A 57,671-nucleotide genomic window follows, 5' to 3' on the forward strand; every position below is an offset into this window, starting at 1 on the left:
TCACTAACTTCAAAAGTTCAGCTTTGGCTCGCGACACATATCCAGGAACTTGTCATTTGCTGGCTTATTGGCGCAGCTGTTTTGGTCGCAAGATTTCTGGGAGGATGGATTTACACCGAATATCTTCGTCATAATGCACGATTGGTTATGAACAAAGAATGGAGAGCAAGATTTGGGGTTTTAACAGCAAAATTAAAAGTTTATCAATCCATAGAACTGAAAGAATCTTCGAAAATTTTGACTCCGATGGTGATAGGGACTTTGCAGCCGGTAGTATTAATCCCAATCGGACTATTGCTGGGTTTTCCAACGGCTCAAATCGAAGCCATTCTTGCGCATGAACTGGCACATATCCGTCGCCATGATTATCTGATCAATATGCTTCAATCTTTTGTTGAAGTCGTTTTCTTCTTTCATCCGGCACTTTGGTGGCTGTCCGAGCGTGTCCGCGTTGAGCGTGAGCATTGCTGCGATGATTTAGCTATTGAAGCTTGCGGAGATCGCCTTTCATTGGCGCATGCATTGGTTGGAATTGCTGAATTTAAAACAAATCATTCATTGGCTGTGGCTTTTGCTTCTAAAAAACCTCTTTTGTTACAACGTGTAAAACGCGTATTGGGCGTTGCTCCCAAGTCGGCCAGGATCTTTGGCGGCTTGCCAGTTACGATGTTATTTGTTGCCGCATTGATCGGTGTGTCCGTTTATGCAGTTGGGCAGGATACGATTAAAAAGAAAAAGGCAAAAGCAAAAACACATCAGGTTGCTTCAAGACAATCTAAATATGTTACTGTAAGAGATGAATACAGGACAGTCGTGGATGCTGAACAGGAGATTAATACTGAAATACCGGAGATCGATGAAAACATCAATGTAAACATTAATGAAGATTTTGATGGATCAGACTTTCTGTTGATGAACGATTCTCTTAAAAGTAAGATGAATGAATTCCATCAAAAAATGGCTGTTTTACAGAAACAAATGGAGCCGCTGCAAAGCCGTATGCATGAGCTTCAACTTGAAATGGAAAAACGCCAGTTTGAAATGGAGCATTTTGACAGAGACCGCGAAAAAATTGATTGGAAAAAAGATAATGCGAATGAGATCCGTCAGGGATTGCTGGAAAAACGATCTAATCTTTTGCATCCTGATATTAAATCCAAAACGAAGTTAAATGAGGCAGAACTTGAAAAACAACTGGCTGATTTTGAACAGCAGATTAAAGCGCAGGAACAAGTCATTACCAAACTAAATGCTGACCTTGCAAATAACCTGAAAGAAGGTGAAAAAGCGGGTGAACCTTATCGCGACATGGAAAAAGAAATGGATCAATTGAGCGGTAAGATGGATGAAATCGGGAAGGATATGGGACTGGCGTCTCTTGGAATTGAAAAATTATACCCTGCGCCGCCAAGACCGGCAAGGGCACCAAAAGCACCAAAAATGAAGTCAAAACCTGCCGTTGCAGCACCAGCGGCTCCGGCCGCACCGGCACTTTCTCCAAAAACACCACCAGCACCACCTTCTCCGGCCAGAAGATAAATTGAATGTTTAAACAAATCGGCGTATTGCAAATGACAGCAATACGCCGATTTCTCTTTGAACCCAATCTTTTATTTATTAACCAAAGGCGAAACTTTCTGACCAATGATTTCAATCGATTTCATCAGTTTTTCATGTGATATTCCGGCATTGTCCATTTGAAATGTTAGTCGTGATATCCCGCCAAGGGCTTCACTATGGCGAAGTATTTTCTCTGCAACTTCTTCCGGCCCACCTACTAATAATGCACCTTCCGGTCCCATTTGAGATTCAAATCGTGCCCTTGTCATTGGAGGCCAGCCACGTTCTTTCCCGATTTTAGTGAATGATTCTGAATATCCCGGAAAAAATTCTTCAATTGCTACTTCCGTGGAATCACTCACATAACCAAGCGAATGCAGACCAACCTGAAGTTCTTCCGGTTTAAATCCTGCCCTTTTCCCCGCTTCTCTATACAAATCAACCAACGGACGGAAACGATGTGTTTCCCCACCGATAACAGCTACCATCAAAGGCAAACCCAGCATACCGGCACGGATAAAAGATTCCGGCGTACCACCCACACCTAACCAGATCGGTATTTTTTCCTGTAATGGTCGTGGGTAAACAGGCTGATTCTGCAACGCAGGACGAAATTTTCCAGACCAGGTTATAAACTCATTATCCCGGATTTTAAGTAACAGATCCAGTTTCTCTGAAAACAATTTATCATAATCTTGCAAGTTCAATCCAAATAAAGGAAAAGCATCCGTAAAAGAACCACGACCTACAACCATTTCGGCTCTTCCCTGAGAGATCAGATCCAGCGTCGCAAAATTTTGAAAAACTCTGACCGGATCAGCAGCACTCAATACCGTTACGGCACTTGTCAAACGAATTTTCTTCGTACGAGAAGCGGCGGCGGCCAGTATCATCGAAGGCGCCGAGTCCAGAAATCCTTTCCGGTGATGTTCGCCAATTCCAAATACATCAAGACCGGAATAATCCGCGTGTTCTATTCTTTCCAGCAACTGAGCCATTGCATCCACATCATCAATTGCCGTTACCGCTTCACCACTGAACATGGCGGCGAAACTATCAATTCCTATTTCCATGGTATTCCTTTGACAATGTTTGTTTCTCAAATAAAATGTAAAGTTACCCGTATTAGCCCGTAAAAAAGTCAATGCTATACAATAGGACCGTCAATATCCTTTTGTATAGCACTGTATTATTGAATTCTATATATCGAATTTATTCCACCTCAATCACCACATCATCACTCATGGGATGCGCCACGCAGGTTAGAATAAAACCTTCTTTTAATTCCGCTTCTGATAAAGCATCTTCCTCGTCCAATGTCACTTTTCCGGATACACAGCGGCCCATACAGGCCGTGCACATTCCGGCCTGACAAGAATACGGAAGATCAATATCCATGTTCATTGCCGCTTCCAGCACCGTTTCATAAGGTTTTACGGGCACTTTATATTCCGTTCCTTCATAAAAAAGCGTAATCTCGTGCGTTTTGGGGGAATCGTCGGTTTCTTCCAAGGTTACTTCTCCCGGTTTTGATGCAGTAGCAGTCAGGAAACTTTCCTGTCTGATTTTATTTAACGCAACGCCTCTGATGGCCAAAGCACGGTTTGCTTCTTCCATCATATCTTCGGGGCCGCATAGAAAATATTCGGCTTCGCTGACCTTCAAATCCGGCAAACCTTCCATGATTTTCAGGATATGGCTTTTATTCAAACGGCCACGTTCTCCTGCCCAATTGTCGTCTGGCTGACTCAGCGTATAAACTACCTTGAATCGCTCTTTATATTTTTCCTTAAGAGCCTTGATTTTATCCTTAAAAATAATGCTTAATTCAGTCCGGCTGCCGTAGATTAGTACAACTTCACTTTCCTGTTCAACCATTAAAATGGATTTGGCGATCGAAAACAATGGCGTGATTCCACTTCCTGCGCCGATAAAAACAACCTGACGGGTTTGGTCATCCTCCTGTTTTGGAAAAAATATTCCCATGGGCTCCATGGCTTCAAGCACATCGTCTACTTTTATAGTATCCAGTAAATAATTGGAAGCAAATCCACCTGGAACACGTTTGATCGTGATTGCTAAGGAAACGTCTGTATAAGGAGAACTGGACATGGAGTAGGAACGACGCACTTTTTTGTCTCCATCCGGCAAAAGAAGCGTAATAAATTGTCCGGGACGATAGGCAACTACTTCATTGAGAGGATGCCAAAAATGGATTGTAGATGCATCTTCCGTTTCTTTTTCTATTTCTTTAACCTTTAAAAAATAATATTTGCTCATGGTGATTTGGCGGTCGGCTTTCGGCTATCAGCTGTCAGTCCTTTGATATTTCAGAGTTTATGGTGCTTTTAACCTTTAACAAGGAATTAGCAAAGGTAATTCGCCTGGGTAAAGAAAAAGCCTCATGGTATTGAAAAATCCATGAGGCCGGCAATAAATTTGTTCTATATTATTTCAAAGTTGCAACCGCATCTTTGATTCTTTGTACTGCTTCTGCCAATGATTCATCAGCTGCGGCAGTTGAAATCCGGATACAATTTGGCGCACCAAAACCTGAACCTGCTACGGTTGAAACGTAAGAATTGTTTAACAACCAGTTTGCAAAATCGTCTGAATCCTTGATAACATTGGTTCCGTCAGATTTTCCGAAGTAGTAACTTACATCCGGAAATGCGTAGAACGCTCCGTCAGGAACATTTACTTTGAAACCAGGAATTTCTTTTAACAAACCAACAACAAGATCACGACGACGGGCATATGCCTTTGTCATTTCTTTGGTTGCATCCAACGGACCGTTAAAAGCAGCCGTAGCAGCTTTCTGGGCGATTGAATTTGTACCGGAAGTAACTTGTCCCTGCAATTTTTCAACACCGTCAGCGATCCATTTTGCAGCACCGATAAACCCGATTCTCCATCCTGTCATAGCAAATCCTTTCGCTACTCCGTTTACAGTGATCACCCGGTCTTTCAATGCAGGAATTGATCCCATGCTGAAATGTCCTTCCTCTGTGAAGTTGATATATTCGTAAATTTCGTCAGCCAAAACATAAATTCCTTCATGTTTTTCCAAAACTGCACCTATCTCTCTCAATTCAGCTTCTGAATAAACAGCACCGGTCGGATTGTTAGGAGATGCATACATCACCACTTTCGTACGAGGTGTAATTGCAGCTTCCAATTGTGCAGCCGTAACTTTGAAACCATTTTCAAAAGCACCTTCTACGATCACAGATTTCCCTTCCGCCAGTTTCACCATTTCGGAGTAACTAACCCAATACGGAGCGAAGATAAGTACCTCATCACCTGGGTTTACCAAAACCTGGATCACGTTGGCCAGAGAATGTTTAGCTCCTGTAGAAACCACGATATTTTCAGGTTTCCAATCTATATTATTGTCGCGCTTAAGCTTATCAGCAATCGCCTTTCGTAAATCAGGGTAACCTGCTACCGGCGAATATCCATGAAATCCATCGTCAATTGCCTTCTTGGCAGCCTCACAAATAAATGCGGGCGTTTTGAAGTCTGGCTCTCCCACGCTCAGACTGATCACTTTGTGGCCTTGGGCAGCCAATTCACGGGCCATTTTCGTCATTGCCAACGTTGAAGATTCTTCGAGGGCATTGATACGGTCGGCCAGCACCTGGGTTTGCTCTGCTACTGCGGACATTGCAACAAAAATTAAGTTAAATGAAAATATTTCATTTGAGATTTGAACCTGTCGCAGGTCAATATCAACAAATTGCCCGCAAAGTTACGGGTTTTTTGGAAGTAGCGTAAGAAATAGGAGCGGTTAAAGAAAAAAAAGAATATATGCCTGAAAAATATCTCCTATACCAGATGATTAAACTTCCTGTTAAAACAAATTAATAATCTGTTAACCAAACATTTACTTCCTTACTTCAATAGAATTTTCAACAATAACTTTTAATTCATCAGAGTCGAAAGTTAGCGGTTCGATCACTCCATCAATATTTTCGAGTTTAATCAATAAACCCGGTATTGCAGCGCCATCTTCCTCGTTGACAGTTTTCCCAAAAGCTTTGATATTATCAATGCTATGCGTTGCAGCAAATACCTGGATATTTTGATCTTTTGCAATTGCTGAAATAAGCAGCCAAAGCTCTCCCTCTACGCCATAATGGAAGCCATTCTCTATCTCGTCAATCAGGACAATACCATTTTGTGATGTACTTAATGCCAGTAGAATCGTAAGAATTCTATGCACTCCACTGCCCATCCGTAACAACGCAACGGTTTTTCCATTCTTAAAAGTCGCAATCGGATTGCGCAGATTATCGGCCAGAAAATCAATTTCTAAAATTCGATCGTCAATCTTTTTCAAGAAATTTAACGCTTTCTCTGTAATAAAATCATTAAAACAATCGAAAGAGTTTTCACGCAGCAGACTTTGTATACTGGAATGTGCCCTTATAAATTTTACATTCTGCGGATTCAAAATTTCGTCATCTGACAGTAAATCTGTCGCCACATCATTAACAATTATCCTTTCCGCCGATTGAATTTCTTTCTGCGAAGCATAGAAAAAAATGGATTCAAGGAAATTTGTTTTTCCGGTATTATTCTTTCCTGTGATCAGATTTAACTGACCTACTAAATCTATATTGAGGTTTTTAAGATTACGATAGTTCTGGATTTCAATGGAAGCGATCATACTAATCAGATACAAAATTTACCTATTAACCATTTGTTTAATTCAACAGATTAACAAACACATTTTTTTCAAAAAACCTCTCCCAGATTCACAAACAAACCACGCGAACCTTTCGTCCCGAAGCCATAATCAACAGCGATATTTGTTCTCGACGTTTTGTTGATTTTCAGTCGGATTCCAAGGCCTCCTCCCGGAGCTATTTTATCAAATTTTCTGGTTGGCCAGTTGGAAAAACTTTGCGCATTACCAAAAACGACACCACCAATCAATCCATTTTGAGTTAATGAAAACCGGTATTCCGACTCAAAATATAACATATTCGGACTTCTGAACCTTCCCTGAATATATCCGCGACCGGTATTATTTGATGGATCCCAGGCAGTACTTGGCAGATCCAGATAAGGCGGTTTGCCTGACAAAGTCAGCCAGTTGAAATCCCAAAATGCCAGTGTATTTCTGCTTCCACGAGGAAAGTTTACATATTTCCGAAATTCCAAAACCAGCGATTCCCAATTTGTATTGCTGCCCAACACTTTCAGATTATTTCGATAACGCGCGTTTGCGTATAATCCGCCTTGTGGATTTATTGAATTTCTACGGCTGTCATACAAAACATTTGCAACCACACCGGAAGAAACAGATTTCGGCGGCAAGCCATAAGATGAAACATCTTCGTTCATTCCTTCCTGCTTAATTTTCCAACGATAATCGAGATGATAGCCAAGACCCAGGTAAAATGCGCCTGTGATCTTTTTTAAAACTGTCTGATGCAGACGAACATGTGAATAATCGATTTGATCAGCATTTTCTACTAAGCTGTGGCCTCCCAAACCATAGGTGTCCTGTGGATATTTGAAGTAACGCCAGTCGACAATTATGTTATAACCATTGTTTTTTGTCCAGATATTTGTCTGAATGGGAATAGTAATTTGGTTATACTGGGAATAGTTAAAACTGGTACTGACGCTCGAAATATTTGTTGCCGAGGAATCGCTTAAATAAAATGCAGCATTGGCACTTAACAGACCTACAAATCCTGTCGAAAGTGTATATCCGACAGCCGGAACCATGGAATAAAGAATTTTTCGGGGTTTTTTATCTCTATTTTTTGTTAAATCCCTTTTTCGTTTGAGCTGGCCAAGAATATCCATAATATCTTTATCCTCGACTTTGTCAACAATGCCGGCGCTATCAGGCATAACACTCGTTTCTACTCGATTGGAATTTTGAGCGGGTACGACAGTCTGCGCTAGAACATTCCCAAAAAAAGCTCCGCAAATTGAAAAGGAAAAAAGAAATAAAAGGACTTTGAACAAGTTTACAAATCAAGTTAAATGAGATCAAATGTAGCTCAAAATACAAATTTCATACCCGCAAATAAAAGATCTAAGCTTTTTCTAAGTCTGAAAGAAAGATCCATTATAAAGACCGATATAGCAAAAAAGCCGCCAGCTCTAAGTAGAACTGACGGCTATAAAAGTGTTTACCTGTATTATATTAAGCTAATGCAGCTTGCAAATTGTCGTTGATTGCTTCAAGGAATTCTTCGGTGTACAGATAGTGCTCCCCGTGATTCACTTTATTTCCATGAATACAAACAGCTAAATCTTTTGTCATTTTACCGCTTTCAACCGTTTCAATACAAACTCTTTCCAAAGTCTGGCAGAAATCGATAAGCTCCTGGTTGCCATCTTGCTTGCCACGGAATTCTAATCCACGTGTCCATGCAAAGATTGACGCAATCGGGTTAGTAGAAGTTGGTCTTCCTTTTTGGTGCTCGCGGTAGTGACGAGTCACTGTTCCGTGTGCCGCCTCAGCTTCCAAAGTTTTTCCATCCGGAGTCAACAATACCGAAGTCATCAAACCAAGAGAACCGAATCCTTGTGCAACTGTATCCGACTGAACGTCACCATCATAGTTTTTACAAGCCCAGACAAAGTTACCTTCCCATTTAAGCGCAGAAGCAACCATGTCGTCGATCAAACGGTGTTCGTAATGTACCTTTCCTGCAAATTCAGCATCGTAAACTTCCTGGAAAATATCTTTGAAACGACCGTCGTATTTTTTCAAAATGGTGTTTTTAGTTGAAAGGTATAAAGGCCAACCTTTACCCATTGCAACATTGAAACAAGAACGCGCAAAACCACGGATCGACTCATCTACGTTGTACATCGCCATCGCAACACCCGGGCCCTGGAACTGATACACTTCGTGCTCAATTACTTTTCCATCTTCGCCCTCAAACTTAACTGTAAGTTTTCCCTTTCCTGGTACAACGAAATCTGTTGCTTTATATTGATCGCCGAAAGCGTGACGGCCAACGATGATAGGAGCAGTCCAGTTTGTTACCAAACGAGGTACGTTGCTCATTACGATAGGCTCACGAAAAACGGTTCCATCCAAAATATTACGGATCGTTCCGTTTGGAGATTTCCACATTTGTTTCAGGTTGAACTCCGTTACGCGGTCTTCGTCAGGGGTAATTGTAGCACATTTGATACCTACACCATATTCTTTAATCGCATTAGCAGCGTCGATCGTTACCTGATCGTTTGTTTCATCGCGATATTCAACGCCTAAATCGTAGTACTTGATATCTACGTCAAGGTATGGTAAAATAAGTTTTTCTTTAATAAACTTCCAGATGATTCTAGTCATCTCATCACCGTCTAACTCAACTACGGGATTTGCAACTTTGATTTTGCTCATGATTATTATTTACTATTCGAAAGTTAAAGATATTGAAATGCGACGGTGAAAGTACAAATAATAGACTGAAAAGGCGAAACACAACGGGAAGTAAGTTTGAATTTATAATTCATCCTTTCAAATTTTGTATTACACCACTCTTGCTATTATCATATAAAAAGCGGCTAAAAACCCGATCTACCCGGTTTCTCACAAAATGTAAACGATCGCCGGATAAATTTTATAATATTGAAACCTAATAATATCCCGTCCATTAATCTCTCAACCGAATTATGAATAAATCCCTTCTGCGTTCAGAGTTTTTACAAAAGAGGAAGGAACTTTCTGACAAGGAAATTGAAGACAAAAACGAAGCAATACTGAAAAACAGCAAACATTTTTTTGAAACAATTGGAATAAAAACGATTCATATATTTCTGCCCCAACTCGGTAAAAGTGAAATTGATACCTGGAGAATCATTTCTTTCCTACGTAGTTTCGATCAGTTAAAAATCATTTCACCGCGAGTTATTCCCGGTACTAGGGAAATGGAACATTATCTATTAACATCGGAAACAATATTGAGAAATAATCAATGGAAAATTCCTGAACCGGATCCCGAAACTTCGCTCAAAGTTTTGCCCAGCGATATTGACGCTGTCCTTATCCCACTTTTAGCTTTTGATAAAAAAGGATTTCGGGTAGGGTATGGCGGAGGTTATTATGATAGGTTTTTAGCTCAATGTAAGCCTACTGCTTTAAAAATTGGCGTTTCATTTTTTGAGCCTGTTGAGGAAATCAGCGACCTGGATGCTTATGACGTACCAATGGATTTCTGCATCACACCTTCTTCAATTCTGAATTTTACCAATACAGACAGTGCTCCGATTTAATTTTAGAAATAAAATTTTTTCTATTCTCATGTTTCCTTGAAAAATAAGAAGTGCGACTAAGGAATTAAAATAACCAATTCCAGCATAAATGTCCATTTTCAAACTTTTAGAAAACATGAAACACTTTCGTACTTATTTATCGGTAATTGTCTTGATCGCGTCGATGACCTTGATTTCCTGTAGCAAGGATGATGACGAGGCAGTAAATGTAAAGCCTAGTGAAAATATTATGACCACTCTTTTGCAGGAACCTACCTGGACCCAAACGACTGCCTCCGCTGTTTCCTGGGAATTAGGATATGTTTTCAGTACTTCTTCAACAGGTAAAATCACAAAACTAAGCTGTAAAATGCCAGAGCCGGGTTCTTATACCGTATCATTATGGGATCAAACAACCAAGACTCTGCTTCGTCAAAAGACATTGGAACAATCTACTCCTGAGAAATTTGTAGAATCCGGTATTGATGAATTTCTCGTTGAAAAGGATAAAAAATATGTAATCAGCATTAATACAGTTGTCGGTGGAAGTGCCAAAAAGTTTTTTACCATTTCAAATGCTAACACAAATATTTTTCCAATTGCACGTGGCAGTATTCTCGTTCAATCCTCTGTTTATAAAGCAATTGCAACGCCGAAATTTCCCGACGGAGGAGCTGAAACAGGCAGAATGTATGGATTCGCTGATTTTACTTTCATTCCAGACTAAAAGTAAAAACACTTTATCAGACCTGGATGTTCAGCAATTTACTCGACTGTTATCCGGGTTTTGTTTTTTAGAGACATAATTTAGTATCTGAGAGCAGAAATGTGCTGCCTTGTCGCTAGTATGTATATCACAATTCTCAATATTATTGAAAGTGATTCACAGCCAACTATTACTATTGTCGATTAAATTGTTGTCCTGAAGCATTTGTACAACAAAAACACAGTTTCCTATTAATTTTCATCGTAAATTTGCACCACTTTTCAGAACCAGGTCATTTTGACCAAATTCGTTGAGTAACAGACAATTTTACAAATCACATAAATCTTGGTTTTAGAATGAAAATTGCAGTAGTAGGCGCTACCGGTCTGGTAGGCGGCGAAATCCTCAAAGTGCTCGAAGAGCGTAATTTCCCCGTGACGGAATTATTGGCCGTTGCATCTGAAAGATCTGTTGGTAAGGAAGTTACATTCAAGGGTAAACAGATTAAGGTAATCGGATTTGAGGATGCCATCGCAGCCAAACCTGAAATCGCGATATTTTCTGCCGGTGGCGGTACTTCACTAGAACTTGCTCCAAGATTTGCCGAGGCTGGAATTACTGTTATTGATAATTCATCCGCGTGGAGAATGGACCCTACGAAAAAACTGGTAGTGCCAGAAATCAATGCAGTGACTCTGACAAAAGAAGATAAAATTATAGCGAATCCAAACTGCTCTACTATTCAGATGGTGGTGGTTTTGAATCCGTTACACCAGAAATATAAAATCAAACGCGTTGTTGTTTCGACATACCAATCAGTAACGGGTACTGGAAAGGCGGCCGTTGATCAGCTTTTTGCAGAACGCTCAGGCGATCACAGCGTATCGAAAGTTTATCCTCATCCGATCGATTTAAATGTTTTGCCTCATATCGATGTATTCCTTGATAATGGTTACACCAAAGAGGAAATGAAGATGACGAATGAAACGAAGAAAATTATGGGTGACGACAGTATCGCAGTAACGGCAACAACTGTTCGTATTCCTACCATCGGTGGTCACTCGGAAGCTGTTAATATCGAATTTGAAAATGAATTTGATCTTGACGAAGTTCGCCAAATTTTGAGTGAAGCAGAAGGCGTGATCATTCAGGATGATCCGAAAAATTTCCTTTATCCAATGCCATTGACAGCACATGGAAAAGACGAAACCTTTGTTGGTCGTATCCGTCGTGATGAATCTCAGCCAAAAACTTTGAATTTGTGGATCGTTGCTGATAACCTTCGTAAAGGAGCCGCTACCAACACCGTTCAAATCGCTGAATTCCTTGCAAAACATGATTTAGTTGGTATTGGGCAGGAAGCATAAGGTTTTCAAATAAGTTATAAACAAGAACAGAGTGGTCAGATGATCACTCTGTTCTTGTTTATAACTTATTTGAAAATGATCTTATTCACCAGATTTTATCAGGCAGATCGCTCCATCGGAGAACTCTGTTTATATCATAGAATTTAAATTGCAATTTGTTTCCTCCGGAGGAGTATCCTTTAAATTTCGGAAGGCTCCGATAGAGTCGAAATGTGTTAGTTACATGTTTTTTATAAACAGCAGGCCTCGAAAGACGCTATTTTTGATCCATGATTTTAATGTAAGGAAAAAATATTATTACCGGTCAACCTCACCCATTACTACATCAATAGATCCAATAATCGCTACCAAATCTGCCAACAATGCACCTTTTGACAACTCTCCAATTACTGAAAGATTATTAAACGAACATGCTCTGGCTTTGCATCGGACAGGTATATCCGAGCGACCGTCTGTACGGAAGAAAAATCCTAATTCTCCTTTTGGGTTTTCAGCACGAACGTAAAAATCCATTGCTTTGGGACGAATTTTTTTAGGAACAGCAGCTTGCGGGTCAAAAGAAGGCGTACGTTTATGGGTGTCCAGAAGCTGAGCCAGACTTTGTTCAATAATTTTTACCGATTCCCAACACTCAACAACACGAACCCAGGTACGGTCCCAGCAATCACCAACAGTTCCCATTTTGCCTTCGCCAATGGGAATATCGAAATCTAAATCGGGATATACTGAGTAACCATCTACCCGACGTAAATCATACCGTAAACCGGAGCCACGAAGCATCGGGCCTGTGCAGCCATAATTTATTGCAACCGGCAATGGAAGAACGCCGACATTTGCTGTTCGCTGGATAAATATTTTATTATCAACGACAAGCTGCTGCAATTCGATAATTTTTGGTTTCAGGTATTTGATAAATTCAGCACAACGCTCTTCAAACCCTACAGGAAGATCATAAAACAAACCGCCAATCCAGATGTAATTATATAGCATTCTTGCTCCGCTTACCCATTCCAATAAGCGTAAAATCTGCTCTCGGTCACGCATCATCCATAAGAAAGGCGTGTAGGCACCGATGTCCATAGCATACGTTCCTAGCGCGACAAAGTGAGAAGCGAGCCGGTTTAATTCTGCAACAACAACACGGATATATTCAATTCTTTTCGGAATATCATTTTCAATTCCAAGCATCCTTTCCACTCCCATTACATAAGCGTGTTCCGAGTTAATGGCAGCTACATAATCCATTCGGTCTACGTATGGAATAATCTGATTGAAGGGCAGTGCTTCTGCGTGTTTTTCAAAACAACGATGAAGGTAACCGATATGAGGCACTACGTCAACCACTACTTCACCGTCCGTTACCACTTCCAACCTTAACACTCCATGCGTCGACGGATGTTGAGGTCCCATATTCAACACCATCTCCTCAGTACGAAGCGTTTCGGAGTTGTATTTATTTGGAGCAGAAACAGAAAGATACTCTGGACGATATTCGTATTGAATGGCGTTACTCATACTATTTGTTTATTTTTCTTTCGGAAAGTCTTACCAAATATAGAAACAAAAACCTTGCTGAATTGATTACGAAGGAATTCGTGTCAATTGATAAATTAAATTAAAGAGTCTGTTATTATTTCAAAAGCGCTGCAATTTCTGATCAAATACCTCAACCTTTAACGGCCCGATTGGACGGCCTTCATTATGCAGTCGATCAACTGCTGTGATATAATAAACATATCTTTTTCCCACTTGTATCGTCGTATCAACGAATTTCTCGCCTTCATATGCCATCCCAAGAATCTTCCTTGGATCATGTGCAGAAGGTTTTTCACTTGGATCAAACCGATAAATGACATAATAAGTTGCCGTTTCCCCGTCAGTTGCAGGATCCGGCTTTTCCCAGAATAATTCAAGTCCGTTATTTAAAAGCGTCGCTTTTAAACTCTTGGGAGTAAGCGGGGGAATAGCATCTTTCCAGGACATTGTCGGGACAAGTGCGGGGTAACGGAACAAATCAGTCCTCAAACTATCAACGAAACCAAGATTGTTATTTTTAAGCGAACGTGAGCTGAAGAATATCGTTCCTTCCGCTTCATTCTCTCGTGAATACCGAACCTGATTTGGCAATTCTGTAGGGTTCGCCCATTGGGTATCTTTCTCTTTTCCACCAACCCGGTAAGCACCTACACCTACATAAAAATGACGTCCATAACAATTTTCCGTCCACCAATCGACAAGATTTCTGTATGGTACTTTCCCAAATTTCGAAGAAAAGTAAACCTGCGGTGCGATATAATCGACCCAGCCTTCACGAACCCATTTCCGGCTGTCTGCGAAAAGGTCGTCGTAAGAAGCAAGTGCTCCATAGGTTTTTGAGCCTTCAGAATCCGTACCTTTATTTCTCCATACTCCGCAGGGGCTGATTCCGAATTTTATCTTTGGATTAACCTGCATCAGCGCTTCATGGATCTGTTTTACGAGCAAATCCACGTTATTCCTGCGCCAGTCATTTTTATTCGTAAAACCTCGTCCATATTGTCTGAAAGTAGCATCATCATAAATGACCTGCCCTGCTACAGCGTATGGATAAAAATAATCATCGAAATGGATTCCGTCTACATCGTAGTTTTTGGCAACGTTTACTGCAATTTCCGTAATGAACTGACGAACCTCCGGTATACCGAAATTAAATAATTTATATCCGTCATAACTTAGTATCCAGTCCGGATGAAGACGGCTTATATTGTCAGAAGATATACTTTTAGAAGACTTATGGACCAATCGGTTTAGATTTAACCATGCATGAAATTCAAGACCGCGGCGATGCGATTCATGAATCATAAATTCCATCGGATCCCACATAGGTTCCGGCCTTCTCCCTTGCTGACCCGTCAGCCATTCGGACCATGGTTCAGAACTTTTTGCATAAAAAGCATCCCCTGCGGCACGTACCTGAACAAAAACTGCGTTCATTCCTACCCGCTTATGAAAATCAAGCAGCGCAGAAAACTCATTACGTTGTTCATCGGGCACAAGATTTTTACTGCTAGGCCAATCGATATTATCAACCGTGGCGATCCAAACAGCTCTAAATTCCCGTTTTGGAGGATAAACAGGCTCAAAATCTGTACTTTGGGCCTTACATCCTTGAAGCAAAAAAATGGTCAGCAATAAAGAAAACGCAATAATTGGAATTTTTTTCACTATAAAACGCATGCAAAATGTTAATCCGATCAAAGTAACGTATTTTAGTCCAAAGTTAGCCGAGAACTTGCTTAATTTGTCGTAACGGCAAATAAACATGTCCATTATATTGCTATTGTGAATTATTTTTCTGGATATTTATTGTGTAATTACAAGGAATTTTTGTGACAAACCCTCAGGAAATTACCCTTTACATATACAGCTATAACGTTTTAACCCATATCCCATATTGGAACCATTTGTAAAAACAACTAAAAAAAACGTCCTTTTTGAAATAGCCTGGGAGGTTTGCAATCAGGTCGGTGGGATTTATACCGTTATCAGAACCAAAGTGCCGGCAATGGTGGAAAAATGGGAAGATAATTATTACTTGCTAGGCCCATACTTTGAGAAAAAGGCATCTGCCGAGTTTGAAGAGATTACAGATCTTGATGATTGCAATGTTGGAAGAACAGTACGCAGAATGCGGGAGCTGGGGTACACTGTGCATTATGGTTTTTGGCTGGTAACCGGGAAACCACGTGTCGTGCTATTCGATTTGGAAAGTATCGCTCATGAACTTGATGTGGTAAAGTATAACCTCTGGGAAAAAAACCGCATTTCTACCATTAATGTAGAGCCTTTGGTTAACCAGACATTATGTTTTGGTGAAATGGTACGTATTTATCTGAAAGAATATGCAGAGGAAAATGCGCGAAGAGAGGATATTTCTGCACAGTTTCATGAATGGATGGCTAGCAGCGGTCTTCCTGATTTAAAACGTGAAAATATAAAGGTTGCGACAACCTTCACCACACATGCCACGATGCTTGGCCGCTATCTGGCGCAGAATGTGGATGGCTTTTACAGCAAACTTCCATTTTTCGATTGGGAACAGGAGGCAAAAAACTATGGCATCGTCACGCAGGCATCCATTGAAAGACAAGCTGCGCTGAGTGCACATGTTTTGACAACGGTAAGTGATGTAACTGCACGTGAATGTGAAGTCTTTCTTGGTAGAATGCCTGACCTGGTTACACCAAATGGACTTAATGTGGTTCGTTTCCAAGCTGTCCACGAGTTTCAGAATCTGCATTTAAAATATAAGGAACGTATTCACGAGTTTGTCTTGGGTCACTTTTTCCCGAGCTATTCATTTGATCTGGACAAGACACTTTATTTCTTTACGTCCGGCCGCTACGAATATAGCAATAAGGGTTATGATCTAACTCTTGAAGCACTGGCCAGACTTAACTGGAAAATGGTTCAGGCGAATATGGATATGACGGTTGTGATGTTCATTGTGACAAAACAACCGTATTATTCTGTAAACCCTGACGTTCTTCAATCCCGTGCGGTTCTAAATGAGTTGCAGGAAACTTGTACCGCTATTGAAAAAGAAGTTGGGGAAAAACTTTTTCTCGCGGCAGCTTCCGGTGCAGACCATAAAATGCCGGATCTGAATAGTTTTGTTGATGAATACTGGCGCCTACGTTTACGCCGGACGATTCAAACCTGGAAAACAGATAAGTTACCTGCGTTTGTTACGCATGATTTGAAGCAAGAAGACGGAATCACCGATTTTTGTAAAAAAGCCAATCTTGTAAATAACGAGCGTGACCGCGTAAAGATCGTTTATCATCCGGATTTTATCTCTTCAACCAATCCGTTATTTGGTCTGGACTATGGTCAGTTTGTTCGCGGATGTCACCTTGGAGTGTTTCCGAGCTACTATGAACCATGGGGCTATACTCCACTGGAATGCGTAGTTCGTGGAGTTCCAACGGTTACGAGTGATCTTTCGGGATTTGGTGATTACATCATGCAAATCATGAGGGATTATGAAAATCGTGGTATCTACGTGATCAACCGTAAATCGCAGACATATGCTCAGGCAGCGGATCAAATGGCTGATATCCTTTTCAAATTTGTTAAAATGCAACGTCGCGACCGTATCATGCAGCGAAACCGTGTTGAAAATATTTCGGACGTTTTCGACTGGATGAATCTAAGATCGTATTATGATACAGCGCACGATCTGGCAACAAAGCGGAGAAAACCTTGATCTTATTCTCTAAATAACGCAGACAGTTTAAAATATTGATGAGGCCCACAGTGCAAATTCACGCATATGTGGGCCTTTTTAATGTTATCTCTCTCCTTGAATTTCTAAAAAAATTCAAGACCTTCACCATAGCATATCCATACCAAATCGCATGAATTACGTAGAAGTACAACTCGAACTCGAATCTGAATTTACAGAAATACTAATGGCCGAACTGGCGGAGGCTGGATTTGAATCTTTTGTCGAAACAGATGAAGGACTTTCGGCTTATATCCCGGAAGAAGATTTTAATGAAGCAGTCTTGCAGGAGCTAATTGCCAAATACAGTGAGACTACCGCAATAGCAAGTTCATGGAAATCGTTAGAAAGAAAGAACTGGAATGAGGAGTGGGAAAGAAGTTACGAGCCTATTGAAGTAGGTAAAGATATCCGCGTCCGGGCCACATTTCATGAGCCGGATCCTGAATTTACATATGACTTGTTGATTCAGCCTAAAATGTCTTTTGGAACGGGGCACCATGAAACAACCTGGCTTGTTATGAACGAGCAGCTTCACCTGCCCCACGAAGGTCTTTCCATCATGGATGTGGGCTGCGGAACAGGTATTCTTGCCATTTTGGCGTCAAAATTAGGTGCAAAAAATTTACTTGGATTTGATATCGACGAGTGGGCTGTTGAAAATACCGCGGAAAATTTTGCAATGAACGGTTTGGGAGAAGAAGCGGAAGTTTTTAAAGGAACAATTAATGAAGTACCTGCTGACAAAAAATTCGGCGGAATTCTGGCCAATATTAACCGTAATATCCTGCTTGATGAGATTCCGAAATACGTTTCACATTTATTGCCGGGTGGATGGTTAGTTACCAGTGGATTTTATGAAATGGATCAGGCTGACATCGAAAACTGTGGAGCCGAAAATGGACTTACAAAATTGAGATCCAACACACGTAATCAGTGGGCGACTGTCATATTTGAAAAGAATAAATAGATAAATATTTAAGATACTGAATTTTAACTTCTGATTTTCAGTATCTTAAATTCACAACACTAAGATCAAACTCTGCTAAATACTACATGAAGATCATTCGTTACTTCCTGTTAACTTGTATTATTTTATTCGGAGGAAAAAATCTCTCCGCACAAAATCTCAAAGCTTCCGACGATCCTGGTCAGTTTATGGTACAGATCCGAAAACTGATGGATGGCAGCAAAAATCCAGTTTACATACGATCAACCGCGCAGCTGGACAGTGTCTGGATGAGCGCTGTAAGTTCACCACAGCAAAATAAATTCATCAGTATTGTCAAAACCCAATTCTCAAAAGGCCAGAAAGCGGGTCCTGTGCTTCACTTGCTTATAAAAAACACGGCGACATTAGTAAAATCGCAGGGAGACGTTGATGGATTTCTCGACCTTGCCGCAAAGTCTGGTGATAAATATGATGCAAAAACGATGCAGCGTATTCTTGAAACGGTTAAAAATACCATAGAAACCAACAAACTGTACACATCAAATTTTAACTCACTTTATTTACTTAGCGGTTCCTATAAATTCCGTTTTGATACAACAAGCGCTGCCGTAGTTGAAGCGCAGAAAGTTCAGGCCTCTGACAACTGGGACACACCCGTCGACTCAAATTTGGTTATCGCCCCAAAATCAAATCCTTTACCTCCCGTTTCAGGTGCTGTAATTGATTTGCAAAATGCTGTTTTCGGAATCGTCGCCACAGGCGATTCTGTTGCTTTTGGCCCGACAACGGGAAGTATTTCGTTAAAAGATGGAATTTTCGCTGGTAAGGGAGGAAAATTCAACTGGCAAACGGCAGGGGATTCTTCTATTTACACAGATTTAGACACTTATTCCTTCAATATAACACAGCCAAAAATAGTTGCGGAAAACGTAACCCTGCATAACGAAAACCAACTGGCTAATCCAATTAAAGGAACTTTGGAATATCGCAGCGTCAAGCGGTCCAGAAGCCAGCCAGCACAATATCCACGTTTCGTTTCCAATAAAAATGATGCACAGTTAAAAGCTTCAAGAAAAAATATTGCTTACAAGGGAGGTTTCGCACTAATCGGAACTACGATGTATAGTACTTCGCTGATTGATGAACCTTCTAAAATTACCGTTTCGTTTCAGGATAAACCCGCATTTTCAGCTACCAGCCGAAAATTCTCACTTAAAGACTCTGTCATTTCTGCTCCGCTCGCTTCATTCACTATGCCGATGGGAAAAGATTCGTTATACCACCCCGGCGTCACATTTATTTATAATGATCAGGAAGGACAAGTGAAACTTGGACGCGCCGAAAAAACGGATTTTGGCCCGTTACCCTATCAGGATTCTTATCACAAAATGAGTATTTGGGCCCAATCTATGCGATGGAATTTCCCGAATGAAAAAGTCGAGTTTACGCGTATCGACGGGAAGCAGGTTGTTCCTGTCAAACTTGAATCCTTTGATTTTTTCAAAAAAGAACGCTTTCGTGGTATCGCTCAGGAATTTGGTTTTCAACCTCTCCTAATGGCAGCTAATTATACCCAGACTGAAAAAAAACCTTCATTCCTAGCTGAAGACCTTGCTAAAAAATTCAAACAGGATCCCGTCATCATTCGCCGTGCTTTGCAGAGATTGGCACTTGAAGGTTATTTCAAATATGACAAAACCACGGATGAATTTTCAGTATCTAAAAAAGGGGTTTTGTATGTTTTGGGAAGTCTGGACAAAACAGATTATGACAACTTCCAGGTTAGTTCACAATTTGCTGCCAATGACGAAACTGCCAATGCTACCATTTCGCTAAAAGATACTTTATTAACTGTGCTTGGTGTCGGTCGTTTTGTTGTCAGTGATTCCTTGAAAATATTTGCTGTTCCTTCTGATAAAAAACTAGTTATTGGACGCAACCGTGACTTTTCTTTGAATGGACAATTAGTGGCCAACAATTATCAGTTCCGCGGACAAAATCTTAAATTCAATTACGGACAATTTTTCGTGAATGTTAATCCAAACGATTCAATCACATTTACACCGAAAGAAAAATTCGTAAAAGGACAAAGCGGAGAGGTCGGCGGTCACGTAAAATATGAAAAGGGCGGTACTTTTTACCTCAGTGACCCTGCAAATAAATCAGGAGTTCAGAAAGGAAAAAAATCACCGCGGCTTGTCGTGCCGGATGGGATGATCGTATACTTCGATCAACCGGAAAGAGGAACTGTTTTATATCCGCGCGAAGTGTTTTTCAAAATTCCGAAAATTGATATGGATGGACTGGATCAGCGTGATGTGATCTTTGAAGGTACTTTCAATTCCAATGGTATACTCCCTCCAATCCAAACTATTTTGAAAAGCATGCCGGACAACTCGCTGGGTTTTGAGTACAAGCCGCCGGTAACTGAAATGAAGCTTTATGGCGGAAAGGCCATGGCTCGTTTTACGGATACTTTGACGATGGATAACAGCGGTTTAAAATCAAAAGCGGTAATGCGCTATTTATCGGCTTCCATGACGGCTAAAAATATCTTGCTGACTGCCGATTCCCTGCTTGCTTCCGGTGAAATTGCAAGTATTAAAGAAGCTACGATCGGAAAGGGGTATTTCCCGGCTGTGGAATTGAAAGATTACGCCTTGCGCTGGTTCCCGAATTCAGATAGTATGTTTATAAATACACAGGGAAAATCTTTTTCATTTTATAAAGGAACCACAAGCCTTGAAGGAGGATTGCTGCTCAGGTCGTCCGGACTTTATGGTAATGGAAAATTAAAACGCCCTGATTCAGAATTAACTTCGGACGATATCAAATTTAACAAAGACGGGTTTCTGGCCAACAGATCTCTATTTGTAATTAACAGTGGGCAGGCGAAATCTTCCAAGAATATCCTCAGTGGCCGCAATGTAAATATCGATTTTAACATTAAAACTTCGGTAGTGAATTTTGTCACCGATTCGACCGGTTTCGATTCTGATTCTTCTGGGATGGAGCTTCCTGCCGCTTCTTACAAAACACTGATCGCCACTGCAAAATGGGACATTTTGAAAAAAACCATTTTGATGAAAGGTTTTGGAGAAACATCTTCATATACTTCGCTGGCGCCTGAACAGGAAGGCTTGACTTTCGAAGCTTCGGAAGGTATTTATGATGTTGAAAAAGTAACGCTTAATGTACGCGGCGTTCCTTTTATCCGTACTGCCGATGTCAAAATTATCCCGGATAAAGGAGTTGTTAGTATCGGAAGCAACGGACAAATTGCACCGTTGAAAAAAGCCAGAATCGAAATCGATACGCTGAACGCCTCTCACCGATTGCGTGATGCCGATATCAAAATCGATTCCAGAAACCGTTTTGAAGGCTCAGCGACTTACCAGTATATAACGGCAAGAAAAGATACTTTTAATATCAAAATGCAGAATTTTGAGTTGAGAGAAATTGAAGCCGCAGCAGAAGGAAAAAAATCGAAGGGCAATAAAGAATCCGGTCCGATCCGTTATTATACCACTGCAAAGGCTGACATCAAGGAAGCTGAAAATCTGATTTTGTCTCCAAGAATTCAATACAAAGGTGATATCAACCTTATCGCATACCAGCCTTCTCTACAACTTGAAGGATTTGTGAAGCCGGTGATTAAATTCCGTAAGGATTTCCAAAGTTCATGGATCGTTTACAAGGATACGCCCGGCGAGACAGTAGGGGTGAAAATTGACAAAAATCTTAGAAACGAGCACGATATGCCACTTTCTGTTGGTTTGCATTTCAATGAAAGCCGCGGAATGTATATGACATTTTTGTCGCCAAAAGAATCCGATGGTGATCAGGATATTTATCTTGCTCAGGGAACAATGAATTATGATGAAGACAGCAAAGCCTTCAAAGTAGCTCCTCCGGCAGGACCAGACGGGTTGGTTGACGAGGGAAATACCTTGAAATTTGATGACAAAACTGGTATCGCGTCCTTTTCGGGCCCAATGAACTTTACGTCATCAGACTGGCTGCAATCCACAGCAATTGCTAATGTACAGGTCGACAGCTCTAAGTTCACTTTCAATTCATTGCTTTTGATGAAACTATCGGCCCTGGAACCGGTTCTTCCTCAACTGGCTGCAAAGATTGTTGAAACCAATCTTGAAGAACAAAATAGCACAGCAGCCGACGATGACGCCGAAAATCTGAACAGGAAGCTTTCAGGACTTATAGGCTCCAAAGGTGTGGATGCGTACCTTAAACTTTCTGCTGCGGGATATAAACCTTTATTCGATGCGTCCCCAGCACTCGATGCGGCTATTGCACTATCCAGTGTTGATTTGCATTGGTCTCCAGTTCACAACGCCTATTTTTCACAAGGCCCGATTGGTGTTTCTCATTTTGGGAAAAATAATATCAATGCGCAGATGGAAGGTGTTCTGGAAATCCGCCGCTCTGAGCTCGGTGATGAATTTAGTATGTTTATTCAGGCTTCACCAGACGTTTGGTATTATTTTGATTATAAGGATAAGGAGCTGGGAGTTGTTTCTTCACAAATGGATTTTAACGATCTGGTCACATCCAAAGGCGCAAATTCAAAGTCAAAAGACATGTCTTTGGTTTCCATCGGCGTAGAAGAGAAGGATTTGTTCGTAAGCCGGTTTGACGACTTCTATCAGCCAGCAATTAAAAAGGCTAAGCTTACCAAAACCGTTAAGAAAAAAGTTATTCCGGCGGAAGAAAAAAAGAAGAAAGAAGAAAAAGCAGAAGGTTTCTGATAGTCAAATCATTAGATACGAAATTTTATTTTCCGGCAAACAAAACCTATTTTTGCATTTTAATGTTTAAATACCGTTTGCTTGCTTATGTGACGAAAGTACCGTATTTTTAAGAAACTTTTAAAGTTCAAATTAACCTACTAATAATACAAAATGAGCGTTGCCTTATTTATAATTACGACAATAGCCGCCTATTTGTTGGGATCTATACCAAGTTCGGTATGGTACGGAATTGGTTATTTCGGAATTGATGTACGTAAACACGGAAGTGGAAATGCAGGTGCAACCAACACTTTCAGAGTGCTTGGCAAACGTGCAGGTACGATTGTCATGCTCATCGATGTAATGAAAGGCTGGACTGCTACTTGTCTTGCTTCAATGTTGTTTTATATGGGGACGATTGCTGAGGGAGATATCTTAATGTACAAGATTATTTTTGGTATAATCGCCATTGTAGGACATATTTTCCCGGTATTTGTTGGATTTAAAGGCGGAAAGGGAATTGCCACGCTGTTAGGAATGGTACTTGCCATACACCCGGAGCTTGCGGCTTTGAGCATCGCCATTTTTATATTGACATTGATCGCCTCTCAATATGTTTCTCTAAGTTCGATTCTGGCAACACTGGCTTTCCCGGTAATGTCGTTGCTCGGTGTTTTCGGGCAGCCTGAAACATTGCTTGTCATTTTCGGTTTTGTCATGTTTGTCCTGGTCGTGATCACGCACCAGAAAAACATTGTAAGATTGCTGAATGGAAACGAAAGCCGCGTAAATATTTTCGCCAAATCAAAATCGAAAGGACAATCCTAAGAAATAAAAAATTAGAAATACCTACCCCTAAGGCCATAACCTTAGGGGTTATTTTTTTATATTCGGCACCGTTAAAATCGCATGGATTTATAAACTGTAATTGAAGTTTAAAACGGCTAATTTTAAATTTTTTAATGCAAAAACAATGAATAACTACATCGAAAAAAACCGCGATAAATTTTTAAATGAGCTTTTAGACCTGATCAGAATTCCTTCTGTAAGCGCTGATTCAAAGTTTAAAAATGATATGATCAGGGCAGCGGAATTTGTGCGTGACAGCATTGCAAACGCAGGGGCAGATAAAGCACAGATTTTTGAAACTCCCGGCCACCCGATTGTATATGGAGAAAAAATAATTGATCCGTCATTGCCGACAGTTTTGGTTTACGGACATTATGACGTTCAGCCGGCGGATCCTTATGAATTATGGAATTCGCCACCTTTTGAACCGGTCATTAAAAACGATCGTATTTATGCACGTGGTGCCTGTGATGATAAGGGGCAGTTTTATATGCACGTAAAAGCACTGGAAACGATGCTTGCAACAAATACTCTGACTTGTAATATCAAAATGATGATCGAAGGAGAGGAGGAAGTTGGTTCTTCTCACCTGGAAACCTTTGTGAAAGCAAATCGCGAGATGCTGAAATGCGATACTATTCTTATTTCAGACACCAGCATGATCGCAAATGATGTTCCTTCGATCGAAACGGGCCTTCGTGGTTTGACCTATCTCGAAGTTGAGGTTGTAGGAGCCAACAGAGACCTTCATTCGGGCGTTTACGGCGGTGGCGTAGCGAATCCGATTAATGTGTTATGTGAAATGATTGCGTCGCTTAAAGACGAAAATGGCCATATTACAATTCCTGGTTTTTATGACAATGTAGAGGAACTTACAGCTTCGCAACGAGCTGCTTTGAATGCTGCGCCATTTGACCTGAATGAATACAAGAAAGATCTCTCCATTGAAGATGTTTCGGGAGAACTTGGTTATACGACCATCGAACGTACTTCTGTTCGGCCAACACTGGATGTAAATGGAATTTGGGGAGGTTATATCGGTGAGGGGGCAAAGACTGTCCTGCCATCGAAAGCCAATGCAAAAATTTCGATGCGTTTGGTACCGAACCAGTCAGATCAGGAAATTTGCGATTTGTTCACTAAACATTTTGAAGCGATCGCGCCCTCATCCGTGCGGGTGAAAATCGTTCCTCATCACGGCGGTCTGCCTTATGTCACGCCAACAGATTCTATCGAATATAAAGCGGCAGAAATGGCGATGGAAGAATCTTTTGGTAAAAAACCGATACCAACCCGCGGAGGCGGGAGTATTCCAATTGTTGCTTTATTTGAGCAGGAATTAGGGAGAAAAAGTATTCTAATGGGTTTCGGTCTTGATATCGACGGCTTGCATGGACCGAATGAGAGTTATGGTCTTTTTAATTTTTACAAAGGCATTGAAACGATTCCTTTGTTTTTCAAGCATTATGCAAAATTGAAGAAGGGGGAGTAGCTTCTGTTATTTTAATTAGTTATAAGGCGGATATACTTCTGGTTTTGTTTATTATCCGTCCGACGGCGAAAAAGCCGTCGGACGGAACGCCCGTCGGATGGTTTTTTTACCATCCGACGGGTAATAAAACGTTCTATTTTCTCCTGTTCCGACGCTCTTCTCGTTTTAGTTTTTTCAAACTGTCGATGTGTTTTTTAGCTTCTTTGTCCTGACTTGAATTTCGGTCTGCCTTATCATCAGCCAGTTTGTAGTAGCTCAATGCTTCGTCATAGTTTTTCTGCATTTCTGCAATCTTCCCTAATCCCAAAAGCGACGAAACGTAATAACCCGCATTCATAGAATTTGTCTGCGTGGAAAATTCAACAGCCTTCTTGAAATACTGACTGGCAAGATCATAATTACGATAATACTGCATGTTATAAAATCCAAGAACGTAAGCCGCGTTTCTACCACTTACTCCCTCATACCCAGGCATCCCCTGACTGATTTTATCGAGAATATTCTGCGCTGCTTTTTCTGCTTCGCCTGTTTTTCCCGTCACAAAGGCAGTGCGGCAAAAATATCGTTCGAAGTATGGATTATTTGGGAAGGTCTGCCACATGTATTTTGCCATTTCATATGCCTTTCCGTATTCATTTTCCATACTGTAAATCTGCAGCAGGAAATAGCGGGCTTCCACTCGTGTATAAAATGCATTATTGCCAACCTTTTCCAGCTGTTGTTCTCCCAGCTTTTTATTTCCTTTCGGAAAAAATGCAAGAATTGGTTTCAGTAATGGATATTCACTCGGCACCCATTGCGCGTAGTAATTATAAATTCCATCCCCAAAAAGCAATTCGGGAGAAAGATCTCCATTTCCTTTACAAACTTCCAGATATTTCAGTGCATTTTTTCCAGCGAAAGTAGCTTTCGTCCACTGCTTACGTTCTGAATAAAGACGCCCCTTAAATGCGTGAGCAGCCGCCAGGAAAAATGCAGGCTCAATTTTGTTTTTTTCATCTTCGTACAAAGTCTCCGCTAATGTAATGGTGGAGTCCATATGAGCGAGAAATTTCTTGTCATACGTTTCTATGTCTGTATTGGGCACAATTTTCCACCATTCAGCCAATCCCATCAAAAAATGTGGCATCGGGTGTTTGGGGTAACGATAGCGCAACCAACGGAATTCTGCATCAGCTTCGGCAAACTTGTAATTATACAACATGTTTATCGCTTCTGTTGCCTCTATCTGGACGCCCGGATTCTTAAGAACCATATCATAATTCTTGTCCAGTTCGGCCGAGGAATAAAGTTGGGCAACAGCAGAAGTGATAGAAAGAAATATAACAAGACCGAAAGCAAAAGGTTTAACCAGCACTTTTTTCATATTTAAACTCAAAAATCTGTCAATATTAACGTTGGATTCATATTTTACGTTTGCGGGGAAGTGTGTTTTTGAAAAAAGAGTTAATATTACTGTTTAAGAAAATTCGACATGATTACAATCCACGACAAAACATTTACTCCGTTCATTTCTCAGGAGACTATCGAAAACCGCATTGCCGAGCTCGCATCACAGATTAATACAGACTATGAAGGTCGAAAACCTTTCTTTTTAGTTGTCTTAAATGGTGCATTTCTCTTTGCTTCCGAGCTCGTAAAAAATATCCCCCTTTCCTGCGAAATAACTTTTGTCCGATTATCGTCGTATTCTCAAACAGAATCTACCGGAAAGGTACGGCAAATCATTGGTTTGGAAGAAACGCTTACGGATCGTGATGTAATTATTATAGAAGATATCGTGGATACCGGACTTACCATGCACCAGTTACTGCAACAAATAAGTGATCTAGGACCGAATTCTATTGAAATTGCAACTTTGCTTCACAAGCCCGACGCGATTAAAAAGCCGATTGATCTTCGCTATGTTGGTTTTGAAATTCCAAATCGTTTTGTCGTTGGTTATGGCCTGGACTACGACGGCCTGGGCCGCAATCTGGACGCATTGTATGTACTACCAGAATAAACTTGCCTTTACAAAAGTACTCAATAGTACCTTTTCAGGAAAATTTTAAATCTATTTGCGTTGATTCTGAACGAATTTATTCAAATTGAATTTTTAATTTTCAACAAACGAGCCACTATAACATGCGAATTCAGTTTTTTGGTGCCGCGCGCACCGTTACGGGTAGCAAGCATTTGGTTACTACTGAAAAAGGGACAAAAATATTACTTGATTGCGGATTATTCCAGGGAATTCAGACTGATGAGTTCAATCAGGAATTTGGATTTAAACCAGCCGAAGTCGATTATCTGGTTCTTTCTCACGCACATATTGATCATTCCGGTTTAATTCCAAGATTAGTTCGAAAAGGATTTTCCGGCCCGATTTATTGCACGGCTGCAACAGCCGATCTATGCAGAATTATGTTGCTGGACAGTGCACATATTCAGGAAAAAGATCTTGAACGGATTAACCGGAGACGGGAGCGACAGGGCAGACCTTTATTGGAAGAATTATATAATGGTGAAGATGCCGAAAAAGCTCTTAGCCTTTTACATGCGGTTCAATACAATCAGACATTCCATTTGGGAACCGACAATGAGGTGGCCGTTTTTTTCACAGACGCTGCACATATCCTCGGCAGTGCCGCAGTCCATTTGAGTATTCCTGATCAGGGAACGTTTAAAAAATTGACTTTCACAGGAGATATAGGACGTCCGGAAGATAATATTTTACGCAAACCGGATACGTTCCCACAAGCTGATTTTATCATTTGCGAGTCAACTTATGGCGATAAGCTGCACGAAAAAGAAACCGATATGCAGGCGCACTTGCTAAGAGTCGTTCAGGAAACCTGTGTTGAACGTAGAGGAAAGGTAATAATCCCGGCGTTCGCTATTGACCGCACACAGGAATTAATTTATGCGCTCGACCAGCTTTCCAGCTCCGGAAGGCTTCCCCGGATTGACGTTTATATTGACAGTCCGCTTGCTATTCGGGCGACACGCATCATGAAGGAGCATGAGGAATGTTTTAATCCTGAAATTCTAGACTATATCGAAAAAGATGGGGACGCTTTTGCTTTTCCGAATCTTCATTATATCTCTGATGTAAGCGAATCCATTGCTTTGAACGATAAAAAGGAGCCTTGTATAATCATTTCGGCATCCGGCATGGCAGAGGCTGGCCGTATTAAACATCACATCAAAAACAACATAGGAGACCCGAATTCGACGATTTTGCTTGTGGGATATGCATCTCCAAATACGCTTGCCGGCGCGTTGAAACGTGGAGATAAGGAAGTTAATATTTTTGGAGAAATGCATCCGGTAAAAACGCGGGTGGAAGTCATGGATTCATTTTCAGCGCATGGGGATTATAACGAAATGCTTCAGTTCCTGGCTTGTCAAGATCCTGCACATGTCAAGAAAGTATTTCTCGTACATGGAGAATATGAAACGCAGGTTTCATTTAAAATCAAATTGGAAAAAGCAGGATTTAAAAATATTCACATCCCTGCGTTGTATGAAAGCGTAGAGGTTTAAAACAAAAAAGGAGCTTTTATGAAGCTCCTTTTTTTCTTAGCTAAAATTATGCTCAACTACCTGGTCTGTCTATAGTCACTCTTCTGTTTCGAAGCAAAAGCGTGCTTCCCTCCGACGACGAGCCGTCGATCCATTCAATGATAAAAAATGGGATAGATAGGATTGAAGTTAATATAAGCGCTAACACCATGATGATAGCAAACCAAATTTTGGCAATGAAATATATCGCTTTATTTATGTAATTCATGATCGTGAGGTTTGGTATATAACAAATAAACAATTTGATATTTAAAAGAACCGTACCAAAAGACGTGTTCTTAAAAACTTTTAAATTCCTCACTTAACAGAACAAATCTCCGCCTGACAGAATAATACAATTATTTATTTTCCCGAATTTTCTTCACAATTTTTACGGCCGACATTATAATGACGGCAAAGGCGATAAGTCCGAGCACACCCCAGATCCAATCGACTGAATTTTTGAGAACAACCAGAAATACGATTGAAAACAGGAAAATAGTGGCCACTTCGTTCCACAGCCTCAGCTGCATCGAGCTGAACCTGAATTGTCCTTTTTGAATTTCAAGTATCAGTTTTCTTGTGAAGAAATGATATCCCACAAGACCAAGAACAAAGGTCAGTTTCATATGCATCCAACCCTGGCTGAGCCAGCCGGGTGTAAGATAAATCATCGTCGCTCCGGTAATGAGCGTCAGCCACATTGCAGGCACCATGATTGCGTTCCATAACAGCTTTTCCATTTTCCTGAACTCAGCGCTCAAAGCTTCTTTTATTGCCTCAGCTTTATTCTGCGCCTCAGTGTGATAAACAAGCAGGCGGGGCATATAAAAAAGTCCTGCAAACCAGCTAACGACGAAAATAATGTGAAGCGCTTTAAAATGTAAATAGGTCATTCTTTTAACGTGGTGATGAGTACGAAACGGCGGTCTGAATACAACGCATTAAAACAAAAGAATGATCCATCGAGGGTCGTTACATCGTACATTAATTGTCATAAAGTGTAGAATTCGTCCACAATGGTCACAAATTTAAAGCGTTTGTTTTCTATTGCCGGTCAAAATTTTTGATACAAACTTTATGCTTTGAAAATCTGTTAACCATATAGAAGTTTTAAAATTAACCATATACTTTCGATGAAACCAATCGTCCCGATTTTCACGTTCGTACTGATGTGCTGTATGGTGGTCATATCTTGCGCACAATCCGATAAAAAGCAGAAGAAAAAAATGAATAAGGAATCGTCTGTATCGACTCAAGTCGATACTGCAAATACAGAAATAGCAACTTTTGGAACAGGATGTTTCTGGTGTTCGGAAGCGTTATTTGAGACTTTGGATGGCGTGAAAGATGTTGTATCAGGTTATTCCGGAGGGCCGGTTAAAAACCCGACTTACAAAGAAGTTTGCGAAGGAACGACAGGTCACGCAGAGTGTATCCAGGTAATTTACGATCCTAAGAAGATCAGTTACACGGCTTTACTTGAAGCTTTCTTCCGCGGACACGATCCTACCAGCTTAAACCGTCAGGGGAATGATGTTGGCCCACAATACCGGTCTGTGATTTTTTATCACAACGAAGAGCAGAAAAAACTGGCAGAGGAAGCGAAAGCAGAACTGAATAAATCAGGTGCTTATGCAAAGCCAATCGTAACCGAAATCACGAAAGAACAAACGTTCTATCCCGCTGAAGATTATCATCAGGATTACTTTGCTAAAAATCCTGACCAGGGATACTGCGCATTCGTTATCGCCCCTAAACTTGATAAATTCCGCAAAGTTTTTCATGACAAATTGAAGAAGGATATTTAGGATTTTAGACCGTACAATGCGTCGAAAACCCCTTTGATCATTGTAATTTTCCGTATAATAAGTATCAATGGCACAAGTTTTGAAGCAATAATTTAAACGCTTTAATTTGTGCCATTATTTTTACTTAATCAGTCTATGAAAATGAAAAACATTCTATCAACGCTACTCGTTATCGCAGTATTGGGAATCACTTCTCAAACGGCTTTCGCGCAAGAACAATTTCAAAAAGGGGATAAAATATTAAACGTAGGGATCGGTGGTGGCGGCTACGGCTTTTACGGCGGAGGTTTTGCCGTCGGCGGATCATTCGAATATGGTGTGCACGAATTTATCAGTGTTGGTGGCCAGGTTGACCTGAATTTTTATAATTACAGCTATGCTTTCGGATTTAAGGATAATTACATTTCTGTTCCAATTGCAGCCAGAGGATCTTATCACTACGGAAAGCACTTTTTAACAATTAATGCCTTAGACCTTTATGCGGGTCCGGTACTAGGTTTCAGTATCGACGGTAATGAATATTACAGCGGGACATCTATTGTGATTGGTGCGCAGGCTGGCGCAAGGTATTATTTTAAACCTGCTATGGGAGTTTTTGCAGAATTTTCAGGAGGATCAAATGTGATTCCCGCAAAAGTTGGACTTACGTTCAAATTCTAAAGTTAAAAGTCCAAAAAACGGCTGGAGCTAATTTTCCAGCCGTTTTTTTGCTTTTTTAGAAAGTGACTCTGACAATAAGACCTGCTGATTGTGTTGCAGGATTAAATAAAGGATTAACTTTCAGAGACAATGGTTCATTTCTTCGCCGGAGTTCATCTTTTACCAACAGTGCTTTTTGGGCATAACTTTTCTTTTTTATAAAACCGACAATTGTCAAAGGAATCCCAGCACCCAGACCAGCAAGGAACATCATATATCCTCCCACAAAATTTCCCAGATCATTAAATGAATTTCCGTTACCAGAACTTGCCATAACACCAATTCCCGCTCCGGTCAAAACCACTCCTCCTATCAAGCCAATAGTGCCCATCTTTCTATAATTCTCAGACTTACTTAGATAAAATTTATAGTTGGCACGAAGCTGATTGGAATCCCAGTCGCGAACGGTTTTTATCGGTAAATTAACTTTCGGAGTTGACTTGCCATACGGTGTAACAGGAGGCTGCACAGCTATTTCATCGTAATAAATCTGCGGTTTCTCATCATATTTTTCAGTTTCTCCATTACCATACAAAATCGAAGAAATTTCTGTTTTTTCAATTGTGAAAACAGGTCCTTCCGGGTCGCTTAACTTCTTATATTTAATCGTCGAAGCATTAATTTCCTGGATAATGGCTTCAATCTTTTCATTGTTTTTGGTCACAATCACATCATTCTTCCGAACTGTTTGCGCCTGTGAAAATTCCGCAGATGATAGGATCATCCAACAGATCAAAAAGAAATATTTTAACCCGGATACAATTGTTTTCATAGAGAGAAGAGTAATTTTTTATTTAAAATAGCTATTATTTTAAACCCCGAATTTGTTCAGCTGCTTCACAAGCACTTCGAAATCTTTTGGATAAGGTGCTTCTATTTTCACCCTTTCTCCGTTCATTAATGCAAAAGAAAGTGAAAATGCATGAAGTGCAACCCGTTGGATAAGAGGCTGTTCTTCGGTTTCCTTTTTAAGGTTAAACTTTCGTTTCAGGCTGGAAAGGAAAATCGGTTCGCCTCCGTACTGCGGATCGCAAACGATCGGCGCCTTCAGACAGGAAAGGTGAATACGGATCTGGTGCATGCGTCCGGTAATCGGGATACATTCTACCAGGGTATATCCGCGATATACCTTTATTGTGTTAAAAATAGTTTCTGCAACCTTCCCTTCCGCACGATCAATCTTTACAGCGGTACCATTTTTCAAGGCTAAAATCGGCAGATAAACTGACACGCTATCCAAATCATGGATGCCATTCGTTACAGCATGATACCGTTTGGTGACCTCTCTGTGTTCAAACTGCATGGCCAGATGGCGGTAAGCAGCAGGATTTTTGGCAAATGCCAGAACACCGGAAGTCTCCTTATCCAAACGGTGAGCTGCTTGTAATTCTGGATTATGTGCTTTTGCAAGACGCAAAACACTACCGCCACGATCGGCAGTACGTTCATCCAGCGTAGCTAAATGAGGTGGTTTATTAACGAGGAGAAAGTCCTCGTCTTCAAATAAAATTAAGTCTGCGAAATTGATTTTCATAATTTAACTAAGTACTGTATTCCAGTCAGCTTATACATTTTATGACTGGTTTTTACTTATCAGTGAAGTCTCTGACGAGCGAAAAGAACGATAAAAGGATATAACTAATTCCATTACAACCGCATATCTCTTTTTTTATCAAAGTTAACTAATTTGTACTTAGCATTAAAATTCCATCAAACCAGCTGACTAACCTTCGTTGGATTAGGATTGATTGAATCAGATTCTACCAAGCCGTCACGGAGGCGGATAATCCTATGCGCATAATGCGCAATATCCTCTTCGTGGGTAACCATTACGATTGTATTCCCTTTACTATATAACTGGTCGAAAAGGTCCATAATCTCATAAGAAGTCTTGGAATCCAGGTTTCCTGTGGGCTCATCTGCCAGCAGAATACTAGGATCGTTTACAAGCGCGCGGGCAATTGCTACCCGTTGACGCTGACCGCCTGAAAGTTCATTCGGCCGGTGCCCTGCCCGGTTTTCGAGACCAACATTTTTTAGCGCGATCATCGCTTTTTCGGTTCTGTCCGACTTGTTTAACCCGGCGTAGATAAGCGGCAATGCCACATTATCCAGCGAGGACATTCTTGGCAAAAGATTGAAAGTCTGAAATACGAAACCGATTTCTTTGTTTCTGATCTCCGCAAGTTCACTTTCCGTCATGTCACTCACATCCTTATTATTCAAGATATAGCGGCCGGTACTCGGTGTATCCAGACACCCGATAATGTTCATCAGCGTTGATTTTCCGGAACCGGAAGGACCCATAAATGCTACATATTCTCCTTTACTTACGGAAATCGTTACCGATTTTAAAGCCTGGATAATCTCGCTGCCCATTTCGTAGCGTCGTGAGATATCGGTCGTTTCAATGATTTTCATAGCAATGAAAGTATTGTTTGGTAGGAAAGTTTCAATATATCAGGTAGATGCAGCGACTGCCGCTGCCATTCTCTGGAAATAACTGTAAACAAAAAGTCCGGCCAGAATAACAGCCGGAGAAATATTCTCAACTTCGATATCTCCCTTATTTTTCCAGACGCTTGGTTTTGAATAAATCGCCTGTTTTTCTCCATTTGTTATTTTCCAGACTTTCCGCGTCCACGAATCGAAGGCGAATTCATAGGATTCATCTTCATAAGTGATCGTCGCAGTGCTTTTCCAGGAGTGATATTCGATATGACCAAGTTCTTTTGTCCCTTCAATATCCAGGATCTGCGTGCTCCTTTTCCAAAAACCTTTTGTCTTAAACCGGACCATATAACCATTCAGCTCACCGTGCGCGTCATCTTTCCAGGTACTGCGTTTCAGTATTCCGGCAATCAGCTTTCCTCGAAGAATACGCGTTTCATTTCCGCTCATTGTTGATGTCCACTGCAATGTCATAGATCTGTCTTGATTTTAGAAATTTAACCGGTAGTAGGAAATAATACACTTCGAACCGGCTAATTCACACCTTTCAAATGCTAAAATAAAAAATCACTGAAACTCTGCCCTCTGTTTTTCGATAAGAGCGCGCATAGGCTGATAGCGCGTCACAAATGCCTGATAATCGGCAGGAGATGCCAATTCTTTCACCTGCGCCTCACCTTCATCAGCCTGCCCCGTCAATCCTTGCAGGACACTTAAAATAGTATATTCTTCCCAAAGCAATGATGCCCGGTCATTAAATTTCAATGCGTCCAGAACGATCCTGTAAGCTCTTGGGATCTGCTTTTTTTGTCTGAAATATTCTGCTGCCGCCGACACTATTCTGGCATCAAACGGATTGGCATGAATTGCCGCTGCGTAATTTTTATCTGATGGTGATTTTTGTGCTATAACAAACAAAGAATCAGCTTTGGTTTTCGGCGGTTTGATCGACACCAAAGATGACTGAAGTTTTTGCAACGCCGCATTAGGCTCCTTTTCCTGCATCCTTTCTAACAATAGTCCACCAATTGCCTGCTGCCCCGAAAGTGCATAACCGACTGCCTGGCCTAATGTACCTTCGATTCCATCAACATTTCCCAGATGTTTAATTGCCAAATCGTATAACCCGACCTGTAACAGCCAGTGTCCTAAAATTTTATGGTGTAATTTATTTTTTTCACCTCCCTGTTCAGCCCATACCGACAAAGTTTCGATGGCTTTCAATTTATTTCCGCTGTAAAATTCCGGATATAGCGAGGCAAGTAACAGATCCTCGGAAAGCAACTGGTTTTTGCCTGCCAGTTTTGGTAAAAATGCGGCCGGAAGACTATCCACAACGGCTTGATTTCTTGCATAATTTACCAGATAAGCCAAACCTGAAACGCTCAAAGAAGAATCCTGCTTGATTGCATTTTTTTGAAAATCCTGTTTCGAGAAATCCTGACGAAGATTTTGGACCGCCAGCCAGTTTGCCTGCCAGGAAAGGTATTTTTTCGAATTGCTGTTGTTGGCCAACGAATCAAGCAGACCGGAATCTGTACTCCTTGCCCAGATGGCTAACAAGTTCGTTGCGGGAACTTCCGGTCTTTTGCTGGTCCTTTCTGCTCTATCCAAATAATAATACGCTGAGTCTGCAACATTGGTTTTTGCATAAAGCATACCCAGATTATTGAGCAATTCTCCGTTTTCCGGGAATGTGCGAAGTCCTTCCTGCAAGCTGAAAACAGCGTCGAAAAATAAACTTTCCTGCATCAAAACTCCTGTTAAACCTGCATAAGCCTGTGGAGATGGATTTTTAAGCAGCGCCTGACGGAAATAATACGCCGCGGCAACTTTATCACCTTGGTTTAAGGCCAGAGAGGCAAGCGCATAATTGGATTTATGGTTTTGAAATTCCTGTTGCAAAGCCATTTTGTAATATTGCTCGGCGAGAGGATATTCCCGTGTGTTGCTATATAAATCGCCCAGTCCATTGAAATACCCTGCAATTCCCTGATAAACAGGAAGCAACCGCTGCACAGAAAATAAAATTACAACGCCGGCAAATCCAAATAATCGCGTCTGGGTCAAGCCGAAACGCATCGGTTTATAGAGTACTTTATGAACTGCAAGACCTTGTTTGAAAACGGAGTAAAAGTTTACAAGAATGTAAAACAGAAAAACAATGCTCATCGCGAGCTGTCCGTTTACAACCACATCTTCCAAAACTTCAATAAGCGGGTCATTCGCCGTTCCACAGGCATATGCAGCAAAAGCGGCTGTAACAATAAACATTCCCATATACAGCCAAAAGCCGTTCGAACGGAAAGATAAAAGGCCATTCGTGGAATCTGCACGTTTCTTGAATCCCCAAATACCCAGAACTCCTGCCGCGATGGCCAGATAAACCGGACTTAAAAGTGAAAGGTTCCAATCAATCTGACGAGTATTTTTAAGATACAGCAAAACCAGAGATATGAGATACAAGATACTGATCACTAAAAAATTGGTCAGCCCTGATTTACCAATTTTGTTTTGTCCACTTGTACTGAGCCAGACCAGCGCAGCTACGATTTCTGTCGCCGATATAAGTAAAAACACGATGGAAATTAACAGCCAGATCGGTAAAGAATAGGAGGCAGCAGTAAGTGCGGGAAACGCGACTGGGGAAAGAAAAGCAACTAATCCAAATAGAAAAACGGATACTGCCGAAATTCCCAGAATACGAATTCCAATACCGATATCAGGCCGGAAAGCATGAAAATAATAACTCAATCCTGTATATAATGTTATAGTGATTATGAATAATGCTTTATTTCCTTCACCGAAAATGCCTAACGTCTCCAGCCTTGCAGAGGCTACCAATAAAATAAAAACCACCATTCCGGTCAGATACCAGAATCTTGACATCGTGGTTAAAGAAGCAAGAATAAAAGAAAGTCCTACGATGATGAATCCCCAAAATATCCTAATTGTCAGGAAATCGGTTTCCATTGTGGATGCCACGAATTGTTCCGTCACCAGATCGGAAGGCGCAGAAATTCCGTATTGCCACTGATCAAATTTTAAAATATCAACAACCGTCGAAATTTCAGATAATTCGCTAAGCACGTCCCAGCGAATCACATTGGCAAGCGGATCGGCACTTTTAAGAATAAAAAAAAGCACGGCAAGCAAAACTACGGCAAGAGCGGCTATTGTGATCCTGCGTTCTGACGAAGACCATACTTTCCAAAAAAAGAGTTCTTTCATAAATATTTTTTAACCCGATAGCGAGAAATTACAAACGCAGATATGCCAGGTTTTCATATGATGTTTAAAAACGAACATTTTCTTCCTGTGATTTTTGCTAATTCGGTTAGTTGACGAAGTTTTAGAGGTTGGATTAATTAATAAAAAATAGGTTCTGCTTATTCTTAATTTATATAAAATCTGTTTCAGTCATTGTCTGAAATATCTTATAAGACTGAAAATATAATTAAAGGCCTAATAAAATTTGACTTAACAAGATTCGAAAAGTTCCCTTTTAAAATTAATTTTGCCACGTTTCTGATAATTTCTATACAGTTTTCGCAAATTTTGGGTGATTTTCTAAAAAATATCCAATAATTCAAGTGCGACACTATTGGTACTGACCAAATTATCTCCTACTTTTGCGGTCTGAAAATAACCTCTCATAGACTATACTAAAATTCTTATAATGGCAAACGCGACAAACATAGGAAAAATTACGCAGGTAATTGGCCCCGTTGTAGACGTATCATTTGAAGACAGCGAACGCATCCCGGCTATTCTTGATGCATTAGAGGTCATCAAATCAAACGGTCAAAGAGTAATCCTTGAGTGTCAACAACACTTAGGCGAAGACAGAGTTCGTACTATTGCGATGGACAGTACAGAAGGTATGCAGCGCGGAATGGCGGTGAAACCTTTGGGCGCCCCGATCAAAATGCCAACTGGCGAAGCGATCAAAGGACGTTTGTTCAACGTAATCGGAGAAGCTATTGATGGTCTTACACCAGTTGATTCTTCTGTAAACGGTGTTTCTATCCACCGTTCAGCTCCAAAATTTGAGGATCTGGCAACTGCGACGGAGGTACTTTTCACAGGTATCAAAGTTATCGACTTACTTGCTCCTTATGTAAAAGGTGGTAAAATCGGTCTATTCGGTGGTGCCGGTGTTGGTAAAACTGTATTGATTCAGGAATTGATCAACAATATCGCAAAAGCACACGCTGGTCTTTCAGTATTTGCCGGTGTTGGAGAGCGTACCCGTGAAGGAAATGATTTAATGCGCGAGATGATCGAGGCAGGTATCATTAAATACGGTGACGAATTTAAGCACAGCATGGAAGAAGGTGGCTGGGATATCTCCAAAGTTGACTACAACACTTTGAAAGATTCACAAGCTACTTTCGTTTTCGGTCAAATGAACGAACCTCCTGGAGCTCGTGCACGTGTGGCCCTTTCAGGTCTTACGGTTGCTGAGTATTTCCGTGACGGAGATGGCGAAGGACAAGGACGTGATATCCTTTTCTTCATTGACAATATCTTCCGTTTTACACAGGCGGGTTCTGAAGTATCGGCCCTTTTAGGTCGTATGCCATCTGCGGTAGGTTACCAACCTACACTTGCAACAGAAATGGGTGCGATGCAGGAACGTATTACTTCAACAAAACGCGGATCTATTACATCTGTACAAGCGGTTTACGTACCTGCGGATGACTTGACGGATCCAGCGCCGGCAACGACATTTACCCACTTGGATGCAACGACTACGCTTTCTCGTAAAGTTGCTGAAAAAGGTATCTATCCTGCCGTGGATCCACTAGATTCAGTTTCACGTATCTTGAACGCTGAAACATTAGGTGACGCACATTACGATTGTGCGCAACGCGTTAAAAATATTTTGCAGCACTACAAAGAATTGCAGGATATCATCGCGATCTTGGGTATGGAAGAATTATCAGATGATGATAAACTTGTTGTATCACGTGCTCGTCGTGTAGAGCGTTTCTTGTCACAACCTTTCTTTGTTGCTGAACAATTTACAGGTTTGAAAGGCGTGTTGGTAGACATCAATGATACGATCAAAGGTTTCAACCAAATTATGGATGGTGCATATGACCACCTTCCTGAAATGGCTTTCAACCTTGTTGGTACAATTGAAGATGCTCAGATCAAAGGTGAAAAAATGATGGCAGAAGCTGCTAACAGATAATCACATTATTGATTAACAGCCTGTTAGCAAGATATTTATATCAAAACTAATAGCTGATTGCTAACAGCCAAAAGCCAATTAAATATGCATTTAGATATCATTACCCCAGATAAAAAAGTGTTTGCCGGAGAGGCGAATGCTGTAACATTACCGGGTACCGACGGACAGTTTCAGGTTTTGAATAATCATGCCCCACTTGTAAGCTCGCTTAAACGTGGTGATGTGGTTGTAGATATCAGCGGCGCCAAAACAACTTATACCATCGATGGTGGTGTGGTTGAGGTACTAAACAATAAAGTTTTGGTTTTGGCTGAGGCGGTTTTGTAGGGTAAAACATAATAAAATTTTTAGTAGGGTACAGGCTTTTAAGCTTGTACCCTATTTTTTTGACCTCATTGTATTGGTCTTCATTTTTACAAAACGATGGTACGGCGGCGTTAACTTTCCGAAAGAATGACTATTTTCGGAAAAGCACTTTCCTAATCACTCCTATGACACAACCTTCTCCCAAAAAAGAACTTCTTAAAATATTAGGCGTCGGCTTCGGTATTGCCGTCACAATCGGCGGAACAATCGGAACCGGAATTCTTAGAAAGCCGGGACCCATCGCCGCCCAGCTTGGAGAGCCGTGGCTCATCATGGGTGTTTGGATTGCAGTAAGTTTGTATGCTTTTCTGGGAACATTGTGCACCATTGAGTTAGGAACCTCTGTACCAAAAGCGGGAGCTTGGTACGTTTACGCTCGCCGTGCTTTTGGCGATTATGCAGGATTTGTCGTTGGAATAAACAGCTGGATGGGCACTTGTGCTGCTTTGGGTTTCGGGGTTTATACTATGAGTGAATATCTCGCGCTTCTGATTCCTTCACTTCTGGGTTACGAACCTTATGTTGCTGCCTCCATATTGCTTATCCTGACGGGTATACATTGGATAGGACTCGCCCTGGCAAGTACTTTTCAAAATGTGATGAGTTTCCTTAAAGCTATTGGACTATTCACCTTTGTAGCAGTTTGTTACATTTATGGGAATGAGATTTCCTCCGCCGATGCCACTTTAACGACAAGTAAAATTATTCAGACCGGAAGTTTTATCGGTCCGATCATATTTTCTCTTCAGGCAATTTTTTATACATATGATGGCTGGCATACAGCAGCCTACTTTACAGAAGAGGATGAAAACCCTACAAAAAACCTACCCAAATCCATGATTGGCGGTGTTTTGTTGATCATCATTATTTACCTGCTTTGCAATCTGGCGATCCTTTATATTTTGCCGATGAATGAACTGGCCAATTCTAAACTTGCTGCTGCGGATTCGATCAAACTGATATTTGGGGAAGGATCTGCGAAAATTGTTACCATATTTTTGATGATTTCCATTCTCGGGATTGTGAATGCGCAAATGTTGTTCAACCCGAGAGTTTTATATTCCATGAGCCGAGATGGACTATTTATCAATGCCGCAACGTATGTAAACAAAGGCGGAACGCCAGCCCTGGCCATGCCGATAACAGCCGCTGTTGCTGTTGTCCTGATTCTTGTAGGCAAAGAAGCCTGCGAAAAACTTTCCGATATCGCTACCTTCTTTTTTGTTTTAGGATACGCCTCCGGATTTGCTTCCTTGCTTATGTTACGAAAAAAAGAACCGCTTTTGGCGCGACCATGGAAAGTGCCTGCGTATCCGGTTTTACCAATTCTTATGTTGATTATTTCGTTGGCATTCCTGGTTTCGGCTGTCGTACAGGATATATCAAGCAGTAAGTATTCAATTTTATTTCTGGTATTGAGTTATCCGATTTTCCTGGCCGTTCAGCGGTTGAACCGGAAGGATTAGATTTCGAATATTTTAACACACACTAACTTTATATGGCCGGCACTTTTTCGCAATTGTATGTTCAGGTGGTTTTTGCCGTGAAAGGCAGAGAAAATTTAATCAAAAAGGAATTTCGAACTGAGATTTTTGAATACATCGCTGGCATTATTAAGGGAAAAAATCAAAAACCAATTATTGTTAATGGCGTTGGCGATCATGTACATTTATTTGTTGGGTTGCGCCCTTCTATGTCCATATCAGATTTAGTACGGGACGTAAAGAATAATTCTTCCAATTTTATCAATTCGAAAAAGTATGTTGCCGGCAGATTTTCCTGGCAAGAAGGGTATGCTGCTTTTTCGTATAGTCAATCTCAAATTGACTCGGTTTTTAATTATATCCAAAATCAGGAAAGTCATCATCAAAGACGCACATTTAGAGAGGAATATCTTGATATGCTAGTGAAATTTCAGGTTCAATATGATGAAAAGTATTTGTTTGACTGGATTGAGTAACTGGTGATTTTCTATTTTTAAAAATATTTTTGATATGATGATATTTTGTTGATATGATTATGCCACCCGTTCCGGGTTTTGCCAAGGCAGAATCTCAATTTGCTATAATAATGTCATCCCTTCGGGATTTGCGAAGGGTATAACATTATGCCGTTTTGAAATTGAATATTTTTCAAGTTTACTGGAAAACTTTTTAGGAAATCCGTTTCTCTGTCACCCGTTCCGGGTTTCCGCCCGACGCAGATTCCTGCTATTTCTATAATAATATCGTCCCTTCGGGATTATTATGAACCGATATAGACGAATTTTTTGTAATCCCGAAGAGATGAAAGTATTATAGAAAATGGCATCAGGTCCTATCCTAAAAACCCTGAAAGGGTGACAGAAAAACCACGTTTCCAAAAATCTTGATTCCACCACTTCCAGAAAACCATCGTCCTTCAGGATTGGCGAATGGGACGAGAACTACGACTACCGAACATCCCGAAGGGATGATAGTATTGTAGAAAATTCTGACACCAACTATCCCTAACCCAGAATGGGTGACAGAAGAACTGTTAACCAACCTTCAATAATTATTGATAAATTACCCATGATAAAATCTAAATTGTAGCCTTTTGGTAACAAACCGATTCGTCAACAGCCATGCTCTCAAAAAACACACTCTTCAAAGTTTCCCTTTTCACTCTGGCGCTCGCGCTGGCTTCGTACCGGTGGGTAGAAGACGATTTTTCCAAGCTGATTGTAAGCAGGTTACAAGAATACCGCCGTGTATTTCCTCAGGAAAAAGCATTTTTACATACAGATAAACCCTATTACGTCGCTGGTGATACACTTTGGTTTAGTGCATACCTCGCGGAAGGAGCAATCCATTTCGCAGACAGCGCGAGCCGGGTTTTGTATGTCGATCTCATGGAGAAAAGAACTGGAAAAAATATCTCCATCAGACGTGTAAAACTGGATGGAGGTTATGGAAATGGTGATATTAAGCTGAATGACGCTTTGCCCTCAGGAGCTTATACGATTCGTGCCTATACCAACTGGATGCGGAATTTCCCTGAGGATTATTTCTTCCATAAAGACCTTTATGTTTTCAATAATGGAACAAATACGCCGGAAACAGTTACTTCAAATCTAGATGTTCAATTTTTCCCAGAGGGAGGTCAGCTGGTTGCAGGTTTGAGCACGCGCGTAGGCTTTAAAGCTATTGATCAGTCAGGATTGGGCGCAGAAGTCAATGGTTTTGTTTTAAATCAAAAAAACGACACTATCGCCGCATTAAAAAGCGAACATCTGGGAATGGGTAAATTTCCTTTCGAACCGGTTGCCGGTGAAAAGTATACTGCTTTTGTACGAAAAAAATCAGACGCTTATCAGCGCTTCGACTTTCCGGAAGTTAAATCAGAGGGTTTTACTATGATCGTAAACAATCTTACGACGACGGACAAAATGCGGATTCTTGTATATGCCAATTTTCCTGACAATATGGATAAAGAAGTAAACATAGTCGCTCAGACACGTGGGCTGGTTGCTTTTGCCGCAAAAGGAAAAGTGTCCAAAAAGGGTTTACAATTGAACGTTCCTGTTAATGAGTTGCCTGATGGCATTACCCAGCTGACCCTTTTTGACAGTCAGAACAAGCCCGTATGCGAACGTCTCGTTTTCGTAGATCATGGCGAAAGACTCCATTTAAAGATTTCGACGAATAAAAATTTATTCAATCCGCGAGAGAAAACGGAGGTTGAAATTATGGTAACTGACACGGCTGACAAACCGGTAGAAACAATGCTTTCTGTTTCTGTTACCGACGAAGGACAGATAGCCCCGCAACCTTATGATCAAAATATAATCTCATACTTACTGCTTTCATCAGACTTACGCGGTATTATAGAGCAGCCTGCCTATTATTTCGACACAACCAAAACGGACCGAAAAATCAAGCTGGACTTATTGATGATGACACAGGGCTGGCGGCGATTCAATTGGGCAGATGTTTTACAGGAAAGTCACACTGCGCCAACACGGTTTGTAGAGCAGGGTTTTTCAATTCAAGGCGAGGTTAAAAAGGGCAACAAGAAACTTGCTGATAAAGTAATGCTATCTGTTTTCCTGACAAATGATAGTATCAACACTTTCCTCACCACAGAATCAGGGGAGACCGGTCGGTTTGCCCTGGACAATCTGATTTTTAATGATTCGCTGAACGTTCGTTTACAAGGCATGAATTCCAAAAATAATGCCGGCCTCAATATCATTATGGCCCCGTTTGATCCGCCGAAATTTACTATCCATAAGATTCCTTTTTACCCGGTAACCGTCGACGCGTTGAAAATGGCTGAATATTTAAAGAGAGCGGAAGAATATTTAGAAATCGAAAGAAAAATCCGGGCGAGCAGGGAAAAGTTATTGAAAGAAATAACGATCAAAGGAAAAAGAGAAGAAGAACGGGACTCCCGAAAATTATATAGCCGTGCAGATGCTTCAATAAAAGTAACACCTCAAATGACCGGTGCCGCTAATTCGATCCTGGATATGCTCCAAGGTCGGGTGGCCGGAGTTTCTGTGATGGGATCTGGTTCAAATGCGACTGTTTCCATTCGTGGAAGCAGAACAGAGCCAACGTTTTTACTCGATGGAATGCCTGTTGATAAAGATTTAATTACCTCTCTTTCTATTTTTGATGTAGAGTCCATTGACGTTTTGAAAGGCGCCTCAGCTGCAATTTACGGAAGTCGCGGAGGTGGAGGCGTCATTTCTGTTTTAACAAAAAGGGGAAATTCGGCGTATGACTATTCGCAGGACATCACGCCTGGCGTGACCGTAGCAAAAATTGCAGGATTTAACGTTCCAAGAAAATTCTACGAACCTCGATATGATTTAAAACGACCGGAAGATCTGAAACCAGATTACAGGACAACAATCCACTGGGCCCCCATGTTAAGAACGAAGCAAGATGGTAAAGTGAAATTCAGCTATTTTAATACGGATGCAAGCACAAAAGTCAACATTCGGGTTGAAGCCTTAACCGCTTGGGGAATACCTGGTTCAGCAGAAACGGGATATTCGGTACGATAATTGAACTTGTTACAAGAATACTTTGTAAAATGCGTTAGTAATCAGTGGCGGACCGGAATTTGACCTGACCATCCCGAAAAAAAAGTCATACCTTTGCTATTTATATTGAAATAGCCGATCTGTCTCCGTTTCTGATTGGCAACAAGATAAAATATGAGGACAGAATTGTTTAAAATATTCTTGATGGCCGGCCTACTGGTGGCTTCCGAAATCACGCCTGCAGATGCTCAGCGAAAGCAAAAGGTGCGCGAAAAGGAGAAGACAGGACCTGTCGGATTTCGTCTTGAAGAGGAGACGCTAACATCCGAAGGGATGAAATATATGATGACCGACCAACCGGCTCGGGCACTTCCCATATTTGAACAAATCACGCAAAAAAGTCCGCAGGATCCCGCCGGATATTATTTGGTAGCTACGGCTTTGCTGAAATTGGATCGTCAGGATGACGCGATTGTTCCGGCGAAAAAGGCCTACGAGTTAGATAAAACAAACCTCTTTTTCGCGCAGCAACTGGCGGAGCTTTATGCCAAAAAGAAAAAATATGCGGAAGCTGCATTAATCTATGAACCGCTCGTTGCACAGAGTCCTGAAAATATTCAGTACGGCATTGAGCTGGCCGCCGTATATGTTTTTAATGAACAATTCGATAAAGCTATTCAGACCTATGACGGACTTGAAAAATCAATTGGTGTTACCGAAGAAATCACGCATCAGAAAGAGCAGCTCTATCTAAGGCAGAATAAGCTGGATAAGGCGCTGGCAGAAGCAAAAAAATTGATCGATAATGAGCCGAGTGAAGTAAGCTATCGCGTTGAACTGGCGGAAATGCTGATTGCCAATGACAAAATTGCTGACGCTGTTGCTCCCCTGGAAGAAGCGTTGAAAATTAATCCTGATGAGGCACAGGCACATGTTTTGCTTGCTGATATTTACCGTAGAAACGGCGATATTGAGAAGTGTAACCAAGAATTAAAACTTGTTTTTGCAAATCCAAATCTGGATGCGGAACCAAAAATCCGTGTACTTTCCGGGTACCTGACGATGTTAAAAACAGATCAGGAAACAGGGGAGGCTCTGGCTCTGGCAAAACAGCTTGTGGATACACATCCCAATGATGCAAGAACTAATGTTATTTACGGAGATTTATTAATGCGCAGCGGCAAAAAAGCCGAAGCTCGCGATATGTATGCGAGAGCAACGTCGCTAGACGGCTCAGATTATAAGGTCTGGGGTGCGGTGATTCAGCTGGACGGCGAATTAAATCAGGTGGATAGCCTGTTGGCACATTCTGAAAAAGCACTGGAAATTTTTCCAAATCAAGGGCTGCTCTGGTATTCAAACGGGACGGCACATTTAATGAAAAAAGACTATAAAAAAGCCATTTCATCACTGGAAGAAAGTTTGAAGCTTCTTACCGAGAAAGATATGCTTCCTTACATCCACGCGCAACTTGGAGATGCCTACAACGGACTAGGGGATAATGCGAAATCAGACGCAGCATACGACCTGGCGCTAATGGAAAATCCGGACAACGATCATGTGCTGAATAATTACAGCTACTTTCTTTCTCTGCGTAAGGAAAAACTGGATCTTGCGTTGAAAATGTCTGAGCGGCTGGTGCAGCAGCATCAAAATAATGCTACATACCTAGATACGCACGCCTGGGTTTTGTATATCAGAAAAGATTATAAAAAAGCCAAAGAGTCTCTCGAAAAAGCCATGCGCGATTCTACCAATATCAGTGGCACGATTGTTGAACATTACGGCGATGTGCTCTTCAAACTGGGAGAACGCGAAAACGCAGTTTTACAGTGGAAAAAGGCAAAAAAAATGGGTGAGAAAACAGAACTTCTTGACAAAAAAATAGCAACCGGAACATTACATGAGCAATAAGATTACGGTATGGTTCCTGGCCATCGGATGTATTTGGTTAACATCATGCCACAAAAAACATCTCTCAAAAGGCACAGCCAAACCTAGTATAGATTCTGGTTTTGTATCAATAGATTCTTCAAAAACCGATTCAATAGCAGAAAACAGAGAAGCAGTTCCTGTAAATGTTCAGGAAATTGCTTTTGATTATCTCACTGCAAAATCTAAATTTTCACTTCGCAGCAGCACGCAGGATTTTGAAAATACGAACGTAAATATTCGTATTAAAAAAGATAGTCTGATTTGGCTTTCAGTAACTGGTGTTGGTTTTGAAGTAGGGCGTGGATTGATCACACCGGATTCCATCGTTTTTCTCGATAAATTCCATAAAGAATATTTTGTCATCACCTACGAGCAGTTGAGTAAGCAATATAATTTTGAACTAAATTTCAAATTATTGCAATCAATAATAATTGGAAATCTACCGATTCAACAGACTGCCGACGACAAGTTTTACAAGGAAAATGAATTTTTTACACTTCGTCAAAACAGTGGAAAGATTGTCGTCGACAACTATATTGGTGAAAAAAATCAAAAACTTGAACGCTTAAAGGCGGTCGAAAAGCCTACAAATAATACGATTATACTGGATTATGAAGATTTCAAGGAAGTGAACAGCATGTTATTTCCGTTCAGTAGCCTTATTAATCTTGACGTACAGTCCAAAAAAGATAACCAGTTCTATCAGACCACCATGCGTATCAAACACAGCAAAGTGGAGTTAGTATCCCAAAACCCGGGCTTCCCGTTTAGCATACCTTCCAGTTATACCCGAAAAGGTAAATAACAGATTGTCCACTCATTTATAGGCGCAAAAACGTGAAGTCTGCTTAACTTTGCCTGACCTTTAAGGTATTTTGGCAGCAAGAAAAATTAATATGCCCTTTCACAAACCGTATTATCGACAAATATTTCTGGTACTAACTCTTTTGTGTTGTACGTCTCTCAGCGTGTTTGCGCAGAAAACCCGCGAGCAACTGGAACGGGAAAAAAGTGAAAACCAGAGCAAGATGAATGAAATTCAGGGAATTCTGAAACAGACTTCTTCTCAGAAAAAAGTTAACTTAGGTCAGCTTCGGGCACTTAGTCAGCAGATTAATACGCTTAAGAAAAAAATAGACCTGTTGTCTGACGACTTAAAACTGCTGGATGGTGAACTTAAAACGCTTGAAAAAAAGCAACAGATCCTGGCGAACGATCTTGGTAAATTAAAGGCGGAATATGGCGATATGATCTACGAAGCTTCCAAGCGAAACGTTTATATGAACCAGTTGATCTTTTTATTTTCTGCCGGTACTTTCAACCAATTCGTGCTTCGCTACAAATATCTGAAGCAATATACAGATGCGCGCCAGGGGCAGGTAAAACAAATGGAAGTGCTGGAAAAGGAGCTGATGGCAGAGCGCCAGCGCATTACTTCTAAAAAACAGCAGCAACAAACCGTATTGACAACCCAAGTTTCTGAAAATACGAAACTTGAAGGTTTAAAAACCAAACAGGACCAGGTCGTTCAGGAATTGTCTCAGAAAGAAGTTGAACTACGTAATCAGTTAGCTGAAAACAGAAAGGCAACTAATTTATTAGAAGCAAATATCCGCAGGATTGCAGAGCGTGAAAAGAAAGAACGGGAGAGAAGGGAGCGGGAGGAACGTGCTGCAAGAGAAGCTAAAAGAAAAGCAGAACGCGAGCGTATAGCCCGTGAAAATGCTGAAAGGGAGAAAAAAGGTGAGGCCAAAGTTGTTGAAGAAGAGCCTAAGGAAGAGCCTGTTGTTTCTTCAAGCGGTATGAGCGATGAAGAAGTTACCCTTGCTTCATCATTTGCGGCTTCCCAATCACGGTTGTCGTGGCCGACGCGAGGATTTATCTCGGGACATTTCGGACAACGCCCACACGCAGTTTTGAAAGGCGTAATGGTTGATAACCTAGGAGTTGATATTCAGACCAATGCAGGCGAAATTGTTCGTTCTGTATATGACGGCGTCGTTTTGGACGTAACACAGATGCCTGGAATGGGTAATGTTGTCGCTATCCAACATGGAAATTATATGACCGTTTACGCAAAAATGTCAGGTGTTACTGTCACTGCAGGACAAAAAGTAAAGGCCCGTGAAACGATCGGCCGGGTGGCTACAGACGGCGACGGAACCTCGGAACTTCAGTTCCAGATATGGAAAAGTACATCCCGTCTTAACCCCGAGAGCTGGCTGATCAGAAGATAAATTTAGAATAACCCGTTATTGATGATAAATTGTCAATGTTTTGCCATTGACGAATTATTGGGCTCTTCCTTGTGTTCCAATTGTTTAGAGTATCAAAAATATTGACCGCTTGCGGTTTTAGTACCGAATAAAAGATAACCACCATGTCTGTACATAGTTCTGATATAAAAAGAGTTACGACCCATATCATTCAGGAAATGAAAACGCGGGGCGAAAAAATTTCCTGTCTGACTGCTTACGACTATTCCATGGCCGGCATTGTTGATGCTGCTGGCGTCGAATTGATTTTAGTAGGAGATTCTGCTTCCAATGTTATGGCTGGGCATGAAACTACTTTACCGATTACGATTGACCAGATGATTTATCATGCTTCGTCAGTTGTCAGAGCTGTGAAACGTGCATTAGTCGTAGTGGATCTTCCTTTTGGTTCGTACCAGGGAAATTCGGGCGAGGCGCTTCGTTCAGCAATTCGGATTATGAAAGAGTCTGGCGCGCATGCAGTGAAACTGGAAGGTGGATTGGAAATAAAAGAATCTGTGATGCGTATTTTGAGCGCAGGGGTTCCGGTCATGGGGCACCTGGGACTTACTCCGCAATCCATTTATAAATTTGGTACCTATACCGTTCGTGCCAAAGAAGAAGTTGAAGCGAAAAAGCTTTTGGAGGATGCCAAAATGCTTGACGAAATTGGTTGTTTTTCTGTTGTCTTAGAAAAAATTCCTTCGGCACTGACCAGGCAGGTTTCTGAAAGTATCTCAATTCCAACGGTTGGAATCGGTGCTGGGCCATATGCAGATGGACAGATATTGGTTCTGCATGATGTATTGGGTATTAACAAAGGTTTTAAACCACGTTTTCTTCGTCAATATGCCAATTTAAATGACATTATGAACGAGGCAATCACAAATTATATTAAAGACGTTAAAGGCAAATCTTTCCCTAATGAGAAAGAATCTTATTGATCACCTCTTTTCCTGATTTTTTGAGGAAAAAATTAACACTGAACATTATGGCAAAGCGTCCATTTCAAATTATATACGAAGACAACCACCTGCTGATTGTCAACAAAGAGCCCGGCATACTTGTGCAGGGAGATTCCACGCGCGACAAGCCTTTGCTTGAAATGCTGAAAGAATATATTAAGGAAGAATATAACAAACCAGGAGCTGTTTTTCTGGGTACTGTCCACCGTTTGGATCGCCCCGTTAGCGGTTTGGTTGTTTTTGCAAAAACATCAAAAGCGCTTGAACGGATGAATGAAATTTTCCGTAAACGCGATGTCCAGAAAACATACTGGGCAGTAGTTAAAAACCGTCCGCCGGAAAAGAAAGGTAAGCTGGTGCATTGGCTTATCAAAGATGAGCAAAGAAATGTGACAACGGCTTACGATTACGAGGTGCCCGGCTCTCAGCGAGCCGAGCTTAGTTACAGGCTTCTGGGGGACGTTAATAAATTTAATTTGCTTGAAATAACGCCTGTTACAGGCCGTCCTCATCAGATTCGTGTTCAGCTAGCTTCCATGGGCTGTCCCATCCGAGGCGATTTGAAGTATGGTTATCCAAAAGCAAATCCGGATGCAAGCATCAACTTACATGCACGTCGTCTTTTCTTTGAGCATCCTGTTAAAAAAGAACCGATTATTTGCAAAGCCGGTCTACCGAATGATCCTTTCTGGGAAGAATTCCTGCCACTGGATACAGAGCCGATCAAAGCGGAACATTTAGGATTTTTATACGAATAACTTTTATGATTGAAAAGTTAAAGCAGCGCTGGAATGTTAAGAATGGATGGGATGTGCTAATCATTTTATTGGTTTTTGCCTGCACAGGATTTTCAATTCTATACATCAAGCGGGCGCTTTTTGATCTGGTTGGACTCTCGAAAGAATCGACGCCATCCTGGGTTTTATGGGCGGTAAATATTCTGATAATCCTGCCGCTCTACCAGGTTGTTTTACTAGCCTGGGGCTGGGTTTGGGGCAAGTTTACGTTTTTCTGGGAATTTGAGAAGAGGATGTTTAGCAGGATTGGTGGGTTGTTCAGGAGGAAAAAGAATCCAATTAAATAAAAGATTATACTACTAATAAGAAAGCCGAAGAACATTAATTGTCTTTCGGCTTTCCCATTTTTTATGATCATAAACAATATTTACCCCTTCTTCCACCCCTTCAACTTCCAAACCGAAAACCCAAGATAGGCCATGCTTCCCCTTGCGCCACCTTTTTTAACAAGCCCGTTGATATTGCTAAAACCAATAAAGAAAGGCCCGAAATGAGCCATTGCTCCCAGAGAAACGCGCTTATTTCCACTAATAAATGAAATTGGAAAAGCAAAATCTGAATCCTCGTCTTCAAATCTTGGCGTTATAGTAAAGACATTTGGCTGCGTCAGATCAAGCGGATTATCGGTTCTTGGCTTAAAACGTTTTGTTTGCGCCAGTGTTACAAAAAATCCCTTTACCAGTTGAATATCCGCTTCCAGATGCATGGCCTGCGGAAGCCTCACATTTTTGCTGAATGTGGTATCAGAAGTTTCAGGATATAAATTCATTAGTCCGTCAGCTCCTTCGTTTCCTATGATTTCCAGTTCCTTTTGCCCGATAACAGCCTGTTCCTGATAGCCGCTGACAACTCTGCTGTTGTTTGTTTTGTATTTTATGGAGCCAATATCTGTTAATGAAGCTGCCAGTCTTAACAGATAAGTCGGGCTCTGATCAAATGCTTCATCTTCGTTATGCCAATAATCTCCTAACTCATAAGTTGCACCAAGATCGTAAGCCCAGCCTGCCGCATATTTATCCGAATTAAACAGATTGCCGAGTTTCATTTTTTGATTTGACTGGCTGTAACCGCTTTCATAAGAAAACTCATTTAGTATTAATTGATTTTCATCTGTGCCCGGGGCAACGCGGCTGACTTGAAAATCATTCACCGATCCCGTGACATAACCAATCCTGGCTCCGAAAATTCTTTTCACAGTGGTACCGATCCGTAATTTGTGCGCTTCAAGATCTAAAATCTGAACGCCGTAAGATGCGCTTAATTCAGAAAAACTCTGCTGAACAAGATTAAAATTTCCCCATTCCTGACGTGCAACTTCATCCATCCCGGTATCCAGACGCTTGAAATACAAATTTCGGATATCATCCGGGACATTATTTCCCTGTACAAATCCGCGGGTTCGTAATTGAAAAGCCACCCCCTGGTATTTGCCGATTGAAAACATCGCCGAAGGCCAGCGAATTTCGCTTGCCAGATAAATAGGATCTTTATCCGTTAAAGACCCCATAGTTCTTGATCGCCCATAAAGTTCATCTTTGGAGTGAGGCGCCAGAAGTGGATAAAACAGTGAGTTTTTACCAAGAAAAACAAAGTAACGATGGTTGATACTGCTCCCTATGGTACCAAGGTTTACCTGAAACTTATATCTGGAACCCGCAATGGCCGAGGGATTTTCCGTCGCTCGGTATAAACCGCCGTAGTTGCTGGCTACCAATCCGGGAATTTGCTGGGCGTATGCGGATTTTGCCAGGAAACCAATCAGTAGTGTGAGATTAAATAGTTGCTTTTTCAAGAATGGTATTTGCTGTTTAAATTTAGTTTTCCAACGTTATCATATTGGACAATTTCTTCCTCAATCAAATATTTCAGAGTTTGTAAAAAGAGTGATTCCGCTACATTTTCAAACATCTGACTTAAAAACCGCGGCGTTACCGAACCGTTATCTTTAAGATAATGAAGTATTTTATTACCTAATTCTTCGTTAATTCCTGCATTAGCTTCATTCTTTTTCTTACGGATACACACATCGCAAACACCGCACTCGTGCCCATCCATCTCGTTGAAATATTCCAGTAAAAGTAGTGTTCGACAACGGTTTTTATTGGATGCATACTGAATCACTGCTCTTGCTTTCTGCCTGTCGCGCTCCCGCCTCCTCTCGATTTCGAAAACATTTAACGGCAATTGAGCGGCATCAAAACGAGGCGTTAAAAATGTCAGCTGCGGCTTATCTCTTCTTGCCTCATAATCGATAATACCACGTTCCTTCAAGAATGTTAGCTTTTTTATGATTTCTGCCTCCGGTGCAAAATAAATTTGTCCTAATTCGGTCTCCGAAATTCTAACATACTCTGTAAAAAGTTCTCCGCCATAAAGCCTCAACATTAATTTGATAAACGAATCAAACTCCGGATACCGTATCTGGAAATCGTATAATTGACGGTTGTCAACTTCAAAATGAATTCTGGCCGGGTCATTGAAATTCTCGCTCAACTGAATAAAACCTTCTTCTTCCAGTAGCTTTAAAGCAAAATGTGTCTCGTTAACGATCAAACCAAATACACCGGTAAAATGCTGAATATCAAAACTATTACCTAAAAATTCCCCACCACCAACCGGAATTTTATAATAATTTGCGAGAGACTGGTAAACCTTTCTTAAAACATCCATCGGCGGATATTTCCTTTCCACGTTTTCAGCCAGTTCATCAAGATCAATCTTATTATAAAGCGCAACGGCAAAAGATTTCTTTTCGTCCCGACCAGCTCTTCCTGCTTCCTGATAATAAGCTTCCAAATTATCAGGCAGATCAAAATGCACCACGGTACGCACATCCGGCTTATCAATTCCCATACCGAAAGCGTTCGTCGCTACGACTACCCTAATCTGATTTTTGATCCAGGCAGTCTGTCTGTCAGAACGCTCTTTAAATGGCAAACCGGCATTATACCCCGAAGCCCGAACGCCTTGCTTTGTCAGCCAATCCGCCAATTCTTTTGTACGCTTCCTTGTCCGGACATATACAATTGCCGTCCCCGGAACATTTTTAAGAATCTGAAGCAGTTTTCTTTCTTTGTTTTCCTCCGGAAAAGTCGAATACGATAAGTTTGCCCGTGCGAAAGATTGTCTAAAAACTTTGGCAGGTTTCATTTCCAGCCTTTCGATAATGTCAATTTGTACCTGCTCCGTCGCGGTTGCTGTTAACGCCATTACGGGGACGTTTGGAATCAATAATCTGAAATCTGCAATCAGCAGGTAGGAGGGCCTGAAATCATAACCCCAGGCTGAAATACAATGCGCCTCGTCAACTGCCAGCAGACAAACTTTCATCTGCCTGGTGCGCGCAATCATAATATCCGTTCTCAGCCTCTCCGGTGAAACGTATAAAAATTTAGTTTGTCCGTGGATGCAATTATCCAGTGTGATATCAATTTCATGGCGGTTCATACCCGAATGAATGGCAGCTGCCGGAATATTTCTCCGCTTAAGCTGTTCGACCTGATCCTTCATCAATGCGATAAGCGGCGTTACGACAATGCAAACACCTTCCATTGTGAGCACAGGAACCTGAAAGCAGATTGATTTTCCACCACCAGTTGGCAACAACAAAAGTGTGTCATTTCCTTCCAGCACCGACCGGATTGCCTCTTCCTGCACAGGTCGGAAATGGTCGTAGCCCCAGTATTGTTTCAGGACAGCATGAAGGTCACTCATTGTATGTGTTTTGTCAAAAGATTCGCAAATTACTAAATTCGGAGCCGTAATTCTTTCTAAAAAAATTGTGGCTGATCAAACTATGAACAACCTTTCTACGTTTTTTAGCCGAAAATATTAATTTTACCGACTGGTACTAACCGATTTCTATGCGCACGCTCCTTTCTCTGTTAACGGTTTTTTCATTATCTGGTTGCTCAGTTTCTCATTATTTAAAACGTGAAATAAAAAATTCTCCGGTTTTAAGTCAGCAGCATACCGGCATCTCAATCAACAATCTGACGGGCAGCAAAGCCATTGCTTCCTATCAATCTGATAAATATTTTAATCCGGCTTCCAATACAAAATTATTTAGTTTTTACGCCGGATTATGTGCGCTTGGCGACTCCTTACCTGGTTTGGAATATCTCGAATGGGGAGAGCTTTTAATTATCCGTGGCACTGGCGATCCTTCATTATTTCATCCTGACCTGCCACACAGCGCCGTTATAGATTTTTTACAAAGTAGAAAAGAACAGATATTTTTTTCTCCCGTAAATTTTCAGGATGAACGTTACGGTCCCGGTTGGGCATGGAGCGACTATAACGACGATTATCAGCCTGAAATCTCACCGTTACCTGTTTACGGAAACATCGCCCGATTTACAGGCCTGACAGACAGACAATTCCGGGTAAAGCCAAAAATCTGGGAAAAATCCCTGCAACCGGATACTTCCATTGTTGGAATAAAAAGAGAAGAATTTCAAAATACTTTTCATTATTCCCCAAAAGCTCTGGCGGCAGGAAAAACCAGGGACGTTCCGGTTCATATGTCGGACGCCATGACTGTTAAGTTATTGAGTGATGCCTTAAAAAAAGAAATTAAGCTGATTCAGGTTCCGCTTACTATCGAGCTGCAAACGGTTAAAAGTATACCTTCGGATTCACTGTATATGCGTATGATGCAGGTGAGCGACAACATGCTGGCCGAGCAGCTGATGTTGATTTATGCGTCTGCGAAAGGATTGCCATTAAATACCGAAAAGGCGATTGAACACGCGAAGAAGAATTATTTGAGCGATATGCCTGACAATCTGGTATGGAAGGATGGCTCCGGATTAAGCCGTTATAATCTTTTTACGCCACGATCTATTACCACTTTATTGCAGAAAATTTACGCAAAAGTCCCTCAGGAGCGTTTGTTTAAAATCCTGCCGAACGGAGGTGCAACAGGAAGTTTGAAAAATATGTTTAAAGGGCAGGAGCCTTTCATTTTTGCAAAAACGGGTAGTTTTAGTAACAACTTTAATCTCAGCGGTTATCTGGTTACGAAGAAAGGAAAAACACTGGTTTTCAGCTTCATGAACAACAATTTCACGAAGCCCAGCTCAGAAGTCCGCAAAGAAGTTGAACGGATACTGACAGAAATTCACAATAAGTTTTAAACGATTTACTCCTCCTTCCAGGTCTTGTTGGTACAATAAATGGTATTTTTTCCATTCTTTCGTACCAATAAATAAATCCGGTAGAAGCCCGGTTCAACGGTTGCCGAATGAAAATTCACATAAGCGCCTTTGTTAAAATACATAAACCGGCGAATAGTCGTTTTTAATGGAACCGGGTATTGAGTTTGCGCAGACGCATAGGTATGTCCAGCCGATTTCAGGATCACATAAGCCCCATCCGAATAATTTTTTTCCGCCGGGAAAAAGTCCTTTTCAAAATTTACTACAATATAACTGCCGTCTTTTTTAACCGTATCGGGCTCGTAAATCTTTGGACAAGGTATTGAATCGGTTGCCAAACGAGGATTCCAGCCTTCCGCCAACGGATCTTCTGAGTTATAATACGCTCGTATTTTTTCGAACCTCGCCTGATCCATCGAAAACATTTTTACTCCAAGCCAGTCAGCATTATATCGGGCGTTAAATTCCTGTACAATGGCCATACGCCGGTTGTTTACTGCCAAAGCAAAATTGCTATGAAGAATGATGAGGTTTAGAAAAATGACAAACGGCACGATCGCGACAATTGAAAAGCGCAGAGAGGGCCTGGACGTCAGGGACAGTAATCCAAAATATAGAGCGATACACCATAGCGCCGAATACATCCGGTAACGTCCCTTAAACATCCCTTCGAAAGTATCAGTCGGGATACGTTTATATACCAGTGCAAGTGTCGTAATGGCAACGAATGCGGCGATTCCCAATGAAAATAAAGCTCCTGGATTCGTAAAAGGCGTTTTCCCCCAGGCAGCATTCCAAAGCAAAATCCAATGTTTCCTGAATAAATAGATCAACGCAGCAATCAGAATAAAACCTGCTGCAACAGCGGTCATCAACACTGAATTTGCCGCGTCGTATGCCGAAATTGTCGCGATTGAACCGATAAATCCGAAATAGCCGAGAAAACCTTCTTTGACCTGCTGGGGATTTGAGAAATCGAGATTTTGAGTAATTGGTGTAAAGTCGATAAAATAAATGACTGCAATTATTCCTGTAACTAAAACGGTAATTACAAAGTCCTTTTTACGCCCCATGAGCCATGCTATTAATCCAATCACTGGAAAAACCATGAGTCCGTTTCCATAAGTGAAGGTTGCCAGAACAGCAAATAAAATCGCTATGTAGTGCTTTTTCGGATGGTGTGTTGCAAAATAAAGCGAACTTAGAACAAACAGCAGCACGCCAAAATTACACAGCGAGCTTACGCCCCAGAAAATATTTTCGAATGACTGAATCGAAAACCACAGCCACATGATCGGTACAAAATACCATAGTGAAATACGTAAGTATCGAAATGCTTTGTAAAAAATGAACGCGCAGGCTGTCCAGCAAATATTCGCCACGATCATCGGCCAGACCATATTGATCTTTCCAAAAAGCGAATGAAGCAAGAGAATAATGGATCTGGAAAAGACGAGCCTGTGTTCCGGGAAAAGTTCGGTAAGGCGTTTCCATCGGTTTGGCCAATCTGCGTCCTCAAAACCCGGAATAATGCCTAAAATCAGAATATCGTCGAAAGCTACATAATTGATATTCAAAGCAATAACTTTAAATACCAAGAAATAAATAAGTACAGGAATTATACAAAAAATTACTGCAAGCCAGGTGTTAGTCCTGGCAAATTTTAGCAAAGCTTGAAACATACAATGATTTGGCTCGTGTTAATCCAACCCACGAATAAAGCAGATGGACCGCAATTTCCATCCATTCCCGCTATTAATTTTCAGTTTCCTCCTCAACCGAAGCACGCGGATCTTTGGTATAATCGTAAAGAAGTTTTCCTTTTTCATCCCATTCACGAAGAACAAACGGGTCAAATTCTTCGTCCCAACTCGTCTTTGGATATTGAATTTCTTTTTTGCGCTGACGGCGATATTGATAATATTCAACCCAGCGGCCGACTTTTTTTCCATGATCAAATTTTCCACTGGTCATAAGCTGACCCTCGTCATAAAACTGCAGAAATTCCCCCGTTGTTTCACCAAACATAACCGGTACCACTTCCTTCACTTTCGTATGAGCAGAATCATAGTAGCTGATACGGGATTCGGCTGGAAAACCATTATCCCAAACGGCTTTATCGACCAGATTAAACTTCGTATCATATTTGACCCAACGGCCATCTTTCACACCCATGTAGTAGAAACCTTCCTCGATCAGATTTTCTCCAACGTATTTTTTATAAGAGCCATGAAGTAAAAGCGATTTTTCTTTTTCCTTAATAATGGCAGAACTCAGCTTTTTGCCTTTGGTATCGTA

Annotated in this window: 45 protein-coding genes (2 of these 45 only partly in view); 25 read left to right on the top strand and 20 right to left on the bottom strand. The window is 41.1% G+C overall.

The features are described from left to right. Positions 1-1,539, top strand: partial view of a M56 family metallopeptidase gene (locus BMY70_RS26685; RefSeq protein ID WP_090340701.1) — the 3' portion only. Its footprint begins 303 nt before the window's first position; the window shows 1,539 of its 1,842 coding nt (coding positions 304-1,842); its start codon lies off the left edge, out of view; its stop codon occupies positions 1,537-1,539. Between the two features lie 71 nt (positions 1,540-1,610). Here the strand turns inward: BMY70_RS26685 and BMY70_RS26690 are convergent, their stop codons facing one another. The 6 genes from BMY70_RS26690 to BMY70_RS26715 all read right to left on the bottom strand — a co-directional run bounded on the left by BMY70_RS26690 (position 1,611) and on the right by BMY70_RS26715 (position 8,941). Beyond that, on the bottom strand, positions 1,611-2,633 hold the full coding sequence (locus tag BMY70_RS26690) for an LLM class flavin-dependent oxidoreductase (protein WP_090340703.1): 1,023 nt from the start codon (positions 2,631-2,633) through the stop codon (positions 1,611-1,613). Positions 2,634-2,772: 139 nt separating this feature from the next. Next, a complete protein-coding gene (locus BMY70_RS26695) occupies positions 2,773-3,840 on the bottom strand; it encodes a ferredoxin--NADP reductase (protein WP_090340706.1) in 1,068 nt (355 codons plus the stop codon). Positions 3,841-4,009: 169 nt separating this feature from the next. Further along, positions 4,010-5,227 (bottom strand): pyridoxal phosphate-dependent aminotransferase, encoded by a 1,218-nt coding sequence (locus BMY70_RS26700; RefSeq protein WP_090340708.1) that lies wholly within the window; start codon positions 5,225-5,227, stop codon positions 4,010-4,012. Between the two features lie 219 nt (positions 5,228-5,446). Beyond that, the gene (locus BMY70_RS26705) at positions 5,447-6,232 is read right to left on the bottom strand and encodes an AAA family ATPase (protein ID WP_090340712.1); all 786 of its coding nucleotides are present in this window, start codon (positions 6,230-6,232) and stop codon (positions 5,447-5,449) included. 68 nt (positions 6,233-6,300) lie between these two features. Further along, positions 6,301-7,431, bottom strand: a complete 1,131-nt coding sequence (locus BMY70_RS26710; RefSeq protein ID WP_090340714.1) for a BamA/TamA family outer membrane protein — start codon at positions 7,429-7,431, stop codon at positions 6,301-6,303. Positions 7,432-7,729: 298 nt separating this feature from the next. Next, positions 7,730-8,941: an NADP-dependent isocitrate dehydrogenase gene (locus tag BMY70_RS26715; protein WP_090340717.1), complete on the bottom strand. Its 1,212-nt coding sequence runs from the start codon at positions 8,939-8,941 to the stop codon at positions 7,730-7,732. A gap of 272 nt (positions 8,942-9,213) precedes the next feature. On the opposite strand from BMY70_RS26715, the gene BMY70_RS26720 reads away from it, so the two are divergent. The 3 genes from BMY70_RS26720 to BMY70_RS26730 all read left to right on the top strand — a co-directional run bounded on the left by BMY70_RS26720 (position 9,214) and on the right by BMY70_RS26730 (position 11,865). After that, complete coding sequence (locus BMY70_RS26720; protein WP_090340720.1) at positions 9,214-9,813, top strand: 5-formyltetrahydrofolate cyclo-ligase; 600 nt, start codon at positions 9,214-9,216, stop codon at positions 9,811-9,813. A gap of 115 nt (positions 9,814-9,928) precedes the next feature. Beyond that, entirely contained in the window at positions 9,929-10,519 is a 591-nt protein-coding gene (locus tag BMY70_RS26725; protein WP_177197138.1) for a DUF4082 domain-containing protein, read from the top strand. A gap of 335 nt (positions 10,520-10,854) precedes the next feature. After that, a complete protein-coding gene (locus BMY70_RS26730; protein WP_090340726.1) occupies positions 10,855-11,865 on the top strand; it encodes an aspartate-semialdehyde dehydrogenase in 1,011 nt (336 codons plus the stop codon). A 297-nt stretch (positions 11,866-12,162) separates the two neighbouring features. On the opposite strand, the gene BMY70_RS26735 is transcribed toward BMY70_RS26730, so the two are convergent. Together BMY70_RS26735 and BMY70_RS26740 are read right to left on the bottom strand one after the other, a co-directional pair. After that, on the bottom strand, positions 12,163-13,380 hold the full coding sequence (locus tag BMY70_RS26735; protein WP_090340732.1) for an NADH-quinone oxidoreductase subunit D: 1,218 nt from the start codon (positions 13,378-13,380) through the stop codon (positions 12,163-12,165). 120 nt (positions 13,381-13,500) lie between these two features. Continuing rightward, positions 13,501-15,174 (bottom strand): glycoside hydrolase family 10-like protein, encoded by a 1,674-nt coding sequence (locus BMY70_RS26740; RefSeq protein WP_229209793.1) that lies wholly within the window; start codon positions 15,172-15,174, stop codon positions 13,501-13,503. Between the two features lie 124 nt (positions 15,175-15,298). On the opposite strand from BMY70_RS26740, the gene BMY70_RS26745 reads away from it, so the two are divergent. From BMY70_RS26745 to BMY70_RS26765, 5 genes are all read left to right on the top strand, one after another. Beyond that, positions 15,299-17,113 carry a glycosyltransferase gene (locus BMY70_RS26745; protein WP_090340736.1) on the top strand — a complete coding sequence of 605 codons (1,815 nt, stop codon included), beginning with the start codon at positions 15,299-15,301 and terminating at the stop codon, positions 17,111-17,113. A gap of 151 nt (positions 17,114-17,264) precedes the next feature. After that, positions 17,265-18,101, top strand: a complete 837-nt coding sequence (gene prmA / locus BMY70_RS26750) for a 50S ribosomal protein L11 methyltransferase (protein WP_143072160.1) — start codon at positions 17,265-17,267, stop codon at positions 18,099-18,101. Between the two features lie 86 nt (positions 18,102-18,187). After that, positions 18,188-22,852: a hypothetical protein gene (locus BMY70_RS26755; RefSeq protein WP_090340739.1), complete on the top strand. Its 4,665-nt coding sequence runs from the start codon at positions 18,188-18,190 to the stop codon at positions 22,850-22,852. A 153-nt stretch (positions 22,853-23,005) separates the two neighbouring features. Next, entirely contained in the window at positions 23,006-23,662 is a 657-nt protein-coding gene (plsY, locus tag BMY70_RS26760) for a glycerol-3-phosphate 1-O-acyltransferase PlsY (RefSeq protein ID WP_090340742.1), read from the top strand. Between the two features lie 145 nt (positions 23,663-23,807). Then, positions 23,808-25,175 (top strand): dipeptidase, encoded by a 1,368-nt coding sequence (locus tag BMY70_RS26765; protein WP_090340849.1) that lies wholly within the window; start codon positions 23,808-23,810, stop codon positions 25,173-25,175. A gap of 133 nt (positions 25,176-25,308) precedes the next feature. On the opposite strand, the gene BMY70_RS26770 is transcribed toward BMY70_RS26765, so the two are convergent. Next, the gene (locus BMY70_RS26770) at positions 25,309-26,541 is read right to left on the bottom strand and encodes a tetratricopeptide repeat protein (protein WP_090340745.1); all 1,233 of its coding nucleotides are present in this window, start codon (positions 26,539-26,541) and stop codon (positions 25,309-25,311) included. 108 nt (positions 26,542-26,649) lie between these two features. Here BMY70_RS26770 and hpt point away from each other — a divergent pair, with 108 nt between their 5' ends. Both hpt and BMY70_RS26780 read left to right on the top strand, forming a co-directional pair. Further along, positions 26,650-27,180, top strand: a complete 531-nt coding sequence (gene hpt, locus BMY70_RS26775; RefSeq protein ID WP_090340748.1) for a hypoxanthine phosphoribosyltransferase — start codon at positions 26,650-26,652, stop codon at positions 27,178-27,180. A 122-nt stretch (positions 27,181-27,302) separates the two neighbouring features. Further along, positions 27,303-28,703, top strand: coding sequence for an MBL fold metallo-hydrolase RNA specificity domain-containing protein (locus BMY70_RS26780; protein WP_090340750.1), 1,401 nt, complete (start codon positions 27,303-27,305; stop codon positions 28,701-28,703). A gap of 52 nt (positions 28,704-28,755) precedes the next feature. Here the strand turns inward: BMY70_RS26780 and BMY70_RS26785 are convergent, their stop codons facing one another. Together BMY70_RS26785 and BMY70_RS26790 are read right to left on the bottom strand one after the other, a co-directional pair. Continuing rightward, positions 28,756-28,950 (bottom strand): hypothetical protein, encoded by a 195-nt coding sequence (locus BMY70_RS26785; RefSeq protein WP_090340752.1) that lies wholly within the window; start codon positions 28,948-28,950, stop codon positions 28,756-28,758. A gap of 130 nt (positions 28,951-29,080) precedes the next feature. After that, on the bottom strand, positions 29,081-29,617 hold the full coding sequence (locus BMY70_RS26790; RefSeq protein ID WP_090340754.1) for a CopD family protein: 537 nt from the start codon (positions 29,615-29,617) through the stop codon (positions 29,081-29,083). A 240-nt stretch (positions 29,618-29,857) separates the two neighbouring features. Between BMY70_RS26790 and msrA the strand changes: the two genes are divergently transcribed. Next, on the top strand, positions 29,858-30,532 hold the full coding sequence (gene msrA / locus BMY70_RS26795; RefSeq protein ID WP_177197139.1) for a peptide-methionine (S)-S-oxide reductase MsrA: 675 nt from the start codon (positions 29,858-29,860) through the stop codon (positions 30,530-30,532). A gap of 141 nt (positions 30,533-30,673) precedes the next feature. Continuing rightward, positions 30,674-31,192, top strand: a complete 519-nt coding sequence (locus BMY70_RS26800) for a hypothetical protein (RefSeq protein WP_090340853.1) — start codon at positions 30,674-30,676, stop codon at positions 31,190-31,192. Between the two features lie 55 nt (positions 31,193-31,247). Here the strand turns inward: BMY70_RS26800 and BMY70_RS26805 are convergent, their stop codons facing one another. The 5 genes from BMY70_RS26805 to BMY70_RS26825 form a co-directional block, all read right to left on the bottom strand. Then, positions 31,248-32,003: a hypothetical protein gene (locus BMY70_RS26805; protein ID WP_090340756.1), complete on the bottom strand. Its 756-nt coding sequence runs from the start codon at positions 32,001-32,003 to the stop codon at positions 31,248-31,250. 39 nt (positions 32,004-32,042) lie between these two features. After that, complete coding sequence (locus BMY70_RS26810; protein WP_090340758.1) at positions 32,043-32,765, bottom strand: RluA family pseudouridine synthase; 723 nt, start codon at positions 32,763-32,765, stop codon at positions 32,043-32,045. Positions 32,766-32,941: 176 nt separating this feature from the next. Further along, positions 32,942-33,652 (bottom strand): ABC transporter ATP-binding protein, encoded by a 711-nt coding sequence (locus BMY70_RS26815; RefSeq protein ID WP_090340760.1) that lies wholly within the window; start codon positions 33,650-33,652, stop codon positions 32,942-32,944. Between the two features lie 39 nt (positions 33,653-33,691). Then, the gene (locus BMY70_RS26820; protein ID WP_090340762.1) at positions 33,692-34,156 is read right to left on the bottom strand and encodes a hypothetical protein; all 465 of its coding nucleotides are present in this window, start codon (positions 34,154-34,156) and stop codon (positions 33,692-33,694) included. 93 nt (positions 34,157-34,249) lie between these two features. Further along, a complete protein-coding gene (locus BMY70_RS26825; RefSeq protein WP_090340764.1) occupies positions 34,250-36,913 on the bottom strand; it encodes a tetratricopeptide repeat protein in 2,664 nt (887 codons plus the stop codon). Positions 36,914-37,361: 448 nt separating this feature from the next. Between BMY70_RS26825 and atpD the strand changes: the two genes are divergently transcribed. The 11 genes from atpD (at position 37,362) to BMY70_RS26880 (ending at position 50,501) form a co-directional block, all read left to right on the top strand. Then, positions 37,362-38,882: a F0F1 ATP synthase subunit beta gene (gene atpD / locus BMY70_RS26830; RefSeq protein WP_090340766.1), complete on the top strand. Its 1,521-nt coding sequence runs from the start codon at positions 37,362-37,364 to the stop codon at positions 38,880-38,882. An 84-nt stretch (positions 38,883-38,966) separates the two neighbouring features. Beyond that, positions 38,967-39,209 carry an ATP synthase F1 subunit epsilon gene (gene atpC / locus BMY70_RS26835; protein ID WP_090340768.1) on the top strand — a complete coding sequence of 81 codons (243 nt, stop codon included), beginning with the start codon at positions 38,967-38,969 and terminating at the stop codon, positions 39,207-39,209. Between the two features lie 164 nt (positions 39,210-39,373). Then, on the top strand, positions 39,374-40,714 hold the full coding sequence (locus BMY70_RS26840) for an APC family permease (RefSeq protein WP_090340770.1): 1,341 nt from the start codon (positions 39,374-39,376) through the stop codon (positions 40,712-40,714). A 32-nt stretch (positions 40,715-40,746) separates the two neighbouring features. Further along, the gene (tnpA, locus tag BMY70_RS26845) at positions 40,747-41,208 is read left to right on the top strand and encodes an IS200/IS605 family transposase (RefSeq protein WP_090340773.1); all 462 of its coding nucleotides are present in this window, start codon (positions 40,747-40,749) and stop codon (positions 41,206-41,208) included. A 645-nt stretch (positions 41,209-41,853) separates the two neighbouring features. Next, entirely contained in the window at positions 41,854-44,283 is a 2,430-nt protein-coding gene (locus BMY70_RS26850) for a TonB-dependent receptor plug domain-containing protein (protein ID WP_090340775.1), read from the top strand. A 183-nt stretch (positions 44,284-44,466) separates the two neighbouring features. Then, entirely contained in the window at positions 44,467-46,176 is a 1,710-nt protein-coding gene (locus tag BMY70_RS26855) for a tetratricopeptide repeat protein (protein WP_229209794.1), read from the top strand. Next, a complete protein-coding gene (gene lolB1 / locus BMY70_RS26860) occupies positions 46,166-47,002 on the top strand; it encodes a lipoprotein insertase outer membrane protein LolB1 (RefSeq protein WP_090340782.1) in 837 nt (278 codons plus the stop codon). Before BMY70_RS26855 ends, lolB1 begins: the two co-directional genes overlap by 11 nt. Positions 47,003-47,165: 163 nt before the next feature. Continuing rightward, positions 47,166-48,434 carry a murein hydrolase activator EnvC family protein gene (locus tag BMY70_RS26865; RefSeq protein WP_229209795.1) on the top strand — a complete coding sequence of 423 codons (1,269 nt, stop codon included), beginning with the start codon at positions 47,166-47,168 and terminating at the stop codon, positions 48,432-48,434. 143 nt (positions 48,435-48,577) lie between these two features. Next, entirely contained in the window at positions 48,578-49,396 is an 819-nt protein-coding gene (gene panB / locus BMY70_RS26870; RefSeq protein WP_090340787.1) for a 3-methyl-2-oxobutanoate hydroxymethyltransferase, read from the top strand. A 47-nt stretch (positions 49,397-49,443) separates the two neighbouring features. After that, on the top strand, positions 49,444-50,175 hold the full coding sequence (locus BMY70_RS26875) for an RluA family pseudouridine synthase (RefSeq protein WP_090340855.1): 732 nt from the start codon (positions 49,444-49,446) through the stop codon (positions 50,173-50,175). Between the two features lie 5 nt (positions 50,176-50,180). Further along, positions 50,181-50,501, top strand: coding sequence for a DUF6787 family protein (locus BMY70_RS26880; RefSeq protein ID WP_090340788.1), 321 nt, complete (start codon positions 50,181-50,183; stop codon positions 50,499-50,501). Between the two features lie 80 nt (positions 50,502-50,581). Here BMY70_RS26880 and BMY70_RS26885 read toward each other — a convergent pair whose 3' ends face one another. Further along, complete coding sequence (locus tag BMY70_RS26885) at positions 50,582-52,006, bottom strand: DUF5723 family protein (protein WP_229209796.1); 1,425 nt, start codon at positions 52,004-52,006, stop codon at positions 50,582-50,584. After that, the gene (locus BMY70_RS26890; RefSeq protein ID WP_090340790.1) at positions 52,003-53,928 is read right to left on the bottom strand and encodes a RecQ family ATP-dependent DNA helicase; all 1,926 of its coding nucleotides are present in this window, start codon (positions 53,926-53,928) and stop codon (positions 52,003-52,005) included. The genes BMY70_RS26885 and BMY70_RS26890 overlap by 4 nt, the downstream gene beginning before the upstream one ends. Before the next feature lie 149 nt (positions 53,929-54,077). Here BMY70_RS26890 and BMY70_RS26895 point away from each other — a divergent pair, with 149 nt between their 5' ends. After that, a complete protein-coding gene (locus BMY70_RS26895) occupies positions 54,078-55,352 on the top strand; it encodes a D-alanyl-D-alanine carboxypeptidase/D-alanyl-D-alanine-endopeptidase (RefSeq protein WP_090340792.1) in 1,275 nt (424 codons plus the stop codon). Positions 55,353-55,357: 5 nt separating this feature from the next. On the opposite strand, the gene BMY70_RS26900 is transcribed toward BMY70_RS26895, so the two are convergent. Continuing rightward, positions 55,358-56,950 (bottom strand): hypothetical protein, encoded by a 1,593-nt coding sequence (locus BMY70_RS26900; RefSeq protein ID WP_229209797.1) that lies wholly within the window; start codon positions 56,948-56,950, stop codon positions 55,358-55,360. 178 nt (positions 56,951-57,128) lie between these two features. After that, positions 57,129-57,671 carry the 3' portion of a toxin-antitoxin system YwqK family antitoxin gene (locus BMY70_RS26905; RefSeq protein WP_229209798.1) on the bottom strand. It continues 480 nt past the right edge of the window, so the window shows 543 of its 1,023 coding nt (coding positions 481-1,023); its start codon lies off the right edge, out of view; it ends in the stop codon at positions 57,129-57,131.

It is taken from the genome of Dyadobacter koreensis, from assembly GCF_900108855.1.
Lineage (GTDB): Bacteria > Bacteroidota > Bacteroidia > Cytophagales > Spirosomataceae > Dyadobacter > Dyadobacter koreensis.

Bases quoted from the DNA above. Each gene is read 5' to 3' on its own strand.
- BMY70_RS26875 (WP_090340855.1), top strand. From the start codon at position 49,444: ATGGCAAAGCGTCCATTTCAAATTATATACGAAGACAACCACCTGCTG.
- hpt (WP_090340748.1), top strand. From the start codon at position 26,650: ATGATTACAATCCACGACAAAACATTTACTCCGTTCATTTCTCAGGAG.
- plsY (WP_090340742.1), top strand. From the start codon at position 23,006: ATGAGCGTTGCCTTATTTATAATTACGACAATAGCCGCCTATTTGTTG.
- BMY70_RS26725 (WP_177197138.1), top strand. From the start codon at position 9,929: ATGAAACACTTTCGTACTTATTTATCGGTAATTGTCTTGATCGCGTCG.
- lolB1 (WP_090340782.1), top strand. From the start codon at position 46,166: ATGAGCAATAAGATTACGGTATGGTTCCTGGCCATCGGATGTATTTGG.
- BMY70_RS26880 (WP_090340788.1), top strand. From the start codon at position 50,181: ATGATTGAAAAGTTAAAGCAGCGCTGGAATGTTAAGAATGGATGGGAT.
- BMY70_RS26735 (WP_090340732.1), bottom strand. From the start codon at position 13,380: ATGAGTAACGCCATTCAATACGAATATCGTCCAGAGTATCTTTCTGTT.
- tnpA (WP_090340773.1), top strand. From the start codon at position 40,747: ATGGCCGGCACTTTTTCGCAATTGTATGTTCAGGTGGTTTTTGCCGTG.
- BMY70_RS26815 (WP_090340760.1), bottom strand. From the start codon at position 33,652: ATGAAAATCATTGAAACGACCGATATCTCACGACGCTACGAAATGGGC.
- BMY70_RS26890 (WP_090340790.1), bottom strand. From the start codon at position 53,928: ATGAGTGACCTTCATGCTGTCCTGAAACAATACTGGGGCTACGACCAT.
- BMY70_RS26800 (WP_090340853.1), top strand. From the start codon at position 30,674: ATGAAAAACATTCTATCAACGCTACTCGTTATCGCAGTATTGGGAATC.
- BMY70_RS26720 (WP_090340720.1), top strand. From the start codon at position 9,214: ATGAATAAATCCCTTCTGCGTTCAGAGTTTTTACAAAAGAGGAAGGAA.
- BMY70_RS26855 (WP_229209794.1), top strand. From the start codon at position 44,467: ATGGCCGGCCTACTGGTGGCTTCCGAAATCACGCCTGCAGATGCTCAG.
- atpD (WP_090340766.1), top strand. From the start codon at position 37,362: ATGGCAAACGCGACAAACATAGGAAAAATTACGCAGGTAATTGGCCCC.
- BMY70_RS26850 (WP_090340775.1), top strand. From the start codon at position 41,854: ATGCTCTCAAAAAACACACTCTTCAAAGTTTCCCTTTTCACTCTGGCG.
- BMY70_RS26790 (WP_090340754.1), bottom strand. From the start codon at position 29,617: ATGACCTATTTACATTTTAAAGCGCTTCACATTATTTTCGTCGTTAGC.
- BMY70_RS26740 (WP_229209793.1), bottom strand. From the start codon at position 15,174: ATGGACATGTTTATTTGCCGTTACGACAAATTAAGCAAGTTCTCGGCT.
- BMY70_RS26730 (WP_090340726.1), top strand. From the start codon at position 10,855: ATGAAAATTGCAGTAGTAGGCGCTACCGGTCTGGTAGGCGGCGAAATC.
- BMY70_RS26770 (WP_090340745.1), bottom strand. From the start codon at position 26,541: ATGAAAAAAGTGCTGGTTAAACCTTTTGCTTTCGGTCTTGTTATATTT.
- BMY70_RS26805 (WP_090340756.1), bottom strand. From the start codon at position 32,003: ATGAAAACAATTGTATCCGGGTTAAAATATTTCTTTTTGATCTGTTGG.
- msrA (WP_177197139.1), top strand. From the start codon at position 29,858: ATGAAACCAATCGTCCCGATTTTCACGTTCGTACTGATGTGCTGTATG.
- BMY70_RS26700 (WP_090340708.1), bottom strand. From the start codon at position 5,227: ATGTCCGCAGTAGCAGAGCAAACCCAGGTGCTGGCCGACCGTATCAAT.
- BMY70_RS26695 (WP_090340706.1), bottom strand. From the start codon at position 3,840: ATGAGCAAATATTATTTTTTAAAGGTTAAAGAAATAGAAAAAGAAACG.
- panB (WP_090340787.1), top strand. From the start codon at position 48,578: ATGTCTGTACATAGTTCTGATATAAAAAGAGTTACGACCCATATCATT.
- BMY70_RS26840 (WP_090340770.1), top strand. From the start codon at position 39,374: ATGACACAACCTTCTCCCAAAAAAGAACTTCTTAAAATATTAGGCGTC.
- BMY70_RS26715 (WP_090340717.1), bottom strand. From the start codon at position 8,941: ATGAGCAAAATCAAAGTTGCAAATCCCGTAGTTGAGTTAGACGGTGAT.
- BMY70_RS26755 (WP_090340739.1), top strand. From the start codon at position 18,188: ATGAAGATCATTCGTTACTTCCTGTTAACTTGTATTATTTTATTCGGA.
- BMY70_RS26690 (WP_090340703.1), bottom strand. From the start codon at position 2,633: ATGGAAATAGGAATTGATAGTTTCGCCGCCATGTTCAGTGGTGAAGCG.
- prmA (WP_143072160.1), top strand. From the start codon at position 17,265: ATGAATTACGTAGAAGTACAACTCGAACTCGAATCTGAATTTACAGAA.
- BMY70_RS26825 (WP_090340764.1), bottom strand. From the start codon at position 36,913: ATGAAAGAACTCTTTTTTTGGAAAGTATGGTCTTCGTCAGAACGCAGG.
- BMY70_RS26810 (WP_090340758.1), bottom strand. From the start codon at position 32,765: ATGAAAATCAATTTCGCAGACTTAATTTTATTTGAAGACGAGGACTTT.
- BMY70_RS26895 (WP_090340792.1), top strand. From the start codon at position 54,078: ATGCGCACGCTCCTTTCTCTGTTAACGGTTTTTTCATTATCTGGTTGC.
- BMY70_RS26780 (WP_090340750.1), top strand. From the start codon at position 27,303: ATGCGAATTCAGTTTTTTGGTGCCGCGCGCACCGTTACGGGTAGCAAG.
- atpC (WP_090340768.1), top strand. From the start codon at position 38,967: ATGCATTTAGATATCATTACCCCAGATAAAAAAGTGTTTGCCGGAGAG.
- BMY70_RS26705 (WP_090340712.1), bottom strand. From the start codon at position 6,232: ATGATCGCTTCCATTGAAATCCAGAACTATCGTAATCTTAAAAACCTC.
- BMY70_RS26785 (WP_090340752.1), bottom strand. From the start codon at position 28,950: ATGAATTACATAAATAAAGCGATATATTTCATTGCCAAAATTTGGTTT.
- BMY70_RS26710 (WP_090340714.1), bottom strand. From the start codon at position 7,431: ATGCCTGATAGCGCCGGCATTGTTGACAAAGTCGAGGATAAAGATATT.
- BMY70_RS26765 (WP_090340849.1), top strand. From the start codon at position 23,808: ATGAATAACTACATCGAAAAAAACCGCGATAAATTTTTAAATGAGCTT.
- BMY70_RS26820 (WP_090340762.1), bottom strand. From the start codon at position 34,156: ATGACATTGCAGTGGACATCAACAATGAGCGGAAATGAAACGCGTATT.